The sequence below is a fragment of the Pseudomonas sp. MM213 genome, from assembly GCF_020423045.1.
GTDB lineage: Bacteria > Pseudomonadota > Gammaproteobacteria > Pseudomonadales > Pseudomonadaceae > Aquipseudomonas > Aquipseudomonas migulae.
This window is the reverse complement of record NZ_CP081943.1, coordinates 6,528,454-6,586,124: the sequence shown is the minus strand read 5'-3', so window position 1 is coordinate 6,586,124 and position 57,671 is coordinate 6,528,454. Positions and strand designations below refer to the sequence as shown.

Below are 57,671 nucleotides of genomic sequence, written 5' to 3'. Positions count from 1 at the left end.
TCGGAACTCGGCCTGCGCGGACAGCCAAGTCCGACCTCCGACGTGGTGCTCAATGCGCGGCTCGAACAAATACAAGGCACCCTTGAAGGTGATGATGCCGCCGACCAGAGCATATTCATCATGTCCGCAATGGTCGGGGCGCTGCTGTTGTCGCGCAGTGTCGAGAGCGCCGATCTGGCCCAGCGGATTCTCGACGTCACGCGCGACTTTCTCAAAAAGCCCCGGGATTAACCCTGCCAGCGCTTGAAGAGCACGCTGGCATTGACCCCACCAAAGCCGAAACCGTTGGACAGCGCATACTCGATGGCCATCGGCCGCGCCTGACCATGGACGATGTCCACACCTTGCGCCGCCGGATCCGGGTTATCCAGGTTGAGGGTGGCCGGCACGATCTGATCACGGATCGCCAACAGCGTGAAGATCGCTTCGATCCCGCCCGCCGCGCCGAGCAAATGCCCGGTGGCCGACTTGGTCGACGTGACCGCAATCTTGTTATCCGTGCCGAACAACGATTTGATCGCTGCCAACTCGCCCAGATCCCCAACCGGCGTCGAGGTTGCGTGAGCATTGAGGTGCTGAACCTGTGCCGCAGCGATGCCCGCCTGAGCCAGCGCCAGCGACATCGCCCGTCGCGCACCACTGCCATCTTCGGGGCCGGCGGTCAGGTGATAGGCGTCGGCGCTGGTGCCGTAACCGACCAGTTCCGCCAGCGGTTGCGCGCCACGGGCCAGTGCATGCTCCAGGGATTCGATCACCAGAAGGCCTGCGCCCTCACCCATGACAAAACCATCGCGGTCACGGTCGAACGGACGCGAAGCCCGCTCCGGCGTTTCGTTGTAACCACTGGACAATGCGCGAGCCGCAGCGAACCCGGCGAGACTGACACGATCGATCGACGCCTCCGCACCGCCACACACCGCAATGTCCGCCTCGCCGCAACGGATCAGCCGCGCCGCATCGCCAATCGCCTGAACCCCGGCCGCGCACGCCGTTACCGGAGCACCCAGGGGGCCTTTGAATCCGTGCTGGATCGACACATGGCCCGCAGCCAGATTGACCAGAAACGAGGGAATGGTGAAAGGCGACAAACGCCGCGGGCCACGACTGTCGGTGGTGCGTACCGCATCGGCAATCGCGCCGAAACCACCGACCCCCGAACCGATAATGGTCGCCGTACGCTCCTGGGCATTGGCATCCTGTGCCTGCCAACCCGCTTGCTCAAGCGCCTGACGTGCCGCTTCCATGGCAAACATAATGAAGCGGTCCATCTTCTTCTGCTCTTTGGGCGGCGTCGCACGATCCGGATCAAAACCTGCTTCGGCATCTTCGGCCAGCGTCGGCACTGCGCCACCGACCTTGGCCGGCAGATCAGCCACGACTTCGTCCGGCAAGTTGCGCAATCCCGAACGCCCGGCCAACAGACGCTCCCAGACGGCTTCGACCCCGCTACCCAGCGGAGACACCAAACCCATGCCCGTTACAACCACTCGACGTTCACTCATACCGCAACTACCTCAAGCCAATGGAGAGTGCCTCACTTGTAACGCGAAGCGGCCTTGCTTTTGGAAAGATTCGGCGCCATCACCAGACGCGCCGCGACAAACGCATCCCAGTCGGAGGCATCCGGCAACGAAGGAATGGTGATCAGTTCTCCCTGGTCCAGCCCCGACAACGATGCATCGACCATCTCGCCCGCTTCCATGACCATGTCCGCCGGGATCTGGCTTGCGTCGATACCGGAACGCTCCCAGATTTCGGTGCGCGTCACGCCTGGCAACACCGCTTGTACTTTGACCCCGGTGCCATCCAGCTCGGCATTCAACGACTGGGTCAGGCTCAACACATAAGCCTTGCTGGCGCTGTAAGTGGCGTTGAAGCGCTCGGGGAACAACGCCACCACCGAGGCGATGTTGATGATCGTACCCCGGCCGGCTTTGGCAAAACTGGCGGCCGCCACCGAAGCCAGGCGCGTGACCGTCGTTACGTTCAATTGAATCAAACGTTCCAGTTGGTCCAGATCGGCGTTGGCCAGCAAGCCATCTGCCGCGACACCCGCGTTATTCAGCAGCAGACTGATACTCGAATCGCTGCGAAGGCGTTGCTCAAGTTTCAGCACATCATCCTTTTGCGTGAGATCCGCTTTCAGCACTTCGACCTGAACACCATGCTCTGCGCGCAGCTTGCTCGCCGCGGCCTGAAGACGCTGTTCGTCACGTGCAACCAGCAACAAATCAAAACCGCGCGCTGCCAAGCGCTCAGCGTAAATGGCACCAATCCCGGATGAAGCACCGGTAACAAGAGCTGTACCTTGGGCCTGGACAGAATTCATGACGTGCTCCTGGAATGCGTAAGGAAAAGAAAAGCGCCTGCGCTTCAGAGCGCCAAGCTGGATGACGAATTTATTATAGGCATAATTTAATCACAATATGATAGCCGTAATTTTTCATCTACCGACGGAAGGCGCTAAATCACCACGTACGCCAGAATGCAAAAAGGCCGGTCAATGACCGGCCCATGGCGCTGAATTACAAGCTTAGTTCACCTCAAGCTTTTCGCGGTTCTTATCCAGAATGGCTTTGCCGATTCCCTTCACTTCGAGCAGCTCGTCCACCGATGCAAACGGCCCATTACTCTCACGATAGGTAACAATCGCCTTGGCCTTGGCTTCCCCGATGCCGGACAACTCCCGTTGCAGCGTCGACGCGTCGGCCCGATTCAAATCAACCTTTTCGGACTGAACCTTGGGAGCGACCTCCATGACCAGAGGTGCAGTGCCCGCCTCCGACTTGGCCGCGGGGGCGGCAATGGCGGCGACAGAGGCAGTGCTCAGGAGGGCAAAAATCAGAGAGTAGAAGTAGCCAGTACGCATAAATGAAGCTCCATGACATCAATTGGGAAAGCAGCTTTTCCGAAGCTGCCTTCCAAACTTAGGCGATGTCTGGAGCCTGTCAAAAATGTGTCAGTTACAGGATGTGAAACAATCAGGGCTCGAGGCGACGCTGCTGATAGATCCAGTCGACGATCTCGCCATCGGGCGCGTAGCCGCTGACGGTGTCGCGCAGGAGTTGACGCACGCGCGTGTAATCATCCCGTTCGACAGCGGACAACAGTTCGTTCAACCTCGTCTTGAGAACATCCCATGGCAGATGGTCTTCATCGGCGCTCATGATCATCGGATGCGACGTCGCCACGACGTTATCGCCGATCAGCAACTCCTCATACAATTTCTCGCCCGGACGCAAACCACTGAACTCGATCGCGATATCACCATGCGGGTTGCGATCCGAGCGAATGCTCAAACCCGACAGGTGAATCATTTTCTCGGCCAGCTCGACAATTTTCACCGGCTCGCCCATATCCAGTACGAATACGTCACCCCCCTGCCCCATTGAGCCGGCCTGAATGACCAATTGCGCGGCTTCAGGAATGGTCATGAAGTAGCGGGTGATTTTGGGGTGCGTGACCGTCAACGGGCCACCTGACTTGATCTGTTTGTGAAACAGCGGAATGACCGAGCCTGATGAGCCCAGCACGTTGCCGAAACGCACCATGGTAAATCGGGTCTTGTTGACCTGAGATACATTGCTGACATCACCAAACAGGACCGGCGCGGCTTCGCGACTGAGCGCTTGCAGCGTCATTTCGGCCAAGCGCTTGGTGCTGCCCATGACGTTGGTCGGACGAACGGCCTTGTCGGTGGAAATCAGGACGAAGTTGGAAACCCCGGCTTGCAGCGCTGCCTGCGCGGTGTTGAGCGTACCGATGACGTTGTTCAGAACGCCTTCGGCAATGTTGTGCTCGACCATCGGCACGTGTTTATAGGCCGCCGCGTGGTAGACCGTATCGACGTGCCAGGTTTTCATGACATCAAGAAGCTTTGCCTCATGACGTACCGAGCCCAATATCGGCAGTAACTTGACCGACAGCGATTCACGACTGATCCGCTGCTCCAACTCGGACATGATGCTGTAGAGATTGAACTCACTGTGTTCGAACAACAGCAGTGTTTTCGGATGAGCGCCCAGTATCTGGCGGCAAAGCTCCGATCCGATTGAACCGCCCGCCCCCGTCACCAGAACGCATTGATCCTCGATACAACGGGAGAACAGGTCTTCCTGTGCAGGCACCGTATCGCGGCCCAGCAAATCAGCAATATCCACTTCCTGAATATCGTCGACCTTGACCCGCCCGCTGGCCAGGTCCATGAAGCCGGGAACGCTGCGCACGTGCAGTGGAAAGGCTTCCAGAAAATTCAATATCTCACGACGCCGGGCACGGGTCGCCGAGGGCACCGCCAGCAAGATCTCCTGCGCACCTGTCTCGTCAATCAACTGCTGGATATGTTTTGGGGTGTAAACCTGCAGCCCGGAAATAACCCTGTGGGCAATGCTTCGGTCATCGTCGATGAACGCAACCGGGCGCATCAGACGCCCCATCCGCAACGCTACCGCGAGCTGGTTGCCGGCAGACCCCGCGCCGTAGATCGCGACTTTGGGCAAACCGTCATCGCGACTGGTGAAGGGGACATGTTGAGCCGCTGTAAACCAGTCGCCCAAAAAGTACTGGCGCATTGCCAAACGCAAGCCGCCGATCAACACCAGGCTCAGCCACCAATAGTTGAAAATGATCGAACGAGGAACGACCGCCTCATGGTTGCTGTACCAATAGACGACGAGTGCGAGCAACAGCGAAGAAAGACTGACAGCCTTGATGATCGCGATCAGCGCATCGCTGCCGAAATAACGCATGACAGCACGATACATACCAAAACGGATGAATAAGGGAATTGCCACAATCGGAGCACTGATAAACAGCCAGCGATGCTCTTCCAGGGGATTGATCAGGTCATCAATGCCAAGGCGCACGATAAATGCCATCCATAGTGCAAGCCAGACCAGCAGAACGTCGCAGAAGACCTGAATCAACCGCTTTTTCCTACGCGATAGCCCTAGCAAGAATGCTCGTGCCTTTTCCATAACTCCCTCTTGTAAAACCTGGACTGTTCTTGAACCGAATAGCGACCTGAAGACCGTCCATTCCAAAATCAAAAGGCGTGCAGTTGCGGTGGATTAAGTAAGCTTGCAGCCAGAGCCATGTTGAACGGCGATGCGCTGCATCAAACAGGGCTCGCGATTGCAGACGAGCCCCGCACAGTCAAAAGCGCATCGACGTTCAACCGGCGACCGCTTCTCGCATGACGTCGGACAAAACCTGACAGGTCTTGTCAATTTCCGCGGATTTCAGCGTCGGATGCACCATGAACATCAAACTTGTCTCACCCAGCTGTCTGGCAACCGGCAGACGCTCCTGCGGACGCCATTGCGTATTGTCGAATGCCTTTTCCAGATAGACCTCAGAGCACGAACCAGAAAAGCAGGGAACGCCGCGCGCAACGATCTCATTGAGAATGCGGTCACGGGTCCAACCGGCTTTCAAGGCCTCAGGCTCGACGAATACATAACACTTATACGCCGCATGCACGTAATCCTCCGGGATGGCCGGTACTCGCAAACCAGCCAACTCATCAGCGGCGGCCCATATTCTACGAGCATTGGACAGGCGTGCTTCCTGCCATTGATCCATCAGGCGCAGTTGAATACGCCCCAATACGCCTTGGGTTTCGAGCATCCGCCAGTTGGTACCAAAACTTTCGTGTACCCAACGGAAACCGGGCGCGTGCTCTCGCTCGTAGACAGCTTCCCAGCTCTTGCCGTGATCCTTGTAGGCCCACATGTCCAGCCACAAGTTGCGATCGTTGGTGGTGACCATCCCGCCTTCACCGCCGGTGGTCATGATCTTGTCCTGACAGAACGACCATGCGCCAATATGACCGATCGAGCCGACCGGACGTCCTTTGTACTTCGCGCCATGGGCCTGGGCGCAGTCTTCGATCACCCTGAGATCATGCTCCTCGGCCAGCGCCATGATCGGATCCATGTCGCAGGACCAACCCGCCAGATGCACGCAGACAATCGCACGGGTGCGAGGCGTCAATACAGCGGCAATGGTCTGCGCCGTGATGTTCTGCGAATCCGCGTCGACATCGGCAAACACAGGTACCGCACCGGCATTGACGATGCTGGATACCGATGCGAGAAACGTTCGGGAGGTCACAATGACCTCATCCCCGGCACCAATACCCAGCGCCTGGAACGCGAGGTCCAGGGCGACGGTGCCGTTAGCCAGGGCAATGGCATATTCAGTTCCGCTCCAGGCAGCGAACTCTTTCTCGAATTCACGGCACTCCTGACCGGTCCAGTAATTGACTTTGTTGGAAAGAATGACGTCACGTACTGCGTTGGCTTCTTCTTCGGAAAAAGAAGGCCAAGGAGAAAAAGGAGAATTCAACACAGCCCACATCCTATTAATTTCAAGATGAAATTTGGAAAATCAATTATTTACTTAAAACTCGACTCATGCCTCCAGCGTGAAGGCGATCCTGCTCAAATCGTTGAAATGACTTTGGCAGGTACACCGGCAACCGCTACACCATCAGCCACATCGCTGACCACTGCCGCGCCCGCCCCGACCACAACGTCACTGCCAATCCTGATCAATTGCCTCACACAGGCACCTATTCCGATCCAGCTCCGCTCCCCTACGCTCACGGCGCCGGCCAATCGAGCACCCGGGCTGATATGGACAGAGTCTCCCAACACGCAATCATGATCGACGCTGGAGCCAGTATTGAGGATCGCACCGCACCCTATCTTCGCGTCGGCATTGACCACCGCTCCGGCAAAAGCGACGGAACCGGCCCCAAGAGACGCGTATTGACTGATGACCGCCGCCGGATGAATCAATGACACGACAGGCGCGGCCGCATCGATCAGCGCCCTCAGCTTCGCCTGTCGCACAACATTATCGCCGATTGCAACAATGACACCCTGATAGTTTTGGAGTCGAGCGTACATCGTCGCCGAATCACCCATTACCAGCCAATTGCCATTACTGGTGAGTCCGGGCCATGCGTCATCGAAAAAGTCCACCTGATCCCAGCCGCAGCATTGCGCGGTATCGGCGACAACTTTGCCATGCCCGCTAGCCCCGAGAACCGCCAGTCTTTTCATCGTTTATTACCGGTGAACTTGGACATGGTGACTTCACCGTCCGCACTGATACCTTCTTTGACGACCACCTTCTTGATCGTCATGAAGATGATCTTGAGGTCGAGCCAAAAAGACTGGTTGTCGACATACCAGACGTCCAGTTCAAATTTTTCATCCCAACCCAACGCGTTGCGGCCATTGACCTGCGCCCATCCGGTCACACCCGGACGAGCCTCATGACGGCGACTCTGTTGCTGGCTATAAAGAGGCAGGTACTCCATCAGCAACGGTCGCGGCCCGACCAGGCTCATGTCCCCTTTAAGGACATTCCACAACTCCGGCAACTCATCCAGGCTGCTGGCACGAAGGAAACTGCCGAAAGGGGTCATTCGCTCCGAATCCGCCAGAGGATTGCCATCGGCATCCACGGCATCACGCATCGTGCGGAATTTCACCATCTCGAAAGGTTTTCCGTCCCGACCAGGACGAACCTGCCTGAAGAGAACCGGTGACCCGAGTTTCTTGCGGATTTTCCAGGCGACGATAGCCATCACGGGAGCCAGGAGTATGAGGGCGCACAATGAAGCACTGATATCGATGAACCGCTTAAACATGTGTTGACCTGAGTATTGATTGGATGAGCGCGTGTATTCAATGCCGCTGTAACCTGCGACTCAGATGTTCCCGGGCACCCTGGACGCAAACATAATCATCGAAAACGGAACCCGCTTGCAGGTGTCCTGACAGGAAATAAAAATCGACCCGGGTACTCTCAACTTCGACGTCATCGGCACAAGCACGACTGAAACCAATTGCTGGTGTCGTTATACCATCTCCAGCGCCATCGCTCAGCCCGATACCCGGAAATGTCGGCATCAAAAAAGCGAAAAATTTTGACAACCATAATTTCAACCGTCAAGCAATGAATAGCACCGCCCAATATTCATGCTGTTTGTGCAAGTGCGGTATGCACTCATGCTACTTGCCAGAACTGCTCTATCCAGTATCATTCCCTACCTTCCAGCCTATGGTGCCTGACTGCTTGCAACCATGCTCGCATCCTTCATGTTCGCGCCCTCCATGTCCTTGGAGTCCTGCACGGCGTTCAGCCAGCACACACATGGATGGAAGGACTGTCAGGAAACTGTTTCCGATGTTCCACAGATCACAACATGCTTTTCGATCCAGACCATTCCCTGATGGAAACCGGAACGTTGAGAAAATTACGTATTCGGCATAGGGAGGTGGAGTTGAATAGCTGGCTAAAGAAATCCCTTGCATTGTATTCAACCAATGGTCTGAATTTTCTATTGAATATTCTGATTATTCCGATCCTTGTTCACTACATCGGTTTTCAAGGCTATGGCTTCTATTCCGTCTATATCATTCTCTCCAGCACTCTGCTGTTCCTGGATTCGGCATTATCCAAGTCTGCGGTAAGCGCTATTTACTCGGCTGGGGAAACGCAGCGCGCTCAGCTCGTCAGCTCCACCCGCGCAGCTTACGTCGCGGCGGGTATTGTGCTGTTACTGGCTACCCCCCTGATTGCCAAGGGCGTCTCAGTCCTTTTCCCACTGCGTACCGACCAGCTGAACCTGGCGTACTGGATCGGCGCCGCCGCGGTAGTCGAATACGTTCTGGCCTTGCCGGGGCAGTATTTCCAGATGTTGAACGTGCTGCGGGCGCGGCACTTTGCCTACGCGCAATACCAATTGTGCATCCAGCTAAGCCGTTTCCTTGCCGTGGCAATTGTTGCCGCCGCGACACAGCAGATCGAGTGGGTGCTTGCCGCCATCGTACTCAGGAAAATCCCCGATTACCTGATTTTGTGGCTGTTCTGGCGCAAGCAGGAAGCAGAACTGCGCACCCCGGTTGCATGGCCATTGGTGACCACTCTCTACCGGCACGCGGCACCCATCATCGGCGTCGCGCTCCTGCAAGTGCTCGCAACCGAATTCATATCCATCTATGTCAGCCACGCCTATGGCGCCGAGACACTGGGCAAGTACCGATCCGTTTACGACGTGCTGAACAAAATCTGGTTCGTTGCGACCCTCTACCCGGTGCTGGTCTATCCAAAAATTTGCGAATGGCTGGCTGCCCCGGACAAGAAAGCGTGGCTTCGAGACACGATGCCCTACCTGAACCTGGGCAGTGCACTGATTTACGGCACGCTCACGGTCGCGGGCCTCGCCCTCTATCCGTTACTGGCTCAATGGCTTCCGGCACTCCAGGATGCCGCTCCCTTTGTCGCCGGACTGCTTGCCGGTATCTGCATGTCCGGGCATGTCCGACTCGGGTATGAGTTTCTGCAAGCGCAGAAGGATGCAGGCGCTGCACTTCTGATCAATCTACTTTCGCTTGCCGCCGGTGCCGCCACGCTTTTCGCATTTTACGGATACGCAACCCGAGAAATCGGATGGGCATGGTTCGTTTCTCAATTGCTGGCCGTCGTCATTGTCGACATCCGTAACGGTATACTCTTGTCCTCCTCGCTCCGAAAATCAGTCATTGGGCTACTGCCTTGGCTCGGGGCAGGCATCGGGGTTTTCATCACAACTTCAATTCATGGCATGGAAGGCGCACTTGTTTCACTGCTCCTGCTTGCTGTTTTCATGAGCAGCCTCGCCTTTCTGGCGAAGCGTTTGCGTGACCTAAGGCAGGAATAATGCGCAAGGTAAACTTCATCTCGATCGGTGCCGCCCTGGTGGTTTTCGCCTCCGTTGCGACGGCCCTGCGCTTCGGCAAACTACCACTCGGAATCGGCGAACTTGCCGTCATGTTTTTGTTTCTGTGGGCCTTGCGCTACAAGCAGGCACTGCGCTACCTGACGCATCCCATCATGCTTTTCTGGGTAGGTTTCATGGTGATTGCGGCGGTTGCAGCACTGATCAGCCCTGTCAAAGGAGGCAGCTCTGTCCACACAGCGATGGCATATGTGTACACGGCATGCTTCTCTCTGATGGCGCTGGCCTGCCTCGAGAAAGCGACACAGGAAGAGTTCAATAGCTTCATCAAGGCCCTGACCGTCATTCCGCTTGCATTGCTGGTGATTCCGTTTCTCTGCCTGATGACCAATTCTCCCCGGTTGGCGGAATGGATAGGGATGAATACGCTGTTCCCTTCACGCCTTTCTGCCTGGTCCACAAACCCCAATCAGCTCGCCCTGTTCCTGCTGCCGATCCCGATCTGGGCGATGGCCGCTTGCCGCGAGTCAAACTGGCAGGGACTACGCTGGCTACGCAACTTCCTGTTCTTCTGGATGCTGTTCACTGTTGGATTGAGCGTGCGCAGCGATGCACTGCTACTCGCCTGGGCCATTAGCCTGCCACTCCTTACAATCGTCGCGCTGCGTTGGGTGAAACAGGCCAACTGGAAGATATTCGCGACGATGCTGTTCGCTTTCCTGGTTGCGTTTGGTTCATTCAAGCTCGTGATCGATGCCCCCGGACGGCAAATGCTCATCGGAAAGTCGGATTCCGTGCTCGGTGTCGGCTTCGACGAGAACAAGGGCGGTGCCCGCAAAATCCTGTGGGCCCATGCCGCAGAAGCGTGGATGAAGTCCCCTATTATCGGGCATGGTCCGGGCGCGTTCTCTTATTTTGACGATCCGGAAGTCAAGCAGGAGGCGCACAACCTGGGCTTCGACATTCTGACCCAGACCGGCATCGCCGGAGTGTTGCTGATGGGGGCCTTGTACCTGTGGCTTCTTTTCAACGCCTATCGAGCGCGGGACCCTTATTCGCTGGCTGTACTTGTCGTTCTAATGGTTTTCTCAGGGGCGCACTTCACGCTCCGCCAGCCGGTATTCAGTCTCTACATGATCATTTGTGCGCTAGCGGTCAAGAATGGCAGTTTCACTACTGTGCGCGAAAAGCCTCAACCCCTTTGATTACAACGAGATTGTTCCATGTGCGGTATTGCTGGGTTCTGGCACCCTAACAGCCAAGGCAGGTACGACGGGCCATCCGCCCTCACCCGCATGACCAACGCCATTCTTCGCCGGGGGCCCGATGATGCGGGCGCCTGGGACAATGGCGCGGGCCTTTTTCTTGGCCACCGCCGATTGGCGATCGTCGACCTGAGCTCGGCCGGACACCAGCCAATGGCATCGCCGACAGGCCGTTACGTCATTGTGTTCAACGGTGAAATCTACAACTTCCAGGCATTGCGCCAGGCGCTCGACGCGGCTCATCCGAGCCCGCTGCCATGGCGTGGCCATTCGGATACCGAGGTGATGCTGGCGGCTTTCGAACAGTGGGGTATTCAGGAAACCCTGCGCAAGCTGGTCGGCATGTTCGCGTTGGCAGTATGGGACCGCACCCGCGAAACCCTCACGCTTGCGCGCGACCGGATCGGAGAAAAGCCACTCTATTACGGCCTGAGCAAAGGCGCGCTGTTCTTCGCATCGGAGCTGCAGGCACTGGAAGCACACCCGAACTTTGACGCGGAAATTTCACGCGACAGCCTGGCCCTGCTCCTGAAGTACGCGTATGTGCCGTCACCCCATTCCATTTACCAGGGCATTCACAAATTGCCGCCAGGTACGTGGCTTGAGCTCGACCAGGCCAAACTCGAGAGTGGCACGACAGGAACGCCTCAGACGTACTGGGAACTGCCCGCCGCGCAACCCGAACACAACCCGTCGCTTTCCGACGAAGAAGCCATCGATCAGCTTCACGAGCTGATGAGCACAACGATCCGCGACCAAATGGTAGCGGATGTACCTCTCGGCGCGTTCCTGTCCGGCGGCATCGACTCATCACTCATCGTCAGCTTGATGCAGTCGCTATCGCCCCAACAGGTCAAGACCTACACCATTGGTTTCGACAATCCGGGCTACAACGAGGCCGAACACGCCAAAGCCGTTGCCCGACACCTCGGCACCGACCACACCGAACTCTATGTGTCAGGTACGGATGCCTTGAACGTGGTGCCGAAGTTGCCTGACATCTACGGCGAACCCTTTGCCGATTCATCGCAAATACCAACCTTTCTTGTTTCTCAACTGGCCCGTAGCCATGTCACGGTGAGCCTGTCCGGCGACGCAGGCGATGAGCTGTTCGGCGGATACAATCGCTATCAGCACCTGCCCAACGTATGGCGCAAGCTCAGTCGCGTACCGGGACCGGCACGCAGGCTCGCTGCCCGCATGATTGAATCCGCCTCGCCAGCTCGCTGGGATTCCATCGCCGCAGGATTGAACCCGATTACCCCCGCAGGCTTGCGCGTCGCGCTGCCTGGCGACAAGCTCCACAAACTCGCCAGCGTCATGCGACATGCCACTCCCGACCAAATGTATGATCGGGTAGTATCACAATGGCCAAATGCAACCGATATCGTCATCGGCGCTGACCCCCTTCCTGGCCTTGCATCTGTCGGGGACAGCGATTTCGTCTCCTGGATGATGCGCCAGGACACACTGACTTACCTGCCCGACGATATCCTGGCCAAAGTAGATCGAGCGGCAATGGCCGTCAGCCTCGAAACTCGCGTTCCGTTCCTGGATCACAGGATCGTCGAGTTTGCATCGACATTGCCGATGTCGCTCAAAATCCGCGATGGCAGCACCAAGTGGATTCTGCGCCAGCTACTTTATCGTTACGTACCACGAGAACTCATCGAACGCCCAAAAATGGGCTTCGGTATCCCGCTACACGATTGGCTCCGCGGCCCTTTGCGCGACTGGGCCGAGTCATTGCTGGACCCACAACGACTGGCGAGCGAAGGTTATTTCGTACCCGGGCCGATCAGAGCCGTGTGGGAAAGACACCTTCGGGGGCAGGGAAATTACCAGCAACAGCTTTGGCCTGTGCTGATGTTCCAGGCATGGCTCGATCGCAAACGAGTCAACTGATTAAAAGATTCCATTTATTAGAGGAAAACCCATGTATCTGAGAAAGATATCAGTGGTCGGGCTGGGTTATGTTGGCCTGCCGGTGGCTGTAGCGTTCGGTAAACACGGACCGGTAATCGGCTTTGACATCAACGAAAGCCGTCTGCAGGAACTGCGCGCGGGACAGGACCGTACCAACGAAGTCACCAGCGATGAACTGGGCCAGACGCAAATCGAATTCACCAGCAAGACAGATGTCCTTGCAAAGGCCGATTTCCATATCGTCGCTGTTCCCACGCCGATCGACGACGCTCACCAACCGGACCTGACGCCGGTGGTGAAGGCTTCTGAAACCGTAGGTAAAGCGCTCAAGCAGGGCGATATCGTCGTTTATGAGTCGACTGTTTATCCGGGTGTAACCGAAGACATCTGCGTTCCGATCCTGGAGCGCGTATCCGGCCTGAAATGCGGTACCGACTTCACCGTGGGCTACAGCCCCGAACGCATCAACCCGGGCGACAAGGAACACACGTTTACCAAAATCAAAAAGGTCGTATCCGGGCAAGACGCCACTACCCTTGACATTGTCGCCGACGTGTACAGCTCCGTCGTCACTGCCGGCGTTTACAAAGCCGCGTCGATCAAAGTAGCCGAAGCCGCCAAGGTGATCGAAAACACCCAGCGCGACCTGAACATCGCCCTGATGAACGAACTGGCGCTGATCTTCGACCGCATGGGCATCGACACGCTCGACGTTCTTGAAGCTGCCGGGACCAAGTGGAACTTCCTGAAGTTCAAGCCGGGACTGGTAGGCGGACACTGCATTGGCGTAGACCCTTATTACCTGACGCACAAGGCCGAAAAGCTCGGCTACATCCCTCAGGTCATTCTCGCCGGCCGTCGCATCAACGACAGCATGGGCGCATTTATTGCCCAGCAAACGATCAAGCAGATGATCCACGCCGGTCACCCTATCGCTGGCGCCGTCGTCACCGTGCTTGGCCTGACCTTCAAAGAGAACTGCCCTGACCTGCGCAACTCTCGCGTCATCGATATCATTCGCGAGCTCGAAGAATTCGACGTCAAGGTACAAGTGTTCGACCCAGAGGCCGATTCGGCAGAAGCCCTGCACGAATATGGCGTCTCGCTGCGCAAGCTCGACGAACTCCAGCCTGCTGCTGCAGTCGTGGTAGCCGTGGCACATGATGCCTATGCGCGCTGGACCACCGACGAATACCTGAAGCTTATGCACAATGCTCCCGTCGTCATCGATGTCAAAGGTGTTTGCGACGGTCCCGCCCTGGAAAGTGCTGGAGCGCGCTTCTGGCGCCTCTGATGGAGAATGGCATGAACGCTTACGAAACTCTGCGCCAAGAGCTGGCGGCGTCACCGCGCACCTGGCTCGTCACCGGTGTGGCCGGCTTCATCGGCTCGAACTTGCTCGAGACGCTGCTCCAGCTAAATCAGCGCGTGATCGGACTCGACAACTTCGAAACCGGCCATCAGCGCAACCTTGATCTGGTACAGCAGGCTGTTGCAGATACCGCCTGGGCACAGTTCAAGTTTGTACAAGGTGATATCCGCAAACTGGAAGACTGCCAGCGCGCCATGGAAGACGGTGTCGACTACGTTCTTCATCAGGCAGCCCTGGGCAGCGTACCCCGCTCGCTGGAAGACCCGATCCGAACCAACACCACAAACATCGATGGCTTCCTGAACATGCTGGTCGCCAGCCGCGATGCCGGTGTCAAACGCTTCGTTTATGCGGCATCAAGCTCCACCTATGGCGACCACCCTGGTTTGCCCAAGGTAGAGGATCGTATCGGTCGGCCGCTGTCACCCTATGCCGTCACCAAGTACGTCAACGAGCTGTACGCGGACGTGTTTGCACGCTGCTATGGATTGCAGACCATAGGGCTGCGTTACTTCAACGTATTCGGCCCAAGGCAGGATCCGGATGGCGCGTACGCCGCCGTGATTCCAAAGTGGTTTGGTGCCCTGCTGCGCGACGAACCCATCTATATCAACGGCGATGGTGAAACCAGCCGTGATTTTTGCTTCATTGCCAACACTGTCCAGGCCAATTTGCTGGCAGCTACAACGCAAGAAGCCGATGCGGTGAATCAGGTATACAACGTGGCCGTGGGTGACCGCACCACGCTGAATGAGCTGTTCTCCCACATCCGTGAACTTGCGTGTGCCGTCAAGCCCGAGCTAAAGGATGTGAACCCGGTATACCGTGATTTCCGGGCCGCCGATGTGCGTCATTCCCAGGCGGATATCAGCAAGGTCGAATCGTTGCTCGGCTATGCACCGACGCATCGCATTGCAGCCGGGCTGCAGGACTCTGCAACCTATTACACAACCCATGTAGGCAAGCATGTCTAAAATTGTCGTCATCGCCGGGCTCGCTGAATCGTTGATCCGGTTTCGCGGGGATCTTCTGGACGCAATGCGAGCGAATGGACATGAAGTCGCCGCCATTGCACCTGAAGATGATGAATCTGTGCGCACGCGGCTCGCTGAAAAAGGGATTGCATACCACGTCGTGCCGATGTCACGCGCAGGATTGAATCCATTCGCCGATCTGCGCTACCTGCTGCAGCTCAGCCAGTGCCTGCGCAAAATCAAGCCCGACGTGGTGCTCGCCTATACGATAAAGCCGGTGGTCTATGGCTTGCCCGCCGCTCGCCTGGCGGGCGTAAAGCGGCGTTACGCGCTGATTACCGGCCTGGGCTACGCATTCACTGACGCCGAGGCCAGCTTCAGTCGTAATCTCGTCAAGCGCATCGCATCAGGCTTGTACCGGTTCGGATTGCACTTCGCCAACGGCCTGTTCTTCCAGAACCCGGATGATCGACAGCTCTTCAAGGACCAGGGTCTTTTCAATGCAAGCCTCCCAACCTGGATCATCAATGGCTCGGGGGTCGATACCGACAGTTTCCCGGTCGCCCTCTCCCCCCTCAACCGAGCTTTTTGTTCGTGGGCCGGGTGCTGCGCGACAAGGGGGTGGTTGAATATGTGGATGCTGCTCGTTCGCTGAAATCCACCTACCCGCAAGCCACTTTCCACCTGGTCGGACCACTGGATTCCAACCCCTCGGGGATTCAAGCAGATATCGTTGCAGGCTGGGAAAAAGAGGGCGTTATCCAGTATCACGGTGCCGTCAGCGATGTGAAACCGTACCTCGCCGCTTGCAGCGTATTCGTACTGCCCTCATACCGCGAAGGGACACCTCGCTCGGTGCTCGAAGCAATGTCCTGCGGGCGAGCCATCGTTACCACAGACGCACCAGGATGCCGTGAAACGGTTCAGGACGGGGTGAACGGCTTTCTGGTTACACCGCGAGACTCGGCGGACCTGGCAACTGCCATGGGGCGCCTGGCAGGCTCAAGCGAGCTGCGCGAGCAAATGGGTCGCACAAGTCGCGAACTTGCGGAGCACAAGTATGACGTACATCGAGTAAATGCAGCGATGATCGATGCAATGGCGTTACGCGGCTAAGTACTGGTCGGGTCCGGCGCGCTGCCAACACCCAGCGCCGGGCCATCTCCCTGCGAATGCTGCCTCGTTCAGCCAGTCAGGCACTCACAGGCCTCAGAGCCAACCCATCTACTTTCCAAGCCGGCGGCTATTTCGCCGATAGAAGATAACCCCCAAAAGCGGCCCCACCAATAACCCCAGCAGCAATGCGCCTAAAATGTAAATTGACACGGGCCATGGCGGTGCAGACCAACCCACAAAAACCAGGGAAACCGGCTGCTGATTCTCCAATGAAAAGAGCAGCGTCGCTGCTAATGCCACCAATATGATCAGAAGCGAAGACAACTTCTTTACTCCGCGCACAAAACTTCTCCTAATCCCGCCTGGTTAAATCGGCTCCTCATCCTCATTCACCCGATCCCGCAACTCTTTCCCCGGCTTGAAATGAGGAACGAATTTGCCGTCAAGGCTGACGGACTGACCGGTTTTCGGATTGCGGCCTACGCGCGGTGCGCGGTAGTGCAGGGAGAAGCTGCCAAATCCACGGATCTCGATGCGATCACCGGTGGCCAGACATTGGGACATTTGTTCAAGCATGGTCTTGATAGCCAGCTCCACATCCTTTGATGAGAGCAGCCCTTGATGGGTGACAATTCGTTCGATCAACTCCGACTTCGTCATATTTTTCCCTTCTTTTTCAAGCAGCTAGGAAAAGCGCTTCAAAGGTTTTAGCATGCCCGAAGGAATTTGAACAGCCCGAGCTTTGACATATCTTCGCCAGCAACGGGATGCCGATTTCAGAACAGAAGCCTGATCAAGCCCGACCTGCTCATCTGCAGATAACCAGCATGGTTCGTGTCACATAACCTGCCGGGTTGAAGCCAAAGGGAAACTCATCTTCATCTTTGGCGTCATCGGATCTCGTGACCACCTTGTAGCCAGTGCCCTTGCACTCCTTGGCAGCGCGCTTGTAACACCTCTCCCACCCCGACCCCAACCCCGAACAATCGATCTCGATACCACTAACCCCACGTGCGGCGTGAGTCTTCGCATTAGTGGTACAACCCGCCAATGTCAGTACGGCTAATGCGACAACGAGCTTGTTCATTCATTTCCTTATGCCGGGCGCCCTGCCCGGCTGTCGTTCGCTTCTGACTAAAGACTAGCTGCAATTAAACGATTGATCCGATTAAAGAAAGAGACAGCTTTTGGGGCCAGTTGGTTTCACCGGCGAACAATGTCGTGCGATGTGGTTACCGCACACACCAAATCGCAGGCACAAAAAAGGGCGACCGAAGTCGCCCTTTTTAATGATCAAGCAGAACTTAGTTCTGTTTGGCCATTGCCTGGCGCAGCAGTGCCGCCATGGTGGTGTCAGCAGCAGCTTCACCTTCCGGAGCAGTTTTCAGGCTCTGGATGGCTTCTTTCTCTTCAGCATCGTCTTTCGATTTGATCGACAGCTGAATTACGCGGCTCTTACGATCAACGCTGATGATCTTGGCTTCTACTTCCTGGCCTTCTTTCAGAACGTTGCGCGCGTCTTCAACGCGGTCACGGCTGATTTCGGAGGCTTTCAGAGTCGCTTCGATATCGTCGGCCAGAGTGATGATGGCGCCTTTAGCGTCAACTTCTTTCACGATGCCTTTAACGATTGCGCCTTTGTCGTTCTCTTGAACGTACTCGGAGAACGGATCGCTTTCCAGTTGCTTGATACCCAGGGAGATACGCTCGCGCTCTGGGTCAACCGACAGGATAACGGTGTCCAGCTCGTCGCCCTTCTTGAAGCGGCGAACGGCTTCTTCGCCCACTTCGTTCCAGGAGATGTCGGACAGGTGAACCAGACCGTCGATGCCGCCGTCCAGACCAATGAAGATACCGAAATCGGTGATCGACTTGATGGTGCCGGAGATTTTATCGCCCTTGTTGAACTGGCCAGAGAAATCTTCCCATGGGTTAGATTTGCACTGCTTGATGCCGAGGGAGATACGACGACGCTCTTCGTCGATGTCCAGAACCATAACTTCCACTTCGTCGCCGACTTGTACGACTTTCGAAGGGTGGATGTTCTTGTTGGTCCAGTCCATTTCGGAAACGTGTACCAGACCTTCAACGCCTTCTTCCAGCTCAGCGAAGCAGCCGTAGTCGGTCAGGTTGGTTACACGAGCGGTAACGCGAGTGCTTTCTGGGTAACGGGCTTTGATAGCAACCCATGGATCTTCGCCCAGTTGCTTCAGGCCCAGGGAAACACGGTTGCGTTCGCGATCGTATTTCAGAACCTTAACGTCGATTTCGTCACCAACGTTGACGATCTCGGAAGGATGCTTGATGCGCTTCCAAGCCATGTCGGTGATGTGCAGCAGGCCGTCCACGCCACCCAGATCGACGAATGCGCCGTAATCGGTGAGGTTCTTGACGATACCTTTGACTTGCTGACCTTCCTGCAGGGATTCCAGCAGAGCTTCACGCTCGGCGGAGTTCTCGGCTTCGAGGACGCTGCGACGGGAAACGACAACGTTGTTGCGTTTCTGGTCGAGTTTGATGACCTTGAATTCCAGCTCTTTGCCTTCCAGGTGCGTGGTATCGCGCACAGGACGGACGTCAACCAGGGAACCTGGCAGGAACGCACGGATGCCGTTAACGTCGACAGTGAAGCCGCCTTTAACCTTACCGTTGATAACGCCCTTGACCACTTCCTCGGCTGCGAAGGCAGCTTCCAGAACAATCCAGCATTCAGCGCGCTTGGCTTTTTCACGGGACAGCTTGGTTTCACCAAAGCCGTCTTCAACCGAGTCCAGCGCAACGTGAACTTCGTCACCGACGTTGATAGTCAGGTCGCCAGCGTCGTTGTAGAACTGCTCAAGCGGGATGAGTGCTTCAGACTTCAGGCCAGCGTGAACGGTTACCCAGCGAGCTTGGTAATCGATATCAACGATAACACCGGTGATGATGGAGCCTGCCTGAAGGTTCAGGGTTTTTAGGCTTTCTTCAAAGAGTTCCGCAAAGCTTTCGCTCATTTTAATTCCTGTTGATGAGGGCGAAGAATACGCCCATCTCCACACCCCAGACGGTGTGGGTTAGTTTCATTTAAAAGAAGCGCCACAGGACTATGACTGGTCCCCTGCGGCCTTCTTGGTCACCCGGCGATATCGCGAATGGCGATCTCGCTCATGATGCGTTCCAGCACCTGGTCGATGGATAATTCCGTGGAATCCAGCTGTATGGCGTCAGCCGCCGGTTTGAGCGGGGCTACCGCTCGCTGGGTGTCACGCTCATCGCGTGCACGTATCTCATCTAGCAGACTCGACAGACTAACACCATCGACTTTGCCCTTCAACTGCAAGTATCGACGGCGCGCACGCTCCTCGGCACTGGCGGTAAGGAAAATCTTCAACGGTGCATCCGGAAAAACCACCGTACCCATGTCGCGACCATCGGCCACCAGGCCTGGCGCTTCCTGGAATGCACGCTGGCGCTGCAGCAGCGCCTCGCGCACTGCGGGCAACGCCGCGACCTGCGAGGCACCGGAGCCGATGCTTTCGGTACGAATCACATCGCTGACTTCATCACCCTCGAGAATGATGCGCTGCAACTGACCGTCGGTCGCCGCGATGAACTGCACATCCAGATGAGCGGCAAGTTTTTTCAGCAATTCTTCATTGGTGAGGTCGACACCGTGATTGTGCGCAGCGAAGGCCAGCAATCGATAAAGCGCACCGGAATCCAGCAGGTTCCAGCCCAGACGCTTGGCCAGAATGCCAGCTACCGTGCCCTTGCCGGAGCCGCTTGGCCCATCGATGGTGATGACCGGTGCGATGTTTTTCACGACTGAGCCTCTTGTGCAACACGGATACCGACCTGCGCGCACAGCGCCAGGAAGTTCGGGAACGACGTTGCGACGTTGGCACAGTCATGGATGCGAATTGGCGCAGTGGCACGCAGCGATGCCACGCTGAAAGCCATGGCAATCCGGTGATCGCCATGACCATGCACTTCGCCGCCGCCGATCAGGCCGCCGTCGATGATGATGCCGTCCGGGGTCGGTTCGCATTTGACGCCCAGTGCCAGCAAGCCATCGGCCATGACCTGGATCCGGTCCGATTCCTTGACGCGCAATTCTTCGGCGCCACGCAGGATGGTGCGCCCTTCGGCACAGGCCGCCGCCACGAACAGCACCGGGAATTCGTCGATGGCCAATGGAACCAGCGCTTCGGGAATCTCGATACCTTTGAGTTTAGCTGCACGCACGCGCAGGTCCGCTACCGGTTCGCCGCCGACTTCACGCTGGTTTTCCAGGGTGATGTCAGCGCCCATCAGACGCAGAATGTCGATCACGCCGGTACGGGTCGGGTTGATGCCGACATGCTCGAGCACCAGTTCGGAACCTTCGGCAATGGACGCCGCCACCAGGAAGAACGCCGACGACGAAATATCGCCCGGCACTTCAATGTGGGTCGCAGTCAGCTTGTGCCCGGATTCGACCGACGCCGTAGCGCCGTTGACGCTGACCGGGTAGCCGAAGCCGCGCAGCATGCGCTCGGTGTGGTCGCGCGTCGGTGCAGGCTCGGTGACGGTGGTTTTGCCATCAGCGTACAGGCCGGCCAACAGCAGGCAGGATTTAACCTGGGCACTGGCCATCGGCATGGTGTAGGTCAGGCCTTTGAGCTTGTTACCGCCACGAATGATCATCGGTGGACGACCTTCAGCGGCAGTCTCGATCACGGCGCCCATTTCACGCAGCGGATTGGCCACGCGATTCATCGGACGCTTGGACAGCGAGGCATCACCGGTCAAGGTGCTGTCGAAGTTCTGCGCGGCCAGCAGGCCGGACAGCAGACGCATCGAGGTGCCGGAGTTGCCCAGATAGATCGGGCCCGGCGCAGGCTTCAGGCCATGCAGGCCGACGCCGTGGATGGTCACGCGACCGTGGTGCGGACCTTCGATCACGACACCCATGTCGCGGAAGGCCTGCAAGGTCGCCAGAGCGTCTTCGCCCTCGAGGAAGCCTTCGACTTCGGTGACGCCTTCGGCCAGGGAGCCGAGCATGATCGAACGGTGGGAAATCGATTTATCGCCCGGTACACGAATCCGCCCAGTCAGGCGGCCACCAGGTTGTCCCAGGAAAATCAGGTCGTTGGAGTTCATAGCGTCCACATAAGCCCGGCGAGCCAGGATTTTACTGAAATGTTCGCGGGCAACCCGGGCGCGCGTGAACACGCCCAACAATTGGTGCCCATCCCCTGCATCGACCGCGTCGCGCAAGGCGTCGAGGTCGCTGCGAAATGTATCAAGCGTGCGCAGGACAGCTTCGCGGTTGGCGAGGAAGATGTCGTGCCACATGACCGGGTCACTTCCCGCGATTCTTGTGAAATCGCGGAAACCGCCGGCAGCGTAACGGAAGATCTCAAGGTTTTCATTGCGCTTGGCCAACGAATCGACCAAACCGAACGCCAGCAAGTGCGGCAAATGGCTGGTCGCCGCCAACACTTCGTCGTGACGTTCGACCTGCATGTGCTCGACATCGGCGCCCAGCTCACGCCACAACCGGTCGACCACGGCCAGCGCGGCCGGATCGGTTTGGTCCAGCGGCGTCAGAATCACTTTATGACGACGGAACAGTTCGGCATTGGAGGCTTCCACCCCGCTCTGCTCGGAACCGGCAATCGGATGGCCCGGCACGAAACGCGCCGGCATGCCGCCAAACGCTTCAGTCGCGGCGCGCACGACGTTGCCCTTGGCACTGCCGACATCCGTCAGAATCGCTTGCCCAAGGTCCATGCCGGCCAACCGGCCGAGCATCTTTTCCATGGCCAGGATCGGCACCGCGAGTTGAATCACGTCGGCGCCCTGGCAGGCAACGGCCAGGTCTTCTTCGCAGCGATCCACCACGCCCAACTCGACCGCGAGCTTGCGCGACTGTGGATCGAGATCGACACCCACCACTTCGCGGCACAGGCCGCTTTCACGCAGCCCCTTGGCAAACGAACCGCCGATCAACCCGAGACCGACCACCACCAGGCGACCGATCATAGGTTCAGCAGATTGCAGAGCAGTGACATCAACCACGAGCCAGAACCTTGGTCAGCGCCTCAAGGAAGCGGCTGTTTTCCGCCGGCAGGCCGATGGTGATGCGCAAGTGGTTCGGCATGCCATAATTGGCCACCGGACGCACGATCACGCCTTCGCGCAACAAACCCTGGAAGACCGGCAAGGCAACACGGCCGAGATCGACGCAGATGAAGTTGCCCTTGGACGGGATCCAGCTCAGCCCCAGTTCGCGGAAACCCGCTTCGAGCTGCAGCATGCCGGCTTCGTTCAGGCGACGGCTTTCAGCCAGGTACTCGGCGTCTTGCAACGCGGCGCAGGCAGCGGCCAGAGCCAGGCTGTTGACGTTGAACGGCTGACGCACACGGTTCAGCACGTCGGCAACCACCGCCGTGGACAAGCCGTAACCAACGCGCAACGCCGCCAGGCCATAGGCCTTGGAGAAGGTGCGCGAAACCAGCAGGTTCGGGTACGCCGCCAGGAAATCCAGACCATCCGGCAAGTCGCTGCCTTCGGCGTATTCGATGTAGGCCTCGTCCAGCACCACCAGCACGTGCTCCGGCACATCCTGCAGGAACTCGTCCAGCGCTTCGGCGCCAAACCAGGTTCCGGTCGGGTTGTTCGGGTTGGCGATGAAGACCACACGGGTATCGGCATCGATCGCGGCCAGCATGGCCGACAGATCATGGCCCCAGTCTTTGGCCGGGATCACTTTGGCCGTCGCACCGACGGCCTGGGTGACGATCGGATAGACCGCGAACGCATGCTCACTGAACACCGCATTCAGGCCCGGCGCCAGATAGGCACGCGCGACCAGTTCCAGGATGTCGTTGGAACCGTTGCCCAGCGTCACCTGATTCAGTTCGACGCGGCACTGATCGGCCAGCAGGGTCTTGAGCGCAAAACCGTTGCCATCTGGATAACGGGTCAGCTCGGCCAATTCTTCGCGAATGGCCGCCAAAGCCTTTGGACTGGCGCCCAACGGGTTTTCGTTGCTCGCCAGTTTGACGATGCTGGCCGGATCGATGTCCAGCTCGCGCGCCAGTTCGTCCACGGGTTTGCCCGGAACGTAAGGCGACAGTTGTTGCACGCCCGGCTGTGCCAGAGCGAGGAAGTTGCCACTCATTTGCTACCCCTTAGAGAACGGCTTTCGGGTAGGAACCCAACACTTTAAGTGCCACTGCTTCCTGACTGATCTTTTCCAGCACACCCTTTACCAGCGGATCGCGGTGATGGCCGACGAAGTCGATGAAGAACACATAGGTCCATTTACCGCTACGCGAAGGACGTGTCTCGATGCGTGTCAGGTCGATGCCATTGTCGTGGAACGGCACCAGCAACTCGTGAAGCGCGCCCGGCTTGTTGCTCATGGAGACGATGATCGACGTCTTGTCGTCGCCGGTTGGCGGCACTTCCTGGCTGCCGATCATCAGGAATCGCGTGGAGTTGTCCGGGCGATCCTCGATTTTCTCGGCCAGACGGGTCAGCCCGTACAAGCCTGCGGCCATGTCGCCGGCAATCGCCGCCGAGTTCCACTCACCCTTGACCCGCTTCGCCGCTTCGGCGTTGCTGGAAACCGCGACGCGCTCGACATTCGGGTAGTGTGCATCCAGCCACTTGCGGCACTGCGCCAGCGACTGGGCGTGGGAATAGATGCGGCTGATGCTGTCGGTCTTGGTGTTTTCACCGACCAACAGATGGTGGTGAATCCGCAACTCGACTTCGCCACAGATGACCATGTCGTGTTCGAGGAAGCTGTCGAGCGTGTGGTTGACCGCGCCCTCGGTGGAGTTTTCCACCGGGACCACGCCAAAGTTCACCGCACCGGCCGCCACTTCGCGGAACACTTCGTCGATGGCCGCCATCGGCTTGCTGATCACCGCGTGGCCGAAGTGCTTCATGGCCGCCGCTTGAGTGAAGGTGCCTTCAGGACCGAGGTAAGCCACTTTCAGCGGCTGCTCGAGGGCCAGGCACGAAGACATGATTTCGCGGAACAACCGCGCCATTTCTTCGTTGCCCAGCGGGCCCTGATTGCGCTCCATCACACGCTTGAGCACCTGAGCTTCACGCTCAGGACGATAGAACACCGGCACTTCGCCTTCGGCCAGCGAGGCCATCTTTACTCGCGCAACTTCCTGGGCGCAGCGTGCGCGCTCACTGATCAGCTCCAGGACTTTTTCGTCCAGGGCATCAATGCGCAGGCGCAGTGCCTTGAGTTCTTGCTCAGACATTAGCCGTGTTCCTTCTCGAACTCTGCCATGTACGAAACCAGTGCGTTGACCGCAACGATATCGACGGCGTTATAGATGGAGGCGCGCATGCCACCCACGGAACGGTGACCCTTGAGGTTCAGCAGGCCACGCTCGTCGGCACCGGCCAGGAATGGCTTGTCCAGACGATCGTCAGCCAGGCGGAACGGCACGTTCATCCACGAGCGATCCGACTTGTTGATCGGGTTGCTGTACAGGCCGCTGGCATCAATGAAGTCGTACAGCGTGCGCTGTTTCACTTCGTTGAGCTTGCCGATGGCTTCGACGCCGCCCTGCTCTTTCAGCCACTCGAACACCAGGCCAGACAGGTACCAGGCCAGTGTTGGCGGGGTGTTGTACATCGAGCCGTTATCGGCCGCGACCTTGTAGTTGAGCATGGTCGGGCACAGGGAACGGGCGTGCCCCAGCAGGTCTTCACGAACGATGTTGACGACGATGCCGCTCGGGCCGATGTTTTTCTGGGCGCCGGCGTAGATCATGCCGAAACGCGAAACATCAATCGGGCGCGAGAGAATGTCCGAAGACATGTCGGCGACCAGCGGAACGTCACCGGTTTCCGGGACCCAGTTGAACTCCAGACCACCAATGGTTTCGTTCGGTGCGTAGTGAACGTAGGCCGCGTCTTTCGACAGCTTCCATTCGTTCTGGCCGGGAATCGCGAAATAGTCGTAAGGCTTGGCGGTGGCGGCAACGTTGACGTGACCGTAGCGCGACGCTTCTTCGATGGCTTTCTGCGACCAGATACCGGTGTCGATATAGTCGGCAGTGCCGCTTTCCGGCAGCAGGTTCAGAGGGATCTGAGCAAACTGCTGGCTGGCGCCACCTTGCAGGAACAGCACTTTATAGTTCGAGGGGATATTCAGCAGATCACGCAGATCCTGCTCGGCCTTGGTGGCGATGGACACGAACTCATCACTGCGATGGCTCATTTCCATGACCGACAGACCCTTGCCGTGCCAATCAAGGAGTTCACCCTGGGCGCGCTGCAGGACAGCTTCGGGAAGTGCCGCAGGACCGGCACAGAAGTTATAGGCTCTCTTGCTCACATCCAATCTCGCTCTGATTTGGTGGTAATCACGCAATAAATCACAACATCAATCGACACAGGGTCCCTGCCGAAGCAGAAAACCTGTGGGAGCGAGCCTGCTCGCGAATGCATCACCGCGGTGCTTCAGAGGTACCGCGGCGCCTGCATCGCGAGCAGGCTCGCTCCCACATGGGATGTCCCTGGATATCGAAATTTTCCGTTCGGACAAACAACAAGGGGGCGAATTTTCATCCGCCCCCTGTTTGTCCGCTTACTCTTGCGGTTCTTCGTCAGCGGCAGCGTCGAGTTGCTGGTCTTCAACAACGTCGTCGATCACGACTTCGCCGTCGAACACCGCACCCTCTTCGCCTTCCAGCTCTTCGCCTTCGACTTCCGACGGCTCCTGCACCCGCTCCAGACCGACCAGCGTTTCGTCGCTGGCCAGTTTGATCAGGGTCACGCCCTGGGTATTTCGACCCAGGCTGGAAACTTCGTCGACACGGGTACGAACCAACGTACCCTGGTCGGAAATCAGCATGATTTCCTCGCCGTCGAGCACCTGAACCGCGCCGACCAGACGGCCGTTACGGTCGTTGCTGACCATGGCGATAACGCCCTGGCCGCCACGCTTGTACTCAGGGAACTCGGTGATCGCCGTACGCTTGCCGAAACCACGCGCCGAAGCGGTGAGGATCTGGCTGCCTTCTTCCGGGATCAGCATGGAAATCAGCTTCTGGCCTTCCGGCAGACGCATGCCGCGGACACCGCGAGCGGTACGGCCCATGGCACGAACGTCGGTTTCCTTGAAGCGAGTGACCTTGCCGCCGTCGGAGAACAGCATGACTTCGCGCTCGCCATCGGTAATGGCGGCAGAGATCAGTACGTCACCTTCGTCCAGCTCCAGCGCGATCAGACCGACGCTGCGTTGACGGCTGAAGGATTCCAGCGGGGTCTTCTTCACGGTGCCTTTGGCAGTCGCCATGAAGATGAAGTGACCTTCGGTGTATTCCTCGACCGGCAGCATGGTGGTGATGTATTCATCACTGTCCAGCGGCAGCAGGTTGACCAGCGGACGACCACGGGCAGCGCGGGATGCTTCCGGGATTTCGTAGGTTTTCAGCCAGTACACCTTGCCCTTGCTGGAGAACAGCAGCAGCGTGGTGTGGCTGTTGGCGACCAGCAGGTGAGCGATGTAGTCCTCATCCTTGACGCCAGTCGCCGATTTGCCTTTACCGCCACGACGCTGGGCCTGGTACGCAGCCAATGGCTGGGTCTTGGCGTAGCCACCGTGGGAAATGGTCACGACGCGATCTTCTTCCGGGATCATGTCACCCAGGGTCAGGTCGAGACGGGCATCGAGGATTTCGGTGCGGCGCACGTCGCCGTATTCGGCGCGGATCACTTCCAGCTCTTCGCGGATCACTTCCATCAGGCGCGTGGCGCTGTTGAGGATGCGGATCAGCTCGCCGATCTGGTTGAGGATCTCTTGATACTCGGCCAGCAGTTTTTCGTGTTCCAAACCGGTCAGGCGGTGCAGACGCAGCTCCAGAATGGCTTGCGCCTGTTCCGGCGAGAGGAAGTACTTGCCTTCACGCAGACCGTATTGCGGATCCAGGGTCTCTGGACGGCAAGAGTCGGCACCGGCACGTTCAACCATCGCCACCACGGCAGAGGATTCCCAAGGCGTGCTGATCAGCGCTTCCTTGGCTTCCGACGGCGTTGGCGAGGCCTTGATCAGCGCGATGACCGGGTCGATGTTCGACAGGGCAACCGCCTGGCCTTCCAGAATGTGGCCACGTTCGCGCGCTTTACGCAGCTCGAACACGGTGCGACGGGTAACGACTTCGCGACGGTGACGAACGAAGGCTTCCAGCAGGTCCTTGAGGTTCAGGATCCGCGGACGGCCGTCGATCAGCGCAACGATGTTGATGCCGAATACCGCTTGCAGCTGGGTCTGGGCGTAGAGGTTGTTGAGGATCACCTCAGGCACTTCGCCGCGACGCAGCTCGATCACAACGCGCATACCGTCCTTGTCGGACTCGTCGCGCAGTTCGGTGATGCCTTCGAGCTTCTTCTCTTTAACCAGCTCGGCGATCTTCTCGATCAGACGGGCCTTGTTCAGCTGGTAAGGGAGTTCGGTGATGACGATCTGCTGACGGCCACCGACCTTGTCGATGTCTTCGATGATCGAGCGGGCGCGCATATAAATGCGGCCGCGACCGGTGCGGTAGGCTTCGATGATGCCGGCGCGACCGTTGATGATCGCTGCGGTCGGGAAGTCCGGACCAGGGATGTATTGCATCAGCTCATCGATGGTCAACTCGGGGTTGTCGATGAGCGCCAGGCAACCGTCGATGACTTCACCGAGGTTGTGTGGCGGGATGTTGGTCGCCATGCCCACGGCGATACCGCTGGAGCCGTTGACCAGCAGGTTGGGAATACGGGTCGGCATGACCGCCGGGATCATTTCGGTGCCGTCGTAGTTCGGCACCCAGTCCACGGTTTCTTTATGCAGGTCAGCCAGCAGCTCGTGCGCCAGCTTGGTCATGCGCACTTCGGTGTATCGCATGGCCGCGGCGTTGTCGCCGTCCACCGAACCGAAGTTGCCCTGACCGTCTACCAGCAGGTAGCGCAGCGAGAATGGCTGCGCCATCCGAACGATGGTGTCGTACACCGCGGTATCACCGTGCGGGTGATACTTACCGATCACGTCACCGACAACACGGGCAGATTTCTTGTACGGCTTGTTGAAGTCGTTGCCCAGCTCGCTCATCGCGAACAGCACGCGCCGGTGCACGGGCTTCAAGCCATCGCGCGCATCCGGCAGTGCCCGCCCGACAATTACGCTCATTGCGTAGTCGAGGTAGGACTGCTTCAGCTCGTCTTCGATATTGACCGGGAGGATTTCTTTGGCCAGTTCGCCCATGAGAAGCTCGATTCCTTTTTCTGGTGAAACCTCGTCACATCCATATGGGACGAACGAAGCTCGCCGCTGCAGGCTGAGTGCCATGCACCGACTTACGACAAATCAACGAGTTATGCCATGGATTTGCGCAGTAAAGACAACCCCGTGGGACTGCCTCGGAAAACGCCGGATGTTATCACAAGAGCCGCCACGCACCTATCCCCCAGATGCGCATGGAGTGTAGTTAGTTGACTGATGGCAGGCTTGAAGGGGACGAGAGGGGCTTAGAGCTGCTGCGAATGCAGAATCCGGGGCTGAATTACAGATGTTTATTGACTTTCAGACCCTAATCGCCAGCAGGCTGGCCCCCACATTTGATCCGTGTCGATCACAAACCCTGTGGGAGCCAGCCTGCTGGCGATGGCGTCCTTTCGAACGCCACGGCCAATCAATGCAACCGCTTGCGGCACATCAACTGCGCCATTTTCGCGGTGTCCGGGCGTTCGACGATGCCTTTTTCCGTGACGATCGCGTCAATCAAGTCCGCCGGGGTGACGTCGAACACCGGATTGAACGCATCCACATCCGCCCCGACCCGCTTGCCACCGACTTCCAGCAACTCGCGCCCATCTCGCTCTTCAATCGGAATGTCATCGCCGCTGGCCAGGTTCATGTCGATGGTCGAACTCGGTGCCACCACCATGAAACGCACGCCGTGGTGCATGGCGTTGACCGCCAGTTGATAAGTGCCGATCTTGTTGGCCACGTCGCCATTGGCGGTGATCCGGTCGGCACCGACGATGACCCAGGTGATGCCTTTGGTCTTCATGATGTGAGCCGCAGCGGAGTCGGCATTGAGGGTCACGGGGATGCCTTCGTTGGCCAGCTCCCACGCCGTCAGTCGCGAACCTTGCAGCCAGGGACGGGTTTCGTCGGCATAAACACGCTCGACCATGCCTTCAATGAACGCCCCGCGAATGACGCCCAAAGCCGTACCAAAACCGCCGGTGGCCAGTGCGCCGGTGTTGCAGTGGGTCAGGATCGCCTGGGCGTTGCCCTGGTGCTTGCGGATCAGGTCCACACCCAGTTGCGCCATGGTCAGATTGGCTTCGCGATCACTTTCATGAATGGCGATGGCTTCCGCTTCCAGCGCCGCGAGAGGATCGGCATCGCCCTTGATACGATCAAGGCGGTCACGCATGCGACTCAGCGCCCAGAACAGGTTCACCGCCGTTGGACGGGAATCGGCCAGCAACGCGTAATCCTCTTCCCACGCGGCCTGCCAGTCACCGCCCTCGAGAATTCGGGCGCGTGCTGAAAGCACCATGGCATAGGCGGCACTGATACCAATCGCCGGCGCGCCACGCACCACCATCGAGCGAATAGCCTCGGCCACGCCAGCCGCGCTGGTGTAGGCAATCCAGGTTTCCTCGAACGGCAAAATACGCTGATCCAGCAGGTACAGGGCGCCATCACGCCAATCGATGGCCTTCACCTTCTCCGCAGCCAACAGTCGATCGCGCATCCTTCACCCCGCACTCATGAACAAAAGCCGCCGATTATAGCGATCCCCCCGCGAAGACGCTCGGGTATACTTCGCCATCCTTTACAAAAGCACTGGAACCGACCCTCGATGCCGAACACTGCCGCTGCGCTCGACCTGTTATTGCTGCCGACCTGGCTGGTACCCGTCGAACCCGCTGGCGTTGTCCTCAAAGAGCATGGCCTGGGCATCCGCGACGGGCGCATTGTGTTTATCGGCCCGCGGTCCGCCGCGCTGAAGCTTAACGCAACCGAAGTCCGCGAACTGCCGGGCATGCTGCTCAGCCCCGGCCTGATCAATGCTCACGGGCACGCGGCGATGACGCTGTTCCGTGGCCTGGCCGATGACCTGCCGCTGATGACCTGGCTGGAAAACCACATCTGGCCTGCCGAAGCCAAATGGGTCGATGAAGCTTTTGTACGCGATGGCACCGACATTGCCATCGCCGAACAGATAAAAGGTGGCATTACCTGCTTCTCTGACATGTATTTCTTCCCGAAGGTTGCCAGCGAACGTGTGCATAACAGCGGCATACGCGCGCAAATCGCGATTCCGATCCTCGATTTCCCGATCCCGGGCGCCGGCACGGCGGATGACGCCATTCGTCAGGGCGTCGAACTGTTCAACGATCTCAAGCACCACGAGCGCATCAAAGTCACCTTCGGCCCCCACGCGCCCTACACCTTGGGCGACGAAACCCTGGAGAAAATCCGGGTGATTGCCGAAGAACTGGACGCGTCGATTCACATGCACGTCCACGAAACCGCCTTCGAAGTGCAGCAAGCCGTCGAGCAGCGTGGCGAGCGGCCGTTGGCCCGACTGGCACGCCTGGGCCTGCTGGGGCCACGCTTCCAGGCCGTTCACATGACGCAGATCAGCGATGAAGACCTGGTGATGCTGGTAGAAAGCAACACCAATGTGATTCATTGCCCGGAGTCGAACCTGAAGCTGGCCAGCGGTTTCTGCCCGGTAGAACGTTTGTGGCAGGCGGGCGTCAATGTGGCTGTCGGCACCGACGGCGCGGCCAGCAACAACGACCTCGACCTGCTCGGTGAAACCCGCACCGCCGCGTTGCTGGCCAAAGCCGTTGCCGGCTCGGCTACCGCGCTGGACGCTCATCGCGCGCTGCGCATGGCCACGCTGAACGGCGCACGCGCCATGGGCATCGAGGCCGACGTCGGCTCGCTGGAAGTCGGCAAAGCGGCGGACATCGTCGCGTTCGACCTCTCGGGCCTGGCGCAGCAGCCGGTCTACGACCCGGTTTCGCAGCTTATATATGCCACCGGTCGCGACTGCGTGAAACACCTGTGGGTGGGCGGCAAGCAATTGCTCGACGACCGTCGCCTGACCCGCCTGGATGAAGAACAGCTGTGCGCCACCGCCAAGGCCTGGGGCCAGCGCATCAGCGGCCACACCGAATTGTAAGCACCCCGGACTCACCGCCGGGGCAACAGGATTTTTCAAGTTTTAGAGGATGAACCATGAGTAACGTCGACTACGCCGAAATCGCCAAATTCGAAGCCCTGGCCCATCGCTGGTGGGACCGCGAAAGCGAGTTCAAACCGCTGCACGACATCAACCCGCTGCGGGTCAACTGGATTGACGAACGGGTCAATCTGGCCGGCAAGAAAGTTCTCGACATCGGTTGCGGCGGCGGCATCCTCAGCGAAGCCATGGCGCAACGCGGTGCGACCGTGATGGGCATCGACATGGGCGAAGCGCCGCTGGCCGTCGCTCAACTGCACCAGCTTGAGTCGGGCGTGAACGTCGAATACCGGCAGATCACCGCCGAGGCCCTGGCTGAAGAAATGCCGGAACAGTTCGACGTGGTCACGTGCCTGGAAATGCTTGAGCACGTGCCGGATCCCTCCTCGGTGATCCGCGCCTGCTTCAAAATGGTCAAGCCGGGTGGCCAGGTGTTCCTCTCCACGATCAACCGCAACCCGAAGGCGTACCTGTTCGCCATCGTCGGCGCCGAATACATCATGAAGCTGCTGCCGCGCGGCACGCATGACTTCAAGAAATTCATCCGCCCTTCCGAGCTGGGTGCCTGGAGCCGCATGGCGGGCCTGACCGTCAAGGACATCATCGGTTTGACGTACAACCCGCTGACCAAGCACTACAAACTGGCGGCCGACGTGGACGTCAACTACATGATCCAGACCCTGCGCGAGGAATAAGTCGATGCGTATCAGAGCAGTCCTTTTTGACATGGACGGCACGCTGCTCGACACCGCGCCGGACTTCATTGCGATCTGTCAGGCAATGCGCGCCGACCGTGGCTTGCCGCCGATGAACGACAAGCACATCCGCGACGAGATCTCCGGCGGCGCCAAGGCGATGGTCGCGGTGACGTTCAGCATGGACCCGGAATCGCCAGGCTTTGAAGAGCTGCGCCTGGAGTTCCTGGAGCGTTACCTCGTGGGCTGCGCGGTGCACAGCAAGCTGTTCGACGGCATGGGCGAGTTGCTGGCCGACATCGAAAAAGCCAACCTGATCTGGGGCGTGGTCACCAACAAGCCTCTGCGGTTTGCCGAGCCGATCATGCAGCAGCTCGGGCTGGCCGAGCGTTCGGCGCTGCTGATTTGCCCGGATCACGTGAAGAACAGCAAACCGGACCCGGAGCCGTTGATCCTCGCGTGCAAGATGCTCGACCTCGATCCGGCCAGCGTGCTGTTTGTAGGTGATGACCTGCGCGATATCGAATCCGGTCGTGACGCCGGCACCAAGACCGCCGCCGTGACCTTTGGCTACATTCACCCGGACGATAACCCACGGCATTGGGGTGCGGATGTGGTGGTCGATCATCCGCTGGAGTTGCGCAAGGTACTTGATAGCGCTCTGTGTAGTTGTTAAGCCGCTTTTGCAGGAGCACGGCTTCCTACAGGTTTGTGCATTACTCATGTGGGAGCGAGCCTGCTCGCGATAGCGGCGGCTCAGTCGCCATCGATGTTGCCTGCGATACCGCCATCGCGAGCAGGCTCGCTCCCACAGGGATAGCGCTTGTCCGGAAAAAATTTTGTTGAGGTTTCTTTATGTTTGATTATTCCGCCCGCCCTGAATTGCTCAAGGACCGGGTCATCCTGGTCACCGGCGCTGGTCGTGGTATCGGCGCCGCCGCCGCGAAAACCTACGCCGCCCACGGCGCCACCGTGCTGTTGCTGGGCAAGACCGAAGCCAACCTGACTCAGGTCTACGACGAAATCGAGGCCGCCGGTCATCCACAACCGGCGGTGATCCCGTTCAACCTGGAAACCGCCCTGCCCCATCAATACGATGAGTTGGCGGCGATGATCGAGACCGAGTTCGGCCACCTCGACGGCTTGCTGCACAACGCCTCGATCATTGGTCCGCGCACGCCGATCGAACAGCTCTCCGGCGAGAACTTCATGCGTGTCATGCAAGTCAACGTCAACGCGATGTTCATGCTCACCAGCACCCTGCTGCCGCTGCTCAAACTGTCGCAGGACGCTTCGGTGGTGTTCACTTCCAGCAGCGTCGGCCGCAAGGGTCGTGCGTATTGGGGCGCTTATGGCGTCTCCAAGTTCGCCACCGAAGGCTTGATGCAAACCCTGGCCGACGAAGTCGACACCGTCGCACCGGTGCGCTCCAACAGCATCAACCCCGGCGCCACCCGCACCAGCATGCGCGCCCAGGCTTATCCCGGCGAAAATCCACTGAACAACCCGACACCCGAGGAGATCATGCCGGTCTACCTCTACCTGATGGGCCCGGACAGCACCGGCATCAACGGCCAGGCATTCAACGCGCAGTAACACCGTGCGTCGCTTTTGTGCCGTGGCGAATTACCGTCACGGCACTTAAAAAGCGTCGCAACCGCACCTGTTTTTAGTCAAATAAATGTCATGAAACGGGCCAGACAAAGCCAAAAACACTTTCAAGGCATTGATTTTCAACAGCTTTTATTCAAATGAACCGAATGGCATGACTTTCGCTCTATATCTGCTCAGACACGCCGAGTGAGTGAAAGCAGTCGGGCAGGCCTTCGAGTCGATAGGTTACTAATCTTCAGCAAAGCAGATTAGACTTGCGCCAAATGTCCTACGGGACTGATGGACCAGTATGACGCGCAGCCCAAAGCCGCTCTCACCCAGCCTGTAAGACAGCCTTACTGCTTAGAGGCGCACGCCATATGAAATCACCTTCCCAGACCAACGCAATTGACTTCGATAGCGCCAAATTGCAACGCCTGGGCTTTGGTCAGCAGCCCCCTCTTCTGGAGAGGCCGGTCAGCCTTGCGCAATTGCGCCAGCAACTGAGTTTGCAGCTGCAAACCAGTCTTGAGCCGCAACGCATTCTTGGGCTCTTCTACCGTGAAATTCAGCGTCTCGTACCGCTCGACGCCTTGAGCTACCAGCACAAGGCCAGCGACTTGCGTCTGGAATACGGCCAGCGCGGCCACCACTCGATCAGTTACACCCTCAGCCACGAAGGCGAGCAGCTGGGTGAACTGGTGTTCCGTCGCAATCAGCGTTTCAGTGAGCAGGAACTGGGCAACCTTGAGTCGCTGCTGTCCGCATTGCTGTACCCGATGCGCAATGCCCTGCTCTACCGCGCCGCCACCCAAAGCGCCCTGCGCGACCCGCTCACGGACACCGGCAACCGCATTGCCATGGACCAGACGCTGCAACGGGAAATCGACATGTCGCGTCGGCATCTGCAGCCCTTGTCGCTGTTGATGCTGGACATCGACCATTTCAAACAAATCAACGACACCCATGGCCACAGCGCTGGCGATGACGTGCTCAAGGGAGTCGCCGCCTCGATCAAAAGCCAGCTGCGCAACGTGGACATGGTGTTCCGCTTTGGTGGCGAGGAGTTTTTGATTCTGCTGTCCAACACCGGCCGGGAAGCCGCCGCCATGGTCGGCGAGCGCCTGCGACTCGCGGCGCAAGCCAAGGATTTTTCGGCTGATGGCAACCTGATCGAGCTGACCGTCAGCCTCGGCTGTTCGACCCTGTTGCCCGGCGAATCGGCCGAGAGCCTGCTGCGTCGGGCCGACAGCGCGCTTTATGTGGCCAAGCGCGAAGGACGCAACCGCTTGGCGATGGCGGGCTGACTCCCGCCAGCACGGGCTCGCGAAAGTAGCGGCCCGCATCGACAGGGATCAGCGGACAGCGCCGCGCAACTCTCCGACCATCCCTTGCAGCTTCGCCGGCTCCGCCGCTTCTACCGCCACCGCCGGCCCCGCCACCAGAGTCACCCGCGACCACAGCCGACGGAACAGGCCCTTGTCGGGATCGCGACTGAAGAAACTCCCCCACAACCCCTGCAATGCCAGCGGAATCACCGGCACCGGCGTCTCTTCGAGAATCCGCGTCAACCCGCCCTTGAACTCGTTGATCTCGCCATCGGCGGTCAATTTGCCTTCAGGGAAGATGCACACCAGCTCACCGTCCTTCAGATATTGAGCAATACGCGTGAAGGCCTTTTCGTAAATCTGAATGTCTTCCTGACGTCCCGCGATCGGAATCGTCCCGGCCGTGCGGAAGATAAAGTTCAGCACCGGCAGGTTGTAGATCTTGTAATACATCACAAAGCGAATCGGCCGACGCACCGCGCCGCCAATCAGCAGCGCGTCGACGAAAGACACGTGGTTGCACACCAGCAACGCCGCGCCCTCATCCGGAATCAGCTCCAGATTGCGATGCTCCACGCGGTACATGGAATGGCTGAGCAGCCAGATCATGAAACGCATGCTGAACTCGGGGACGATCTTGAAGATGTAGGCGTTGACGCCGATGTTCAGCAGCGACACCACCAGGAACAGGTGCGGGATCGACAGCTTGGCCAAGCTCAGCAGCACGATCGAGACAATCGCCGAGACCACCATGAACAGCGCGTTGAGAATATTGTTGGCGGCAATCACCCGCGCCCGCTCGTTCTCCGGGGTGCGCGACTGAATCAGCGCGTACAGCGGCACGATGTAGAAACCACCGAAAACCCCGAGACCGAGAATGTCGGTCAATACCAGCCAGGTGTGACCAAAGCCGAGGATTTCGATCCAGCCATGGCCGTCGACACTCTCGGGAATTCCGCCGGAATGCCACCACAGCAGCAATCCGAATACCGTCAGGCCAAACGAGCCGAACGGCACCAGACCGATCTCGACTTTGCGTCCGGACAGTCTTTCGCAGAGCAGCGAGCCGAGTGCGATACCCACCGAAAACACGGTAAGAATCAGCGTCACCACGGTTTCGTCGCCGTGCATCCATTCCTTGGCGTAGGCCGGGATTTGCGTCAGGTAAATCGCCCCGACAAACCAGAACCACGAGTTGCCGACAATCGAGCGCGACACCGCCGGCGTTTGTCCCAGGCCCAGTTTCAGGGTGGCCCAGGATTGGCTGAAGATGTTCCAGTTCAGACGCATTTCCGGCGATGAGGCCGCCGCCCGCGGAATGCTGCGACTGGCCAGGTAACCGAGCACGGCAATGCCGATGATCGCCGTGGACACGATGGGCGCGTAATGCGCGGAGGACATCATGATCCCGGCGCCGATGGTCCCGGCGAGGATGGCCAGGAAGGTGCCCATTTCCACCAGACCGTTGCCGCCCACCAGCTCCTCTTCATGCAAGGCCTGGGGCAGGATCGAGTATTTCACCGGCCCGAACAGCGCCGAGTGCGTGCCCATGGCGAACAGCGCCAGCAGCATCAGCGACAGGTGATCGAAGACAAACCCCACCGCGCCGACCGCCATGATGGCGATTTCCCCGAGTTTGATCAGACGGATCAGCGCGTCCTTGGCGAACTTCTCGCCAAACTGCCCGGCCAACGCCGAAAACAGAAAGAACGGCAGGATGAACAGCAGCGCACACAAATTGACCCAGATCGAGCGATCACCCTCAATGGTCAACTTGTACAGAATGGCGAGGATCAACGATTGCTTGAAGACGTTGTCGTTGAACGCCCCGAGGGACTGGGTCACGAAAAACGGCAGGAAGCGCCGGGTGCGAAGCAAGGTGAACTGTGAGGGGTGACTCATCTTCCGTGTGCCCTGATGTTGTTAGAGAGTGGCGTGGATACTGTGATTGGAATGCCGCACGCCGATCCAGGCCACACATTACCCGGTTATTTGTTTAAACCTGCAATGCACGGCGAGACAAACAACTCCCCCCGCCACGCGCCTTGTACCGTGCGTTTGGCAACGATCAGCCACATCACCGCCAGCAACGCCACCAGCACACAGCCAAAGGCATTGAAAAACGCCAGGTTCAACGTGCTTCCCAGTTTCAACGTTGCCAGAGAATAGACGCCCAGCGGAAAGGTGAAGCCCCACCAGCCGAGATTGAATGGGATCCCGGCGCGCAGGTAACGCCCGGTGATCAGCAGCGCAATCAGCATCCACCACAAACCGAAGCCCCACAGCGTGATCCCCGCTACCAGCCCCAGCCCCGCCGCGATTTCACCCAGGCCGGCAAGCCCGTTGGCGGCGAAGATGGCCGGCGCGTCGGCGCCCAGCAGCAACATGCCCAGTGCCCCGGTGCCAATCGGGCCGAGCGCCAGCCAGCTCGACGCGGCCATGTTTTCGTGAGGCAGTTTGTGCAGCGCCATGCGCAGCATGAGAATGGTCAGAATGCTGAACGCCACCGGCAGGGAAAATGCCCAGAGCACGTAGCTCGTCACCAACACCACCAGCTGCCCATGGGCCTCGGCCAAATGCGGCGCCAGCAACCCGCCACTAGCGGCCGCCACTTCCGCCGCCACCACTGGCAACAGCCAAACGGCGGTCATCTGATCGATGCTGTGTTCCTGGCGGGTGAACATCATGTAGGGAATCAGCACACCGCAGGCCAGCGACATCGCCACGTCCAGCCACCACAGCAGCGCGGCCACATGGACGACACCCTCACCCCAGCGCGGCAGGCCAAACAGCAGGAAGCCATTGATGATGGTCGCCAACCCCATGGGAATCGTGCCGAAAAACATCGAGACCGTGGAGTGCCCGAAAATCCGCCGGGCCTCATCGAAGAACAGCAACCAGCGCGCCGCGTACAGCGCCGTGAACAAGATGAACAGACCGATATTGAACAGCCAAAGGGCTTCGGCGATCGCGTGCAAACCTGGGGTCGCGCCAGGCAACTGGGCCAAGGCCAGCGCCAGGACGCCCGTGCCCATGGTCGCGGCGAACCAGTTCGGGGTGAACTGGCGGATGACCTCGCGCGGGTGCTGCAAGTGGCTGAAAGGTTTGTAAACGGGGGTGGCGTTGGGGCATGTCATAGCGAACTCCTGTCCTCTGTTGAGGTGGAGTTCAGGGTAGGTCCAAATCGAATATCTATATAACGGGTAATATCTCTAACTGTTATCTGTTTTGTAGATATAGCATCAAACGCTGCCTTCCGATTCGATCACCAATATCCTCGCCACCCCCAGCGGATGCGCCACATGCTCGGTACCCACCGAGGCGTAAAAGATATCGCCGACCGCCAACATCACCGCTTTCTCCTGGCCTGCTTTGCGATAGCGCATTTGCACCTGGCCATCGAGCACAACGAACACTTCCTCGCCATCATTCACATGCCACTTGTATGGTTGATCGGTCCAGTGCAGACGCGTGGTGATGCCGTTCATGCTGGCGATGTCCAGCGCTCCCCAGGCACGGTCAGCGGTGAAGGATTGGCTGCGAATGATCTTCATGGGCGGTCCGTCGAAAGAAATGACGTGCCAAGGCTAACCCAAACCGGCGAACAGCTGCGCCAGCCAATCGATAAATACCCGAACCCGGTTACTCAGGTGCCGGTTCGGCGGATACAGCACGTGAAACGGATACCGGGGCGGGCGCCAGTCCTGAAGAATCGGCACCAGCTCGCCACGCTCGATGTGCGGTTGCACGGTGTATGTGAACGTGTGGATCACCCCAAGTCCCGCCAGCCCCGCGGCCAGATGAGCGTTGCTCTCGTTGACACTGAATGCTCCCTGCCCCCGAATCTCGAACTTTTCACCGTTGCGCTCGAATCGCGCCGGCATTACCCGCCCGGTACGCGCCGAGTGATAACTGACGATGCGATGATTTTTCTCAAGGTCTCGCGGGTCCGTCGGGGTGCCAAAACGTTCGAGATAGCCGGGGGTGGCGCAGGTGGTCCATGACGACAGGCCCAAGGGGCGTGCAGCCATGGAGAGTTCGGTCAATGGCCCGCCGCGAATCACGCAATCGACGTTTTCGCTGATCAAGTCCACGGGCCGATCGCTGACACCCAACTCGACCTGGATGTCCGGGTATCGGGCATAGAAATCCGGCAATGCGGGGATGATCAGGATCGTCGCCACCGAGCCGCCGACATCGACGCGAATCCTGCCGCGCGGGTGGCCCTGGGCACTGGCGAAACTGTTGTCCAGATCGTCCAGCTCCACCATCAACTGCAAGGCGCGCTCGTAGTAAGCCATGCCATCCGCCGTCACCGTCAGCCGGCGCGTGGTGCGCTGTAACAGCCGCGCACCGAGGTGTTCTTCAAGCTCGGCCACCAGTTTGCTGACCGAGGTTTTTGGCATGTTCAGCGAGTCGGCGGCCCTGGTAAACGAACCGGCCTGCACGACGCGGGAGAAAACACGCATGGCCAACAGTTGATTCATGACAGACATCTCAAGGGACAAGCCTTGAGTATTGTCCACAACCATGTACAAACAAACCAGATTCAGGCGATTTTTCCGATGAATCTTCCGGCATAGAGTTTGTTCAACGGCGCACGACAGTGCCAGGAACTTACTTAACGACTCAGCGGAGATTCACCTCATGAGCAACACACTCACAGGCAAGGTTGCACTGATCACTGGCGGCACCACCGGCATCGGCCTGGCATCGGCTCAAGCGTTCGTCGATCAAGGCGCCACGGTGTTCATCACCGGCCGCCGCCAGGCCGAGCTGGATGCGGCGGTCAGCAGCATCGGTCACAACGTCACCGGGATTCAGGGCGACGTCGCGAACCTTGCCGACCTGGACCGCATCTTCGACGTGATCAGGACCAAGGCCGGTACTCTGGACATCGTCTTTGCCAATGCGGGCGGTGGCGACATGTTGCCCCTCGGCGCGATTACCGAGGAACACTTCGACCGGATTTTCGGCGTCAACGTCAAAGGCCTGCTGTTCACCGTGCAGAAATCACTGCCGCTGCTCAAGGACGGCGGTTCGGTGATTCTCACCGCGTCCACGACCGCCACCAAAGGCACGGAAAACTTCAGCGTCTACAGCGCCAGCAAAGCCGCCGTGCGCAACTTTGCCCGCTCCTGGTTGCTGGATTTGAAAGCCCGCAGTATTCGCGTCAATGTCATCAGCCCCGGCCCGATTCACACGCCAGGCCTGACCGAACTTGCGCCAGCAGACCAGCAGCAGGGGTTGCTGGATTACCTCGCCAGCCAAGTGCCGATTGGCCGCCTTGGAACGCCATCGGAAGTGGGTAAAGCCGCGGTGTTCCTCGCCTCGGATGACAGCAGCTTCATCAATGGGATCGAGTTGTTCGTCGATGGCGGATTTGCACAGATTTGATCGCTGCACACAAAAACGCGGCGCCTTGAACGGCGCCGCGTTTTTTTATGGATGACCGGTCGCGCTGCACACTTCGGCAGGTCGCGGCCGCATCAACGCCAGCAACGCACCGACCGACAGGACAATCAGCACGGCACCATAACCATCGGTGGTCGCCACCAGGCCAAACGTGCGCGTCAGATTCCCCGCCAGCAACGACGGCAAGCAGAACGCCAGGTAACTGAGCACGTAATACGCCGACATCAACCCGGCCCGCTCATGGGGCTGCGCCAGCGGAACCAGGCTGCGCACCGCGCCGAGGAAACCGGCGCCGAATCCGCAACCGGCCACCAGCGTGCCGAGGAAAAACAATGGCAGGCTGGCGCTGTGCACGCCCAGCAACAGCAACACGAGGCCGATGGGCAGTAACGTGCCGCCCAGCAACAGCCCTTTGGCGGCAGGCCGGTTGCGCAGGGTGAAGATCATCAGCGCGCCGGTCAGCGTCAATGCGGCGACTGCCGCTCCCCCCATCAGGTTCGAGGTGGAACCGGTGGCCGTGCGCAGCAACGAAGGGCCGAGCGAGGCATAAAAACCGCCGAGCGCCCAGGTCGCGATATTCAGCGGCAACACTCGCCACAAGGTCGAGCGAGCCTGGGTCGGCACATGCAGGGTCGGACGCAACGAGGCCCATGCCCCCGGTTGCGAACTGACGCTTTCCGGCAGGCGCCAGACATACAGCGCCTGCATCACAAACAGCGCGAACAACACCCAATAAGTGAGCTGCAGCGGCAGCGGCGCAAACTCGGCCAGCAAGCCGCACCCCACGGCGCCAACCGCCATACCAAGCAGCGGCGCGACACTGTTGATCAGCGGCCCCTGCTGGCGATCGGTGTCCAGCAGCGCGGCGCTCAATACCGCGGTGGCCATCCCGGTCGCGAACCCCTGAAGCACCCGCGCGCCGATCAACCACGCCACGCTGTCGGCATTGATAAACAACAGCATCGCCAGCAGGTTCAGCAGGACGGCGCTGAAAATGACCGGCTTGCGTCCCAGATAGTCCGAGAGCGAACCGACCGTCAGCAGCGCCACCAGCAGACTGATGGCGTAGATGCCGAAAATCACGGTCAAGGTTGCTGCCGAGAAATGCAGCTGCTCCTGATACAAGTGATACAACGGCGTCGGCGCCGTGGAAGCGGCGAGAAAACTCAGTAAAGTGATCGCCAGAAACCACAGGGTTGAACGGTTGGAAACAGAACTCGACATGCGCACACTCCGCAAAAGCTAATTTTTTGCTTTTGCGGAGTGTGCTACTCGTCTGCGCTTAAAGCAAATTCTTTGTGTTAAGGTCCGCTCCATGGCTATTAAAGAAGGTTTACGCCCCGGCGGCCGCAGTGCCCGGGTGCAAGAGTCGATTCATTCGGCAGTCCGTGCGCTCCTCGAAGAACAGGACCGCTCCACCGTGACCGTCCCGCAAATCGCGGCTCGCGCGGGGGTTACGCCGTCGACCATCTATCGGCGTTGGGGCGATCTGTCGGCCTTGCTGGCGGATGTCGCCCTGGCGCGCATGCAACCCGACAGCGAGCCTGCCAACACCGGCAGCCTGCGCGGGGATGTGCAGGCCTGGGCCGAGCAGTATCTGGACGAGATGAGCTCCGAACCTGGCCGCAACATGCTGCGCGATGTGCAATCGAGCCCGACGCCGGGTCTGTGTGTGACGATCATTGGCGGGCAGTTGCAGATGATTCTGGATCGTTATCCGGATGAGCCGAAACCGGGTGTTGATCGGCTGATCAATCTGATGGCGGCGCCTACTGTGTTTCGCATTCTGTTTTCGCCGGCGCCGCTCGAGGTTGAGGAGTTGCATCGGTTGATCGAGATTGCGTTCAGTCAGTGATGACGCCTTCGCGGGCAAGCCACGCTCCTACAAGAACAACCCTGCGACACCCCGCCACTCCACGACCTTGGTCGACACTGACTAACGCGGACGGTCGTGCGAGACTGTCTGTTCGGGCTGTCGTCCCGTGTGTCTTTTGTCTGGAGTTTCCATGTCGCTGTCCAGCGGGCTGATCGCCGCCGTTGCCCTGGCCTATATGGCCATCATGTTCGCCATCGCCTTCTACGGTGACCGTCGCAGCGCGCCGCTGCCGCCGCGAGTGCGCGCCTGGGTGTACAGCCTGTCGCTGGCGGTCTATTGCACCAGCTGGACGTTCTTCGGTGCCGTCGGCCAGGCCGCCGAACAACTCTGGTCGTTCCTGCCGATCTACCTCGGGCCGATCCTGCTGCTGGTCTGCGCGCCGTGGGTCCTGCAAAAAATGGTGATGATCAGCAAGCAGGAGAACATCACCTCCATTGCCGACTTCATCGCCGCCCGCTACGGCAAATCCCAGTCACTGGCGATTGTCGTGGCGCTGATCTGCCTGGTCGGCGTGCTGCCCTACATTGCACTGCAACTCAAAGGCATCGTGCTCGGGGTGAACCTGTTGATCGGTGCCGGTGCCGACGCCATGGGCACCCGCGCCCAGGACACGGCGCTGATTGTGTCGCTGGTGCTGGCGTTGTTTACCATCGTCTTCGGTACGCGCAACCTCGACGCCACCGAACACCACCGCGGCATGGTGCTGGCGATTGCGTTCGAGTCCCTGGTCAAGCTGTTCGCGTTTCTCGCGGTGGGTGCGTTCGTGACCTACGGCCTGTACGACGGTTTCGACGACCTGTTCGACCAGGCCATGCTCGCCCCACGCCTCGAAGCCTACTGGAAGGAAACCATCAACTGGCCATCAATGGTGGTGCAGACCGGTGTGGCGATGATGGCGATCATCTGCCTGCCCCGGCAGTTCCACGTGACCGTGGTGGAAAACATCGACCCGCAGGATTTGCGCCTGGCCAAGTGGGTGTTTCCCGCCTATCTGGCGCTGGCGGCATTGTTTGTCGTACCGATCGCATTGGCCGGCCAGATGCTGCTGCCAAGTTCAGTGTTGCCGGATTCCTTTGTCATCAGCCTGCCACTGGCCCAGGCCCATCCCGCACTGGCGATGCTGGCCTTTATCGGCGGTGCTTCGGCGGCGACCGGCATGGTGATTGTTGCCAGCGTGGCGCTGTCGACCATGGTCTCCAATGACATGCTGCTGCCGTGGCTGCTGCGTCGCAACAACGCCGAGCGGCCGTTCGAAGTGTTCCGCCAGTGGATGCTCTCGGTGCGCCGCGTCAGCATCGTGGTGATTTTGCTGCTGGCGTACGTCAGCTATCGACTGCTGGGCTCGACCGCGAGCCTGGCGACCATCGGCCAGATCGCCTTTGCCGCCGTGACCCAACTGGCCCCGGCCATGCTTGGCGCGCTGTACTGGAAACAGGCCAACCGCCGTGGTGTGTTCGCCGGCCTCGCCGCCGGTACGTTCCTGTGGTTTTACACGCTGATTCTGCCGATTGCCGCGCACAGCCTCGGCGTGTCGTTGAGCACGTTCCCCGGGCTGGCGTGGTTGCACAGCAATCCGCTGAACCTGCCGCTCACCCCGCTGACCCAAGGCGTGGTGTTGTCGCTGGCGGCCAACTTCACGCTGTTCGCCTGGGTGTCGGTGCTGTCACGCACAAGGGTTTCGGAGCACTGGCAAGCCGGGCGTTTCATCGGCCAGGAAATCAGTGCCCGCCCCAGCGCGCGCTCAATGCTGGCAGTGCAAATCGAAGATCTGCTGCAACTCGCGGCACGGTTTGTCGGTGAAGAACGCGCCCGTCAGAGTTTTATCCGTTTCGCCTATCGCCAGGGCAAAGGCTTCAACCCGAACCAGAACGCCGACAGCGAGTGGATCGCCCATACCGAACGTTTGCTGGCCGGTGTACTGGGTGCTTCTTCGACGCGGGCGGTGGTAAAAGCCGCCATCGAAGGGCGGGAAATGCAACTTGAGGACGTCGTGCGCATCGCCGACGAAGCCTCGGAAGTGCTGCAATTCAACCGCGCCTTGTTGCAAGGCGCGATCGAGAACATCACCCAGGGCATCAGCGTGGTCGACCAGTCGCTGCGGCTGGTGGCGTGGAACCGGCGTTATCTGGAACTGTTCAATTACCCGGATGGCTTGATCAGCGTCGGTCGGCCGATTGCCGACATCATTCGCTACAACGCCGAGCGCGGCCTGTGCGGCCCGGGTGAAGCGGAAGTGCACGTCGCACGCCGATTGCACTGGATGCGTCAGGGCCGTGCCCACACGTCTGAAAGACTTTTCCCCAATGGCCGTGTGATCGAGCTGATCGGCAACCCGATGCCGGGCGGCGGTTTTGTCATGAGTTTCACCGACATCACCGCGTTCCGCGAAGCCGAGCAGGCGCTGACCGAAGCCAACGAAGGCCTGGAGCGACGGGTCACCGAGCGCACCCACGAGTTGTCGCAACTCAACGTGGCCCTGACCGAAGCCAAGGGCACCGCCGAGTCGGCCAACCAGTCGAAGACCCGCTTTCTCGCGGCGGTCAGCCACGACCTGATGCAACCGCTGAACGCCGCCCGACTGTTTTCTGCAGCCCTGTCCCATCAGGACGATGGCTTGTCCAGCGAAGCGCAGAAACTGGTTCATCACCTGGATTCATCACTGCGCTCGGCCGAAGACCTGATCAGCGATTTGCTGGACATTTCCCGCCTGGAAAACGGCAAGATCAACCCGGAGCCAAAACCGTTCGTGCTCAATGAGCTGTTCGATATTCTTGGCGCGGAATTCAAGGCGCTGGCCCGGGACCAGGGGCTCAAATTCCGCGTTCGCGGCAGCACGCTGCGGGTCGACAGTGACATCAAACTATTGCGGCGGATCTTGCAGAACTTCCTGACCAACGCCTTTCGCTACGCCAAGGGGCCAGTGCTTTTAGGGGTTCGCCGGCACAAGGGTGAACTGTGCCTGGAGGTCTGGGACCGTGGTCCGGGGATCCCGGAAGACAAACTGAAAGTGATTTTCGAGGAGTTCAAACGCCTCGACAGCCACCAGACCCGTGCCGAGAAAGGCCTGGGCCTGGGCCTGGCGATTGCTGACGGGCTGTGTCGCGTTCTGGGCCACACCTTGCAAGTGCGTTCCTGGCCGGGGCGCGGCAGCGTGTTCAGCGTCAGCGTGCCGTTGGCTCAGGCGCAAATCGCGGCGCCGGCCAACGTCACCGAACTTAACGGCAAACTCCTGAGCGGCGCACAGGTGCTGTGCATCGACAACGAGGACAGCATCCTGATAGGCATGAACAGTTTGCTGACCCGCTGGGGTTGTCAGGTCTGGACAGCGCGCAATCGCGACGAATGCGCGGCGTTGCTCAGCGATGGCGTACGTCCGCAATTGGCGCTGGTGGATTATCACCTGGACGACGGCGAGACCGGGACCGAGTTGATGGCGTGGCTGCGCACCCGTTTGGGCGAGCCGGTGCCCGGTGTGGTGATCAGCGCCGATGGGCATCCCGAGACGGTGGCGCAGGTGCATGCGGCGGGGTTGGATTACCTGGCCAAACCGGTGAAACCGGCGGCGTTGCGGGCGTTGTTGAGTCGGCATTTGCCGTTGTAGATCGGCAGGTTTTTAGTGATGTGGTGTTTTGACGGACGCCATCGCCGGCAAGCCGGCTCCTACAGTTGAGAACGCGATTTACTGTAGGAGCTGGCTTGCCGGCGATGCTTTTGAGATTACTCGGGCAACTCGACCAGGCCATCAACATCCGTCATCGCCCGCTCCAACAGGTCCGCCGGCAGACTCTTGCTGGCCCGCGCGCCGAGCAACTTGAGCTGCTCGCTGCGGCTGACCAGGTTGCCACGGCCTTCCGTCAGCTTGTTGCGCGCCGAGCTGTAGGCCTTGTCCAGTTGCTGCAAGCGATTGCCGACTTCATCCAGGTCCTGAATGAACAACACGAACTTGTCGTACAGCCACCCTGCCCGCTCGGCGATTTCCCGGGCGTTCTGACTCTGCCGTTCCTGCTTCCACAGGCTGTCGATGACACGCAGGGTGGCCAGTAACGTGGTCGGGCTGACGATCACGATGTTGCGGTCGAACGCTTCCTGAAACAGTGTTGGCTCCGCCTGCAACGCCGCGGAAAACGCCGCTTCGATGGGCACGAACAGCAAGACGAAATCCAGGCTGTGCAAGCCGTCGAGCCGTTTGTAATCCTTGCCGGCCAGGCCTTTGACGTGGTTGCGCAGCGACAGCACGTGCTGCTTGATGGCGATCTGGCCGATGGCATCGTCTTCGGCCGCCACGTATTGCTGATAGGCCGTCAGGCTGACCTTGGAGTCGACCACCACCTGCTTGTCGCCCGGCAGATAAATGATCACGTCCGGCTGGAACCGCTCGCCATCCGGGCCCTTGAGATTGACCTGGGTCTGATACTCGCGGCCCTTCTCCAGACCGGCGTGCTCAAGCACCCGCTCGAGAATCAGCTCACCCCAGTTACCCTGGGTCTTCTGCCCTTTCAAGGCGCGGGTCAGGTTGGTCGCTTCGTCGCTCAGGCGCAGGTTCAGCTGTTGCAGACGCTCCAGCTCCTTGGCCAGCGAAAAGCGTTCGCGCGCCTCGGCCTGATAGCTTTCCTCGACGCGTTTTTCAAACGACTGGATGCGCTCTTTCAACGGATCGAGCAACTGCCCCAAACGCTGCTGACTGGTTTCGGCGAAGCGCTGCTCGCGCTCGTCGAAGATCTTGCCGGCCAGCTCGGCGAACTGGGCACGCAGCTCGTCCCGCGAGCCTTGCAGGTCACTGAGACGCTGCTGATGGCTTTCCTGTTGCTCACGCAGCTCGGCATTCAGCGAGGCGGCTTGAGCGTCCAGGCGACGCAACTCAACGTCTTTGCCGGCGCGCTCGATGTTCCAGGCATGAGCGGCGTCGCGGGCGTCATCACGTTCGATCTGCAGCAGTTCAACTTCACGGCGCAAGGCGGCGAGGTCTGCCTGCTTGGCGGCGTTGGCCTGCCCCAGGTCAGCGATTTCGTCGCGAGCAGCTTCGAGCTGGGCATTCAACCCATCCTGAGCCAGGTTGGCCATGGCCAGACGCTCTTCCAGCAGTGCAACCTCTGACTGCGTGGTGTTCGCACGGCGCTGAAGTTGCCAGGCCAATACCAGCAACGGCAGTGCAGCACCCGCCAGACCGAGCAATATGCTGGTCAAGTCCATCGCCATAGCCAATCCTGCCCGTTCGATAAAGCTTGAAGGTTAACCAAGGTGTCAGGTCTTGGACAGCTCAGTCTTCGATCAGACCGAGTTCCTGTTGAGCGCGCCGATCCCCGGCCCGCGCGGCCTGACGCAAGAGGTCCTGGCCGATACGACGGTCCCGGGCATTCCCGCATTCGCGGCACATCAACTGACCGAGACGGCTCTGCGCGGCCACCACGCCTTCACGCGCCGGCTGCTTGAGCAAACGCCCGGCGAAATGTTTGACGTTGTGGTTTTCGCCCAGGCGCGGGCTGTCCAGCAGCCATTCGGCCACACGCATCGAAAAGCGCTTGGGTGGGGTGACGCTGGTAGGTGTCGAGGTTGCGGGAGCTGGTACTGAGCGAAACTTCATAAAGCACTGTGGGGCAGATCGGAAGGCGCGCCACTCTACTCTTTTTTTCTTACAGGTAAAGCCTAAAAAAACCCGGCACGCCCGTCCTAGAGCAAGCGCTCGGGACAATCCACAGAAGCTGTGGATAACTCAGTGGACAACCGCCCTTGAACTCTCGCAAAGCCCTGTGGAATGGGGCTCGCAGTCAAACTGACGATTTTTTCACCAGTAAAAAAAACCGATGTTTTTCATTGACTTAAATTTTGGTTACAGGCACCCACTACGTTTGAAGGGCAGATGACAGTGGGGTGACAGTCCGCGCAACTTATGTGCACAAGTACCTTCGAGGCAGTTATATCCATGCGCTTTTTCGGCGCATTTTCTCACCTGGCTTGGGGATAAACCCTGGCGAACCCATGATCCAGACCGGTTTCGAACCGACGAACGTCGACGACCGATGGTCGGAATCTGTGCCATTACAGGGCGAAACCGGCGCTCTCTGGCTGTGGGTAAGCGCCAGTCCGCACACAAATGGCGGCATCCGGGAGATGTTTTTGACTAACACACTTCCTTTCTGCAATTCAATCCGTTAGTATCCGCGGCGTTAGTACCAAGCTGAAAGTCAATTCTGGTCGAACAAATCCTCCCGGTCAGCCTTCCCAAAGGAAGCCTCAACCGAACAAGCGGGATCGACCACCTCGATGGTTTCCAGGTAAAACTTGCGCCAACACAGCCTTTGAATCGAAAGCAAAGGGTGTTGCGAAGCTCACTTACTCTGACCGAACCAGCCTGCAAATTGATCAGGATCTTCACCCCGGGCCCAGAACCTTTGCCCTTGATGTGTTGCCTGCCCTCCTAAGTACCTACCTGCCAGCCCAAGCGCGCCAACTTAATCAGCGCTTCAAACTGGCTGCTTTGTTCCAGTCGGGTTCTTCGTTCGACCAATGGTGGTCGTCGTCACTGGAACGTTTTAATTTTGCACGGTTCTTATCCGTGTCGCTTGTAGGAACACCCATTAATGACTACTCAAATCCACACCCAGGATGCCATTCGCACCCTAACCAACGCTTTTGCACCAATGAACTGCCTGATCATGGCCGCTCGCAAAGGCTGCTTCAGTTTCACTCTGGTCAACGAACACGGCATCGCTCGTCACAGCGAACGCCTGTACCCCGATCAATACTCCAGCGCCGAGCCGCTGCAGGCCGTGATCGAGCGTACCCGTCAGGCACTGGTTGCCTGAGACGCCAGAAACGCTGAAAACCTCAAAAGCCTCGCCTTGAAAAGCGGGGCTTTTTATTGCCTGTTGTTTCGTGTGCGGGCTTTGGTTTGGTTTTGGTGGTGAGTACATATCCGTTTCTTCGGTCACGGCTGACATTGGTTTCGCCCTTACGGCGAGTCACTTGGAAGAGCCCCAAGTAACCAAGGGCTCTTGCCCCTTTCGTTCGGTGCCTCGCTGTGGCTCGGCATCCCCTCGCTCCGGCCCTGCTCCGTGGGCCCGCCGCCATCGGCCATCCATGGCCGGGGGCGGCTAACCCGGCATCCATGCCGGGTTGCCCACTGCGCAGAACCTCCACTCGGCCTCTCGAGGGGGCGCTCAGATCAAAAGCGGAAGGCGAGCTAACGCTCGGCCTGATGAGTGGTGGAAATCAAAAGCGTATGGGATTCCCTGTAGGAGCCGGCTTGCCGGCGAAAAACGTCGGGGCAACGCGTTCATTCAGGCAGCCCGCGTTATCGTTGGCGTCCATCGCCAGCAAGCTGGCTCCTACAAGGGAAATGCAGATGTGTTTGGATAAATACGATCAACTGTAGGAGCCGGCTTGCTGGCGATAGCGGCGGGTCAGCGACACATGTATCGCCTGAAAGGACGCCATCGCCAGCAAGCCGGCTCCTACAGGGGAGCGGTGTACAAATCCGGAATGAGTGAACGCAGCAGTGAAGGAGAACGCGTGCACCAAAGAGCCAGGTCGGCTTTCAGGCCGCCTCGGCGGCTGTGGCGGTAGTCGCCCCCTCGAGAGGCCGAGTGGAGGTTCTGCGCAGTGGGCAACCCGGCATGGATGCCGGGTTAGCCGCGCACGGCCAGGGATGGCCGATCGCGGCGGGCCCACGGAGCAGGACCGGAGCGAGGGCATGGCGAGCATTAGCGAGGCACCGAACGAAAGGGGCAAGAGCCCTTGGTTACTTGGGGCTCTGCCAAGTGACTCGCTGTAAAAGCGAAACCAATAGCCGCCGTTACCGAAGAAACGGATATGCACCCAAACGAAAGCCCCCCCTAAAAAACGGGTCTTTTTATTGCCCGATATTTCCCTTTTCACAGCCGCCGCGTAAGCACTAACCGATATAACGGTTATAACTGTCTGCCGGAAATATTTTAAAAACAGACCTTTACAGCGCGAATATGACACTACACTTCAACTCAAGCGGCTTGAACCGCTTACGGCGAGCCTGAGTCGATCCACCCGCTGCCAACGCTAAGTTCAGGACTCGCCGACCACTTCTTGTTCGAGGGTTTTATGGGTATCGCTGCCAGCGAACTGTGCCGTTATGTGATCCGTCCGACACTGATCTACCTGGGACGCCATAGCGCGACCGCCGAATCCCTGCTGCTGGGCATCGCCGCCAGTCAGTCAGCCCTTGGTTCCGCCCTGCATGACCGCCGTGGACACGGCTTGTACCGAATCGCCGAACCCCGCCACCAGGCACTCTGGGACCATTACCTGGCACTTGATCCGGAACGCGCGAGCCTGGTGCGCGGACTGGCCAGCCAGCATGCGTTCCTCAGCGGCCCACACCTCGAACTGACCGTTAACCTGCGTTACGCCACAGCCATCGCCTGGCTGCTGGTCGAAGAACAGAACACCCCCCTCCCCGAAGCAGACGACTTGCTGGGAATGGCCCGAATCTGGCGCCAGACCTTCCAGCCCCAAGGACGCCTGAGAGATTTCACCTACGCCTGGCAAACCTGTGTATCACCGTTGAATCAAGTCGCCTGCTGAACCCCTCGCTCAACAAGATCGCCCAACAGGTCGCGATTTTGGTCGGATTGTCCTACAAAACCGCTCTAAATCAAGCAATACAGCCTATAGCGCTGGGACGAAAATGTTGGTAATTTTCGCCCCGGTGATCACCAGGAGTTCTAATAATGAAAAAAGTAATGCTCAAAACCACCCTTAGCCTCGCCGTTGCCTTGGCATCCACCCAAATCTTCGCAAGTGGTTTTGCCCTCAACGAACAAAGCATCAGTGGGATGGGCACTGGTTTTGCCGGGCGATCTTCTGCTGCCGACGACGCATCCACCGTTTTTGGCAACCCTGCCGGTATGTCTCGCCTCAAGCGCGAACAAGTGACCGGTGGTGTTGCATTTATCGACGCGCACGCTGACATCAGCGATGCAAGCTCCCGCCCGAATAGTGGTACCAACAAAGGTGACATGGTCCCTTTCATGGGCGTACCCATGGGCTACTACGTAAAGCCAATCGATGACCAGTGGGCTGTCGGTTTCGGCGTCTACGCGCCATTCGGCCTGGTGACCGACTACGAGAACGGCTTCGCCGGCAAATACTTCGGCAGCAAGAGCGAAGTCAAAATCGTCACCCTGCAGCCAACCGTCAGCTACGCCTTCAACGACAAGGTGTCGATCGGTTTCGGTCCGACCATCAACCGCATCGACGGCAAGCTGGAATCGAACCTGTCGCTGAACCCGCAGGCAGCGGACGGTACCGTCAAGATCAAGGGTGACGACACCGCTATCGGCTACAACATCGGTATCATGGTTCAAGCCCTCGAAAGCACTCGCCTCGGCCTGACCTATCACTCGAAAGTGAAGTACAAGCTGGACGGTGACACCAAGGTCAACTACGGCGTACTCGCGGCGCTGGGCCAGAACCCGAACCAGAAGTTCGACGCTTCGCTGGACATCACCACGCCAGAGTCCGTGGACTTCTCGGTCACTCATCAGCTGGACGACAAGTGGACCCTCTACGCAGGCAGCACCTGGACTCGCTGGAGCCGCCTGCAAGAAATCACCGTCGAGAACGAAGGCGTTCCTGCCGCCTTGGCCGCACGCGGCCTTCGCACGATCACTGAAGAGCAGAACTGGCACGACACCTGGGCTCACGCCATCGGTGCCTCCTATCAGTTGAACAAGCAATGGGTGCTGCGTACCGGTCTGTCCGTCGACCAGGCGCCGACCAACAACGAAAACCGTTCCCCGCGCATTCCGACTGGCGATCGCAAGATCTTCAGCCTGGGCGCTGGCTGGAGCCCGACCGACGACCTGACCATCGACGTAGCGTATTCGTACCTGCGCGAAGAGTCGGTCAAGGTCAACAACAGCAACGGTGCTCCTCGCAACCAGACCTACAACGCCAAGTATGAAAACTGGGCGAACGGTTTCGGCATTGGTGCGACCTACCGCTTCTGATGTGATTCACGGCGAGCCTGAACCCCTCGCCGCCTGAATCAAAAAAGCCCCGCGCTCTTTACAGAGGCGGGGCTTTTTAGTGGGCGTCGATCAGGGTTGTGAAGCCAGGGCTTTTTCCACGGCGGCGATGAATTCTGGATCGTCAGGGGTGGTGAGGCTGGAGAAGTTGGCGATCACCTTGCCTTTGCGATCGACCACATACTTGTAGAAATTCCACTTCGGCGCATCGCTTTGGGCGGCAAGTACCTGAAACAGATGAATCGCATCATCACCGCGAACCTTCTGCGTCTCGGTCATGGTGAAGGTCACGCCGTAATTCACGTAGCAAACCTTGGCAGTTTCCGCACCATCCTTGGATTCCTGCTTGAAGTCATTGGAAGGCACACCGATCACCTCCAGCCCCTGCCCCTTGTAACGCTGATTCAGCGCCTCCAGGCTTTTGAACTGCGGGGCGAAACCGCAAAAGCTCGCGGTGTTGACCACCACCAGCGGTTTGCCGGCGAAGCGCTGGCACAGGTCGATCGTTTCCTTGGCCCGCAGCTTGGGCAACGAGCCTTGCAAAAGCTCAGGGCACTCGTCGGCCGCTTGAGCCAATCCGGTAAACGCCATGAGTAACGCGGGAACGGCAAGCCAGCGCATCAGCATGTCCATGCATCCTTGAAAAGTCGTCTGCAATGAACTTACTCGCCCTCACATCCTGCTAGCAAGCGCCCATGCCCAATTGCATCAACGCCAGCCCGCCCTGATGCCAGCCCCACCACGCCAGGGCCAGCAGCAACAGGCCGCCCGCTGCCACGGCGATTCGTGGCCAGAGGCTGTTCATGTCGCGCTCATCCGGGTTTGCAGGCGCGCCACCGGCCGCTCACGCACTGGCCAATTCAAGGCAGCCGCCAACAGGCTCAAAAGAATCGCTACTTGCCAGATCAAGTCATAACTCCCGGTTCGGTCATACACCACCCCGCCCAACCAGCCACCCAGGAACGATCCGAGCTGGTGGAACAGGAAAACGATCCCACCGAGCATGGACAGATTTCTTACGCCGAACAAGGTCGCCACAGTGCCGTTGGTCAACGGCACCGTCGACAGCCACAGGAAGCCCATGGCCATGCCAAACAGATACGCCGTGGTTGTCGTCACCGGCGCCCACAGAAACAGGACAATCACCACGGCCCGCAGCACATACAGACCGGTGAGCAAACGCGGCTTGGACATCCGCCCGCCGAGCCAGCCCGCTGTGTAAGTACCGAAGATGTTGAACAACCCGATCAGCGCCAGCACCGTCGTGCCGACCGTGGCGGGCAAATGCTGATCCACCAGATACGCCGGCAAGTGCACACCGATGAACACCACCTGGAAACCGCAGACAAAAAAGCCGAACGACAGCAGCCAGAATCCCGAATGGGAACAGGCTTCGCGCAAGGCTTCGGAGAGGGTCTGCTCGTGACCGAGAACCGGCAACGGCTTGTCCTTGAGCATGCTCACCAGCGGCACGATCAGCGCCACCAGCAGGCCCAGCGCCAGCAATGCCGCCGACCAACCGAGCCAACCGATCAAACCCAGCGTGCCAGGTACCATCGCAAACTGGCCAAAAGAGCCGGCAGCGCTGGCGATACCCATGCCCATGCTACGTTTCTCCGGGGGTACCACGCGGCCAACCACGCCCAGGATCACCGAAAATGAGGTGCCCGACAGCCCGATACCGATCAATAGGCCCGCGCTCAGCGACAGGGTTACCGCCGAATCAGACAAGCCCATGAACAGCAGGCCCATCGCGTAGAGCACACCGCCGATCAGCACCACTTTCGCCGCGCCGAAGCGGTCGGCCAACGCGCCGGTAAAGGGCTGCGCCAGGCCCCAGATCAGGTTCTGTAAGGCGATGGCAAAGGCAAACGTCTCACGCCCCCAACCGAACTCGGCACTCATCGGCGCCAGAAACAGCCCGAAGCCATGCCGCACGCCCAGAGACAACGCAAGGATCAGCGCACTCCCCACTAAAACCCAACCGCAAGTACGCCACATCGATGTCATTCTTATTCTCCGGTAGCGGGTATATACCCGCTTAAGATCGGAAAAACTGGCGTCAGGCCAGTTCGTCCAGCAGCTTCAGCAAAATTTCGCGTTTTTCGGCGCCCAGACGATCAACCAGTCGCTGTTGCGCCGCCTCCCAGGCCGGCAAGGCCGCTTTCAGGCGTTCAGCGCCGGCCTCGGTCAACCTGACGATGCGATTACGCATGTCTTCGCCCTCGACCAGCATGACCAGACCGTCGCCTTCCAATACCCGCAGGTTGCGCCCGAGGGTGCTGCGGTCCAGGCCCATGGCTTCCGCCAGGGTGGAAATACTCGGTTCATTCAGACGCTGCAGATTGCACAACAAAGAATACTGGGCAACGTTGATTCCGAAGCCGTCGAGAGCGCCGTCGTAGTGCCTGCTGACGCCACGGGCGGCGCGACGCAGGTTGATGCATAAACATTGAGAGTCGAGCATGGTGCGTGTATATACCCGCGGTTGAATGAATGCAAATTTTTGATACAAAACCCTGTAGGAGCGAGGCTTGCCCGCGAAGAATGCCCCGCGGTCTAACAGAAAAACTGAGTTATCGTTCTTCGCGGGTAAGCCGGATCGCCGTACCGCTCGCTCCTACAGGAACAGTGCAAGGCCAATCAGTAAAACCATCTCCAGCAATTCCAGCAACGCCCCCGCCGTATCGCCTGTCGTCCCGCCCAATCGCCGCAGCATCACCTGCCGCAACCAGACAAACACCAGCGCCGCCAACACCAACGCCACGACGCCGCCGAGCCCTGCAATCAGCACACAAGCCAATGCACTGACCGCCAGCACCTGCTTGCCGGCCAGACGCGGCAGATGATCGGCCAGCGCCTGCCCCAAGCCACCGGCCCGTACATACGGCGTGGTCAGGAACAACCCCAGCAAAGCAGCGCGGCCAATCAACGGAACGATAATCAGGAAAACGCTGTGCTGCTGTTCAATCAATGCCAGCAACGCCGCGAACTTCAGCAGCAACACCAACACCAGCGTGACCACCGCTATCGGACCGCTGCGCGGGTCCTTCATGATCGTCAGCGTTCGCTCGCGATCGCCAAAACCACCCAGCCACGCATCGGCGCTATCAGCCAGGCCGTCGAGGTGCAACGCACCGCTGAGCAACACCCAAACCGTCAACAGCAACGCCGCGTGCAACAACAACGGCGTGCCCGACAACACCCAGTTCAACGCCCACAAGATCCCGCCGAACAGCAGCCCCACCAGCGGATAAAACAGCAGCGAGCGCCCCAACTCCTGCGGCGCCGGCATGCCCGGCAGACGAATCGGCAGGCTGCTCAGAAATTGCAGGGCGATCCAGAACGGCAACATGGTCAGATCGCTTCCTTGAGAATGACGCCGGGTTCGACGTTCAACGAAAACAGCGAACCATGGCCCACTTCAACGTTGAGCAACTGCTCACGCGGCAACCCCCGCGCCTGCGCCAGCAACAAACGCATGACACCGCCGTGGCTGATCAGCAACACACGCTCGCCCGCGCAGGCAGCCTGCAAACGCCCGACCGCGGCCAGCACTCGCGTCGAAAAATCCTCGACCCGCTCACCCTGCGGCGGCGTAAACGAATAGGGGTCGGCCCAGAACAAACCCAGCGCCTCGGCATCCGTTTCCATCAGCGCCGCTGCGCTCTGCCCTTCCCAGGCACCGAAATGCAGTTCCTGCAGATCTTTATCCAGCTGCACGGGCAAACCCAGTTTCGCACCAAGCTCTTCGGCGAACCGCGCACAGCGTTGCAATGGCGAACTGACCAGACGATCCCATGGCCCCTGCGCGACCACCGCTGCGCGCATCTGCGCCCAGCCTGTGGCGGTCAGTGCATCGTCGAGGCTGCCGCGCAAACCGCCGCCCAGTTCGGTTTCGCCGTGACGCAACAGGTCCAGGCGCAAGGTCATGCCGGACGGTCCGCCACGGCGGCTTCGGCGAAGGTCGCCATTTGCCCGTGGAGGTCACACGCCAGGCGCAGCAACGGCACGGCCAACGCCGCGCCGCTGCCCTCGCCCAAGCGCAGACCGAGGTCCAGCAAGGGTTCGGCGTTCAGGGTTTCCAGCACATGGCGATGACCTGGCTCGGCACCGCGATGCCCGAACAACAGCCACTCGCGGCAATGCGGATTCAAGCGCACCGCCACCAATGCGGCGACGCTGCAAATGAACCCGTCCACCAGCACCGCGACACCTTCCTGGGCACACGCCAGATACGCGCCGACCAGTGCGGCGATTTCAAAACCGCCGAGGTTGAACAGGGTTTGCAGTGCATCGCCACGCTGAGCGCTGTGCAAGGCCAAAGCCCGTTCGATGACCTGAGCCTTATGACTGACACCCGCCGCGTTCAGACCGGTGCCCGGCCCGGCCAGATGCACCACCGGACAATCCAGCAAGGCACAGGCCAACGCACTGGCAGCCGTGGTGTTGCCGATGCCCATCTCGCCGCCGATGAACAACTGCGCGCCCGCCGCAATGGCGCGCTGCACGCTGTCGCGACCGGCCTGCAAGGCGAGTTCACCCTGGGCTTGAGTCATGGCCGGGCCGTCGACAAAATTCGCGGTGCCGGCACCGATGTTCAAGTGGCGCACGCCCGGCAGATTCAACGACGGCGTGACCGTGCCGAGGTCGACCACTTCGAGCGACGCGCCGAGCTGGCGCGCCAACACACTGATCGCCGCGCCACCGTTGACGAAGTTGTGCAGCATCTGCCCGGTGACTTCCTGGGGAAACGCCGACACACCTTCGGCGACCACGCCATGGTCGCCGGCAAAAATCGCGATCCACAGCTGATCCAGGCTCGGCTTGACCTGCCCCTGCAATCCCGCCAACTGCACCGCCACCGACTCCAGCCGCCCGAGGGAACCGGCCGGTTTGGTCAGTTGCTGTTGCCGGGCTTCAGCCTGCTCGACGGCTTGGGCATCGATCGGCTTGCACGGGTTCAGCCACCAGGATTGAGTCATAACGCAGTTCCTTTCAGAGTCAGGGGCAGGCCGGCGACGGTCAGGACGACTCGCTGACAGCGCTCGGCCAAAGCTTGATGCAGCCAACCGGCTTCATCGACGTAGCGGCGAGTCAATTCGCCCAGCGGTACGACACCC

The 57,671-nt window shown here is 59.2% G+C and carries 52 protein-coding genes (2 of these 52 only partly in view); 19 read left to right on the top strand and 33 right to left on the bottom strand.

The window, feature by feature from the left end:
- A protein-coding gene (locus K5R88_RS30000; protein WP_008042176.1) for a TetR/AcrR family transcriptional regulator crosses the window boundary here: on the top strand, positions 1–231 show its end. The gene continues 327 nt to the left of window position 1, outside the view; only the last 231 of its 558 coding nucleotides appear in the window; the start codon falls outside the window, past its left edge; the stop codon is at positions 229–231.
- Here K5R88_RS30000 and fabF read toward each other — a convergent pair.
- The 7 genes from fabF to K5R88_RS29965 all read right to left on the bottom strand — a co-directional run bounded on the left by fabF (position 228) and on the right by K5R88_RS29965 (position 7,663).
- Positions 228–1,502, bottom strand: a complete 1,275-nt coding sequence (gene fabF, locus K5R88_RS29995) for a beta-ketoacyl-ACP synthase II (RefSeq protein WP_226298860.1) — start codon at positions 1,500–1,502, stop codon at positions 228–230. The genes K5R88_RS30000 and fabF overlap by 4 nt on opposite strands.
- A 32-nt stretch (positions 1,503–1,534) precedes the next feature.
- Positions 1,535–2,329: an SDR family NAD(P)-dependent oxidoreductase gene (locus K5R88_RS29990; protein ID WP_226298859.1), complete on the bottom strand. Its 795-nt coding sequence runs from the start codon at positions 2,327–2,329 to the stop codon at positions 1,535–1,537.
- A gap of 204 nt (positions 2,330–2,533) precedes the next feature.
- Positions 2,534–2,869, bottom strand: coding sequence for a ComEA family DNA-binding protein (locus K5R88_RS29985; RefSeq protein ID WP_223452011.1), 336 nt, complete (start codon positions 2,867–2,869; stop codon positions 2,534–2,536).
- Positions 2,870–2,981: 112 nt separating this feature from the next.
- On the bottom strand, positions 2,982–4,976 hold the full coding sequence (locus tag K5R88_RS29980; RefSeq protein WP_226298858.1) for a polysaccharide biosynthesis protein: 1,995 nt from the start codon (positions 4,974–4,976) through the stop codon (positions 2,982–2,984).
- 196 nt (positions 4,977–5,172) lie between these two features.
- Entirely contained in the window at positions 5,173–6,351 is a 1,179-nt protein-coding gene (locus K5R88_RS29975; RefSeq protein WP_223452013.1) for a DegT/DnrJ/EryC1/StrS family aminotransferase, read from the bottom strand.
- 92 nt (positions 6,352–6,443) lie between these two features.
- Positions 6,444–7,070, bottom strand: a complete 627-nt coding sequence (locus tag K5R88_RS29970) for an acetyltransferase (protein WP_226298857.1) — start codon at positions 7,068–7,070, stop codon at positions 6,444–6,446.
- Positions 7,067–7,663 carry a sugar transferase gene (locus tag K5R88_RS29965; RefSeq protein WP_223452016.1) on the bottom strand — a complete coding sequence of 199 codons (597 nt, stop codon included), beginning with the start codon at positions 7,661–7,663 and terminating at the stop codon, positions 7,067–7,069. Before K5R88_RS29965 ends, K5R88_RS29970 begins: the two co-directional genes overlap by 4 nt.
- Positions 7,664–8,221: 558 nt before the next feature.
- Between K5R88_RS29965 and K5R88_RS29960 the strand changes: the two genes are divergently transcribed.
- Genes K5R88_RS29960 through K5R88_RS29930 form a run of 7 tightly spaced genes read left to right on the top strand, consistent with a single transcriptional unit; the run spans position 8,222 to position 16,389 of the window.
- Complete coding sequence (locus tag K5R88_RS29960; RefSeq protein WP_223452018.1) at positions 8,222–9,718, top strand: lipopolysaccharide biosynthesis protein; 1,497 nt, start codon at positions 8,222–8,224, stop codon at positions 9,716–9,718.
- Positions 9,718–10,941, top strand: a complete 1,224-nt coding sequence (locus tag K5R88_RS29955) for an O-antigen ligase family protein (RefSeq protein ID WP_223452023.1) — start codon at positions 9,718–9,720, stop codon at positions 10,939–10,941. The genes K5R88_RS29960 and K5R88_RS29955 overlap by 1 nt, the downstream gene beginning before the upstream one ends.
- Positions 10,942–10,959: 18 nt before the next feature.
- On the top strand, positions 10,960–12,906 hold the full coding sequence (gene asnB / locus K5R88_RS29950; protein ID WP_226298856.1) for an asparagine synthase (glutamine-hydrolyzing): 1,947 nt from the start codon (positions 10,960–10,962) through the stop codon (positions 12,904–12,906).
- A 31-nt stretch (positions 12,907–12,937) separates the two neighbouring features.
- Positions 12,938–14,221, top strand: a complete 1,284-nt coding sequence (locus K5R88_RS29945; RefSeq protein WP_223452033.1) for a nucleotide sugar dehydrogenase — start codon at positions 12,938–12,940, stop codon at positions 14,219–14,221.
- Between the two features lie 11 nt (positions 14,222–14,232).
- Entirely contained in the window at positions 14,233–15,273 is a 1,041-nt protein-coding gene (locus tag K5R88_RS29940; RefSeq protein ID WP_223452035.1) for an NAD-dependent epimerase/dehydratase family protein, read from the top strand.
- Positions 15,266–15,928 carry a glycosyltransferase gene (locus K5R88_RS29935; protein ID WP_226298855.1) on the top strand — a complete coding sequence of 221 codons (663 nt, stop codon included), beginning with the start codon at positions 15,266–15,268 and terminating at the stop codon, positions 15,926–15,928. The genes K5R88_RS29940 and K5R88_RS29935 overlap by 8 nt, the downstream gene beginning before the upstream one ends.
- A complete protein-coding gene (locus K5R88_RS29930; RefSeq protein ID WP_230427574.1) occupies positions 15,877–16,389 on the top strand; it encodes a glycosyltransferase in 513 nt (170 codons plus the stop codon). The genes K5R88_RS29935 and K5R88_RS29930 overlap by 52 nt, the downstream gene beginning before the upstream one ends.
- A gap of 108 nt (positions 16,390–16,497) precedes the next feature.
- On the opposite strand, the gene K5R88_RS30705 is transcribed toward K5R88_RS29930, so the two are convergent.
- The 11 genes from K5R88_RS30705 to mtnA form a co-directional block, all read right to left on the bottom strand.
- Entirely contained in the window at positions 16,498–16,599 is a 102-nt protein-coding gene (locus tag K5R88_RS30705; RefSeq protein ID WP_230427589.1) for a hypothetical protein, read from the bottom strand.
- Positions 16,600–16,755: 156 nt separating this feature from the next.
- On the bottom strand, positions 16,756–17,049 hold the full coding sequence (ihfB, locus tag K5R88_RS29920; protein WP_115486009.1) for an integration host factor subunit beta: 294 nt from the start codon (positions 17,047–17,049) through the stop codon (positions 16,756–16,758).
- 148 nt (positions 17,050–17,197) lie between these two features.
- Entirely contained in the window at positions 17,198–17,476 is a 279-nt protein-coding gene (locus K5R88_RS29915; protein ID WP_226298853.1) for a hypothetical protein, read from the bottom strand.
- Between the two features lie 217 nt (positions 17,477–17,693).
- Complete coding sequence (gene rpsA, locus K5R88_RS29910) at positions 17,694–19,382, bottom strand: 30S ribosomal protein S1 (protein ID WP_008031789.1); 1,689 nt, start codon at positions 19,380–19,382, stop codon at positions 17,694–17,696.
- A gap of 119 nt (positions 19,383–19,501) precedes the next feature.
- Entirely contained in the window at positions 19,502–20,191 is a 690-nt protein-coding gene (cmk, locus tag K5R88_RS29905; RefSeq protein WP_008031791.1) for a (d)CMP kinase, read from the bottom strand.
- Positions 20,188–22,395, bottom strand: a complete 2,208-nt coding sequence (locus tag K5R88_RS29900; protein ID WP_230427588.1) for a bifunctional prephenate dehydrogenase/3-phosphoshikimate 1-carboxyvinyltransferase — start codon at positions 22,393–22,395, stop codon at positions 20,188–20,190. Before K5R88_RS29900 ends, cmk begins: the two co-directional genes overlap by 4 nt.
- A gap of 28 nt (positions 22,396–22,423) precedes the next feature.
- Positions 22,424–23,536 carry a histidinol-phosphate transaminase gene (gene hisC, locus K5R88_RS29895; RefSeq protein WP_008031795.1) on the bottom strand — a complete coding sequence of 371 codons (1,113 nt, stop codon included), beginning with the start codon at positions 23,534–23,536 and terminating at the stop codon, positions 22,424–22,426.
- A 10-nt stretch (positions 23,537–23,546) separates the two neighbouring features.
- Positions 23,547–24,641, bottom strand: a complete 1,095-nt coding sequence (gene pheA, locus K5R88_RS29890) for a prephenate dehydratase (protein WP_007899727.1) — start codon at positions 24,639–24,641, stop codon at positions 23,547–23,549.
- Positions 24,641–25,726 (bottom strand): 3-phosphoserine/phosphohydroxythreonine transaminase, encoded by a 1,086-nt coding sequence (serC, locus tag K5R88_RS29885; RefSeq protein WP_223451128.1) that lies wholly within the window; start codon positions 25,724–25,726, stop codon positions 24,641–24,643. Before serC ends, pheA begins: the two co-directional genes overlap by 1 nt.
- Positions 25,727–25,978: 252 nt before the next feature.
- On the bottom strand, positions 25,979–28,633 hold the full coding sequence (gene gyrA / locus K5R88_RS29880) for a DNA gyrase subunit A (RefSeq protein ID WP_192226146.1): 2,655 nt from the start codon (positions 28,631–28,633) through the stop codon (positions 25,979–25,981).
- A 427-nt stretch (positions 28,634–29,060) separates the two neighbouring features.
- Positions 29,061–30,137, bottom strand: a complete 1,077-nt coding sequence (gene mtnA / locus K5R88_RS29875; protein ID WP_008031801.1) for an S-methyl-5-thioribose-1-phosphate isomerase — start codon at positions 30,135–30,137, stop codon at positions 29,061–29,063.
- Positions 30,138–30,245: 108 nt separating this feature from the next.
- Here mtnA and K5R88_RS29870 point away from each other — a divergent pair, with 108 nt between their 5' ends.
- The 5 genes from K5R88_RS29870 (at position 30,246) to K5R88_RS29850 (ending at position 35,235) form a co-directional block, all read left to right on the top strand.
- The gene (locus tag K5R88_RS29870; protein WP_192416969.1) at positions 30,246–31,580 is read left to right on the top strand and encodes a TRZ/ATZ family hydrolase; all 1,335 of its coding nucleotides are present in this window, start codon (positions 30,246–30,248) and stop codon (positions 31,578–31,580) included.
- 56 nt (positions 31,581–31,636) lie between these two features.
- On the top strand, positions 31,637–32,335 hold the full coding sequence (gene ubiG / locus K5R88_RS29865) for a bifunctional 2-polyprenyl-6-hydroxyphenol methylase/3-demethylubiquinol 3-O-methyltransferase UbiG (RefSeq protein WP_008031806.1): 699 nt from the start codon (positions 31,637–31,639) through the stop codon (positions 32,333–32,335).
- A 4-nt stretch (positions 32,336–32,339) separates the two neighbouring features.
- On the top strand, positions 32,340–33,011 hold the full coding sequence (gene mupP / locus K5R88_RS29860; RefSeq protein WP_008031808.1) for an N-acetylmuramic acid 6-phosphate phosphatase MupP: 672 nt from the start codon (positions 32,340–32,342) through the stop codon (positions 33,009–33,011).
- Between the two features lie 179 nt (positions 33,012–33,190).
- Positions 33,191–33,931, top strand: a complete 741-nt coding sequence (locus K5R88_RS29855; RefSeq protein WP_008031809.1) for a YciK family oxidoreductase — start codon at positions 33,191–33,193, stop codon at positions 33,929–33,931.
- A 377-nt stretch (positions 33,932–34,308) separates the two neighbouring features.
- Positions 34,309–35,235 carry a GGDEF domain-containing protein gene (locus tag K5R88_RS29850; protein ID WP_008031811.1) on the top strand — a complete coding sequence of 309 codons (927 nt, stop codon included), beginning with the start codon at positions 34,309–34,311 and terminating at the stop codon, positions 35,233–35,235.
- Between the two features lie 48 nt (positions 35,236–35,283).
- Here K5R88_RS29850 and K5R88_RS29845 read toward each other — a convergent pair whose 3' ends face one another.
- The 4 genes from K5R88_RS29845 to K5R88_RS29830 all read right to left on the bottom strand — a co-directional run bounded on the left by K5R88_RS29845 (position 35,284) and on the right by K5R88_RS29830 (position 39,743).
- Positions 35,284–37,158: an MFS transporter gene (locus K5R88_RS29845; protein ID WP_223437710.1), complete on the bottom strand. Its 1,875-nt coding sequence runs from the start codon at positions 37,156–37,158 to the stop codon at positions 35,284–35,286.
- A gap of 86 nt (positions 37,159–37,244) precedes the next feature.
- Complete coding sequence (locus K5R88_RS29840) at positions 37,245–38,393, bottom strand: TDT family transporter (protein WP_226298852.1); 1,149 nt, start codon at positions 38,391–38,393, stop codon at positions 37,245–37,247.
- A 105-nt stretch (positions 38,394–38,498) separates the two neighbouring features.
- Positions 38,499–38,810 carry a cupin gene (locus K5R88_RS29835; RefSeq protein WP_226298851.1) on the bottom strand — a complete coding sequence of 104 codons (312 nt, stop codon included), beginning with the start codon at positions 38,808–38,810 and terminating at the stop codon, positions 38,499–38,501.
- A 33-nt stretch (positions 38,811–38,843) separates the two neighbouring features.
- Positions 38,844–39,743, bottom strand: a complete 900-nt coding sequence (locus K5R88_RS29830; RefSeq protein WP_008043713.1) for a LysR family transcriptional regulator — start codon at positions 39,741–39,743, stop codon at positions 38,844–38,846.
- Between the two features lie 160 nt (positions 39,744–39,903).
- On the opposite strand from K5R88_RS29830, the gene K5R88_RS29825 reads away from it, so the two are divergent.
- Positions 39,904–40,653, top strand: coding sequence for an SDR family NAD(P)-dependent oxidoreductase (locus tag K5R88_RS29825; RefSeq protein ID WP_226298850.1), 750 nt, complete (start codon positions 39,904–39,906; stop codon positions 40,651–40,653).
- 45 nt (positions 40,654–40,698) lie between these two features.
- On the opposite strand, the gene K5R88_RS29820 is transcribed toward K5R88_RS29825, so the two are convergent.
- Positions 40,699–41,895: an MFS transporter gene (locus tag K5R88_RS29820; protein ID WP_226298849.1), complete on the bottom strand. Its 1,197-nt coding sequence runs from the start codon at positions 41,893–41,895 to the stop codon at positions 40,699–40,701.
- A 91-nt stretch (positions 41,896–41,986) separates the two neighbouring features.
- Between K5R88_RS29820 and K5R88_RS29815 the strand changes: the two genes are divergently transcribed.
- Positions 41,987–42,526, top strand: a complete 540-nt coding sequence (locus tag K5R88_RS29815; protein ID WP_192226134.1) for a TetR/AcrR family transcriptional regulator — start codon at positions 41,987–41,989, stop codon at positions 42,524–42,526.
- Between the two features lie 151 nt (positions 42,527–42,677).
- Positions 42,678–46,148: a hybrid sensor histidine kinase/response regulator gene (locus K5R88_RS29810; protein ID WP_008031826.1), complete on the top strand. Its 3,471-nt coding sequence runs from the start codon at positions 42,678–42,680 to the stop codon at positions 46,146–46,148.
- A 116-nt stretch (positions 46,149–46,264) separates the two neighbouring features.
- Here K5R88_RS29810 and rmuC read toward each other — a convergent pair whose 3' ends face one another.
- Both rmuC and K5R88_RS29800 read right to left on the bottom strand, forming a co-directional pair.
- The gene (rmuC, locus tag K5R88_RS29805; RefSeq protein ID WP_177318191.1) at positions 46,265–47,629 is read right to left on the bottom strand and encodes a DNA recombination protein RmuC; all 1,365 of its coding nucleotides are present in this window, start codon (positions 47,627–47,629) and stop codon (positions 46,265–46,267) included.
- A 175-nt stretch (positions 47,630–47,804) separates the two neighbouring features.
- Entirely contained in the window at positions 47,805–48,128 is a 324-nt protein-coding gene (locus tag K5R88_RS29800) for a sel1 repeat family protein (RefSeq protein ID WP_032832831.1), read from the bottom strand.
- Positions 48,129–49,125: 997 nt separating this feature from the next.
- On the opposite strand from K5R88_RS29800, the gene K5R88_RS29795 reads away from it, so the two are divergent.
- The 3 genes from K5R88_RS29795 (at position 49,126) to K5R88_RS29785 (ending at position 52,530) form a co-directional block, all read left to right on the top strand.
- Positions 49,126–49,350: a hypothetical protein gene (locus K5R88_RS29795; protein WP_008031832.1), complete on the top strand. Its 225-nt coding sequence runs from the start codon at positions 49,126–49,128 to the stop codon at positions 49,348–49,350.
- 1,270 nt (positions 49,351–50,620) lie between these two features.
- Positions 50,621–51,103: a hypothetical protein gene (locus K5R88_RS29790; protein WP_008033583.1), complete on the top strand. Its 483-nt coding sequence runs from the start codon at positions 50,621–50,623 to the stop codon at positions 51,101–51,103.
- Positions 51,104–51,249: 146 nt separating this feature from the next.
- Positions 51,250–52,530, top strand: coding sequence for an OmpP1/FadL family transporter (locus K5R88_RS29785; protein WP_226298848.1), 1,281 nt, complete (start codon positions 51,250–51,252; stop codon positions 52,528–52,530).
- Between the two features lie 90 nt (positions 52,531–52,620).
- On the opposite strand, the gene K5R88_RS29780 is transcribed toward K5R88_RS29785, so the two are convergent.
- The 8 genes from K5R88_RS29780 to cobU form a co-directional block, all read right to left on the bottom strand.
- Entirely contained in the window at positions 52,621–53,169 is a 549-nt protein-coding gene (locus K5R88_RS29780; protein ID WP_411736630.1) for a glutathione peroxidase, read from the bottom strand.
- Between the two features lie 61 nt (positions 53,170–53,230).
- Positions 53,231–53,353, bottom strand: coding sequence for a hypothetical protein (locus K5R88_RS30765; RefSeq protein ID WP_008033574.1), 123 nt, complete (start codon positions 53,351–53,353; stop codon positions 53,231–53,233).
- A complete protein-coding gene (locus K5R88_RS29775; RefSeq protein WP_008033572.1) occupies positions 53,350–54,558 on the bottom strand; it encodes an MFS transporter in 1,209 nt (402 codons plus the stop codon). Before K5R88_RS29775 ends, K5R88_RS30765 begins: the two co-directional genes overlap by 4 nt.
- Before the next feature lie 52 nt (positions 54,559–54,610).
- Positions 54,611–55,015: a MarR family winged helix-turn-helix transcriptional regulator gene (locus K5R88_RS29770; protein ID WP_008033571.1), complete on the bottom strand. Its 405-nt coding sequence runs from the start codon at positions 55,013–55,015 to the stop codon at positions 54,611–54,613.
- Between the two features lie 153 nt (positions 55,016–55,168).
- The gene (locus K5R88_RS29765) at positions 55,169–55,903 is read right to left on the bottom strand and encodes an adenosylcobinamide-GDP ribazoletransferase (protein ID WP_226298847.1); all 735 of its coding nucleotides are present in this window, start codon (positions 55,901–55,903) and stop codon (positions 55,169–55,171) included.
- A gap of 2 nt (positions 55,904–55,905) precedes the next feature.
- Positions 55,906–56,481, bottom strand: coding sequence for an alpha-ribazole phosphatase family protein (cobC, locus tag K5R88_RS29760; protein ID WP_226298846.1), 576 nt, complete (start codon positions 56,479–56,481; stop codon positions 55,906–55,908).
- Positions 56,478–57,533 (bottom strand): nicotinate-nucleotide--dimethylbenzimidazole phosphoribosyltransferase, encoded by a 1,056-nt coding sequence (gene cobT / locus K5R88_RS29755; protein WP_226298845.1) that lies wholly within the window; start codon positions 57,531–57,533, stop codon positions 56,478–56,480. The genes cobC and cobT overlap by 4 nt, the downstream gene beginning before the upstream one ends.
- Positions 57,530–57,671: the 3' portion of a bifunctional adenosylcobinamide kinase/adenosylcobinamide-phosphate guanylyltransferase gene (gene cobU, locus K5R88_RS29750; protein ID WP_008033566.1), read on the bottom strand. It continues 380 nt past the right edge of the window; only the last 142 of its 522 coding nucleotides appear in the window; its start codon lies beyond the right edge, outside the window; the stop codon is at positions 57,530–57,532. Before cobU ends, cobT begins: the two co-directional genes overlap by 4 nt.

Coding starts and splice junctions, on each gene's coding strand:
- fabF (WP_226298860.1), bottom strand. CDS start 1,502: ATGAGTGAACGTCGAGTGGTTGTAACGGGCATGGGTTTGGTGTCTCCG.
- K5R88_RS29990 (WP_226298859.1), bottom strand. CDS start 2,329: ATGAATTCTGTCCAGGCCCAAGGTACAGCTCTTGTTACCGGTGCTTCA.
- K5R88_RS29985 (WP_223452011.1), bottom strand. CDS start 2,869: ATGCGTACTGGCTACTTCTACTCTCTGATTTTTGCCCTCCTGAGCACT.
- K5R88_RS29980 (WP_226298858.1), bottom strand. CDS start 4,976: ATGGAAAAGGCACGAGCATTCTTGCTAGGGCTATCGCGTAGGAAAAAG.
- K5R88_RS29970 (WP_226298857.1), bottom strand. CDS start 7,070: ATGAAAAGACTGGCGGTTCTCGGGGCTAGCGGGCATGGCAAAGTTGTC.
- K5R88_RS29965 (WP_223452016.1), bottom strand. CDS start 7,663: ATGTTTAAGCGGTTCATCGATATCAGTGCTTCATTGTGCGCCCTCATA.
- K5R88_RS29960 (WP_223452018.1), top strand. CDS start 8,222: ATGCTTTTCGATCCAGACCATTCCCTGATGGAAACCGGAACGTTGAGA.
- K5R88_RS29955 (WP_223452023.1), top strand. CDS start 9,718: ATGCGCAAGGTAAACTTCATCTCGATCGGTGCCGCCCTGGTGGTTTTC.
- asnB (WP_226298856.1), top strand. CDS start 10,960: ATGTGCGGTATTGCTGGGTTCTGGCACCCTAACAGCCAAGGCAGGTAC.
- K5R88_RS29945 (WP_223452033.1), top strand. CDS start 12,938: ATGTATCTGAGAAAGATATCAGTGGTCGGGCTGGGTTATGTTGGCCTG.
- K5R88_RS29940 (WP_223452035.1), top strand. CDS start 14,233: ATGAACGCTTACGAAACTCTGCGCCAAGAGCTGGCGGCGTCACCGCGC.
- K5R88_RS29935 (WP_226298855.1), top strand. CDS start 15,266: ATGTCTAAAATTGTCGTCATCGCCGGGCTCGCTGAATCGTTGATCCGG.
- ihfB (WP_115486009.1), bottom strand. CDS start 17,049: ATGACGAAGTCGGAGTTGATCGAACGAATTGTCACCCATCAAGGGCTG.
- K5R88_RS29915 (WP_226298853.1), bottom strand. CDS start 17,476: ATGAACAAGCTCGTTGTCGCATTAGCCGTACTGACATTGGCGGGTTGT.
- rpsA (WP_008031789.1), bottom strand. CDS start 19,382: ATGAGCGAAAGCTTTGCGGAACTCTTTGAAGAAAGCCTAAAAACCCTG.
- K5R88_RS29900 (WP_230427588.1), bottom strand. CDS start 22,395: ATGATCGGTCGCCTGGTGGTGGTCGGTCTCGGGTTGATCGGCGGTTCG.
- hisC (WP_008031795.1), bottom strand. CDS start 23,536: ATGAGTGGCAACTTCCTCGCTCTGGCACAGCCGGGCGTGCAACAACTG.
- pheA (WP_007899727.1), bottom strand. CDS start 24,641: ATGTCTGAGCAAGAACTCAAGGCACTGCGCCTGCGCATTGATGCCCTG.
- gyrA (WP_192226146.1), bottom strand. CDS start 28,633: ATGGGCGAACTGGCCAAAGAAATCCTCCCGGTCAATATCGAAGACGAG.
- mtnA (WP_008031801.1), bottom strand. CDS start 30,137: ATGCGCGATCGACTGTTGGCTGCGGAGAAGGTGAAGGCCATCGATTGG.
- K5R88_RS29870 (WP_192416969.1), top strand. CDS start 30,246: ATGCCGAACACTGCCGCTGCGCTCGACCTGTTATTGCTGCCGACCTGG.
- ubiG (WP_008031806.1), top strand. CDS start 31,637: ATGAGTAACGTCGACTACGCCGAAATCGCCAAATTCGAAGCCCTGGCC.
- mupP (WP_008031808.1), top strand. CDS start 32,340: ATGCGTATCAGAGCAGTCCTTTTTGACATGGACGGCACGCTGCTCGAC.
- K5R88_RS29855 (WP_008031809.1), top strand. CDS start 33,191: ATGTTTGATTATTCCGCCCGCCCTGAATTGCTCAAGGACCGGGTCATC.
- K5R88_RS29850 (WP_008031811.1), top strand. CDS start 34,309: ATGAAATCACCTTCCCAGACCAACGCAATTGACTTCGATAGCGCCAAA.
- K5R88_RS29845 (WP_223437710.1), bottom strand. CDS start 37,158: ATGAGTCACCCCTCACAGTTCACCTTGCTTCGCACCCGGCGCTTCCTG.
- K5R88_RS29840 (WP_226298852.1), bottom strand. CDS start 38,393: ATGACATGCCCCAACGCCACCCCCGTTTACAAACCTTTCAGCCACTTG.
- K5R88_RS29835 (WP_226298851.1), bottom strand. CDS start 38,810: ATGAAGATCATTCGCAGCCAATCCTTCACCGCTGACCGTGCCTGGGGA.
- K5R88_RS29830 (WP_008043713.1), bottom strand. CDS start 39,743: ATGAATCAACTGTTGGCCATGCGTGTTTTCTCCCGCGTCGTGCAGGCC.
- K5R88_RS29825 (WP_226298850.1), top strand. CDS start 39,904: ATGAGCAACACACTCACAGGCAAGGTTGCACTGATCACTGGCGGCACC.
- K5R88_RS29820 (WP_226298849.1), bottom strand. CDS start 41,895: ATGTCGAGTTCTGTTTCCAACCGTTCAACCCTGTGGTTTCTGGCGATC.
- K5R88_RS29815 (WP_192226134.1), top strand. CDS start 41,987: ATGGCTATTAAAGAAGGTTTACGCCCCGGCGGCCGCAGTGCCCGGGTG.
- K5R88_RS29810 (WP_008031826.1), top strand. CDS start 42,678: ATGTCGCTGTCCAGCGGGCTGATCGCCGCCGTTGCCCTGGCCTATATG.
- K5R88_RS29800 (WP_032832831.1), bottom strand. CDS start 48,128: ATGAAGTTTCGCTCAGTACCAGCTCCCGCAACCTCGACACCTACCAGC.
- K5R88_RS29795 (WP_008031832.1), top strand. CDS start 49,126: ATGACTACTCAAATCCACACCCAGGATGCCATTCGCACCCTAACCAAC.
- K5R88_RS29790 (WP_008033583.1), top strand. CDS start 50,621: ATGGGTATCGCTGCCAGCGAACTGTGCCGTTATGTGATCCGTCCGACA.
- K5R88_RS29785 (WP_226298848.1), top strand. CDS start 51,250: ATGAAAAAAGTAATGCTCAAAACCACCCTTAGCCTCGCCGTTGCCTTG.
- K5R88_RS29780 (WP_411736630.1), bottom strand. CDS start 53,169: ATGCGCTGGCTTGCCGTTCCCGCGTTACTCATGGCGTTTACCGGATTG.
- K5R88_RS30765 (WP_008033574.1), bottom strand. CDS start 53,353: ATGAACAGCCTCTGGCCACGAATCGCCGTGGCAGCGGGCGGCCTGTTG.
- K5R88_RS29775 (WP_008033572.1), bottom strand. CDS start 54,558: ATGACATCGATGTGGCGTACTTGCGGTTGGGTTTTAGTGGGGAGTGCG.
- K5R88_RS29770 (WP_008033571.1), bottom strand. CDS start 55,015: ATGCTCGACTCTCAATGTTTATGCATCAACCTGCGTCGCGCCGCCCGT.
- K5R88_RS29765 (WP_226298847.1), bottom strand. CDS start 55,903: ATGTTGCCGTTCTGGATCGCCCTGCAATTTCTGAGCAGCCTGCCGATT.
- cobC (WP_226298846.1), bottom strand. CDS start 56,481: ATGACCTTGCGCCTGGACCTGTTGCGTCACGGCGAAACCGAACTGGGC.
- cobT (WP_226298845.1), bottom strand. CDS start 57,533: ATGACTCAATCCTGGTGGCTGAACCCGTGCAAGCCGATCGATGCCCAA.